Consider the following 53744-nt stretch of genomic DNA (forward strand, 5'->3'; position numbering starts at 1 on the left):
ACCCCGGGTTCGCTACTGTGAGACCGGCAACATACTTGAACAACCTACTTTTCAGTAGGTTTCGTCGAACTTGAGGAGATCACACCGGTGGACGCGGGCAAGCTGGGCTTTGGTGCTGACACCGTCATCCAGGAGCTGGGCTGGGACGAGGATGTCGAGGAAGAATTGCGACTCGACATCGAGCGTCAGACAGGCAACAACCTGGTCGACGGAGACTTTGGTGAGGACGTCGACGGCGTCATCCTCTGGTGGCGTGACGGAGACGGTGATCTGACTGATGCGCTGGTCGACTCGCTGACCGATCTGGTCGAGGGCGGCTCAGTGTGGTTGCTGACGCCCAAGGTCGGACGGGACAACTATGTTCCGGGCGCCGACGTCGTCGAGGCAGCCGAGATCGCTGGTCTGTCGGTGACGACGACCTCTTCGGCCACCCCCGACTGGGCGGCCACCAAGCTCACGGCGCAGAAGCGCTGATCCTGCTGGCTCGTTGAGCCCGTAGCAAGGACCCGCCGATACGCTGAGGGCATGACTCTCACGATCGGCGAGCCGGCTCCGGAGTTCGTTCTCAAGAGCCAGCATGGCGAGGACATCTCGTTGTCCTCCTACCGCGGCGACAAGGCTGTCGTCCTGGTGTTCTTCCCCTTCGCATTTAGCGGAGTCTGCACCGGAGAAGCTCGCTGCGCTGCGCGACAGCCGCGACGAGTTCTCGTCGCGCGACGCCGAGATCATCGCGGTCTCGTGCGATTCCTTCTTCGCCAATCGGGTGTTCTCCGATCGCGAGAACCTCGGCTTCGCGGTGCTCAGCGACTTCTGGCCGCACGGTGAGGTCGCGCGCTCGTACGGGACGTTCAACGAAGAGATCGGCGTCCCCGACCGTGGCACTTTCGTGATCGATCGGGAGGGAATTCTGCGCTGGATGGTGGGCAGCGGCCTAAACGTTTCGCGTGATTCCAAGGCATATCTGGCGGCGCTTTCAGGGCTCGCGTAGATCGCCCTCGTGAGAATCTGAAAATCTTCTCAAATCGGCTGCGGGTCGGGTGGCCCATAGGGTTTGATAGTCATGCTGCGGCTGCCAGGGACCCGAGACCTTGGCAGCCGCGGTTTCGTATGTCACGGGCCTGTGCGGTAGTCTTCCGCAGGTTCCGAGGGCGAATAGCGCAGTTGGTTAGAGCATCCGGTTTACACCCGGAAGGTCGGGGGTTCGAGTCCCTCTTCGCCCACCACGCGGCGTCGTTTGAACGCCGGCGAATCGCAGCAATGCCCGCCCCGCAGAACATCGCTGCGACTGTTCAGAGAAGCGCGTGCCGGTACGATTCGCAGGTGCATCGCAACAGTCGTCCTTGGTTCCGGACGGTGCAGCGATGGCTGCTCCTCGCCGCGGGATGGATCGGTGTGACCGCACTGGCTGGCTGGTGGGCTCACGGCCACGACATCGAATGGGCATTGCGCGACAGCGGTCGCGGCCCCAACTACCTCTTGGTCGTCGGTTGCGTGTACTGGGGAGCGGTGTTCTGCGTCGCGATGGTTGCTGCCGCCCGCGAGGGCGTAGGTGACTGAGCGCGGTCTGAGTCTGCTGTCCCAGCCGCGTGTGACCCGGTAGCCGTACCCACTTTTGCGTTGGTGGGTGGTGCAGGGACGGGGCGTGGAAGCACCCTGCTCCGCCAGATCACGGAGCGAGCCTCAAAGCCGCACGCGTGGCTTCAGTGAGCCGGGTGGCAAGCGGTAGGTCACGAACAGCCTTGCCGACCTGCTCACGAGTGTTCTCGGTGTCCTCAGTGACACGCAGAGAGATCACATTTCCGACGTTGCTCTCTAGATAGATGGCGGGCGGCCCGTATGGCACCCAGCCGATGCGGATCTCGCGTATGTTCGCCACAGGCATGGAGAAGGTGCCGCGCCAGGTGGTCTCAACGATGTTGCCGTCGGCGACATACACACTCGGTCCACGAAACAACTGTTGCCATCGCATGCCGGGACTGTAGTTCCTCGTCATGTCGCAGCTGACCTCGACGATCTGAGTTCTGGTGGGATGTCGTATCGAGCCGGAGCACCTCCATGAGGCTCTTGCCGTCTACCGAGAGCTGATCTCGGAGACGCGCAAAGAGCCCGGCTGCGTCAGCCAGCCCCTCCAGCTGCGTGACAGTCCCGACGAGTTCGTGCTCGCCGAGGAGTGGGAGTCGCAGGAGCATCTCGACGCCCACACCCGCACCGAGCACTTCGTCCTGGCGATGGCCAAGCTCGAGGTCTTGGAGACGGCCCGGCCCGCGCTGATCTATCTGCCGGTGCTGTAGCCGCGCCTCCGCCAAGAAAGGTGACAGGAAGTATTTTGTTCGGGCACCGCGGGGCGGGAACCGACCTAGACTGATCCGGCTCACGTCCCTCACATCAGGCGGTACCCGGTGAAGACTCCTGTCCAGTTGCTGCACACCCTCGTCGGGGGCGCAGTCATCGCATCCGGACTGACCGCAGTGGTCGTGATCGCCGGGCCGCTGCCTGCTGCATCGGCGGCGGTGGCCACTCCGACCAAGGTGATCTCGGTTCAGCGCAGCGCCGCCGTCGGCGCCTTCCTCACCCAGGGTGGCGACATCTACACCTTCGGTGACAACTCCGCCGGAGCGACTGGCCTGGGGCTGACCACGGGTGTCACAGAGACGCCGGTCAAGATGGCGGCCTTCGCTCCCACCGGCGAGAAGGTCGTGCAGCTGTCCGTCAGCGGGAGCGGCAGTCTCGCCACCGCGTCCGGCGTCGGGCTGGCGCTGACCGATGGAGGCCACGTCTACTCGTGGGGCTACGACGGACAGGGCGGCCTGGGCAACGATGCAGCGCTGACCAACCAGTCGACCCCCGTTGCCGTGTCGCCGACCTGGGCCTCGGACAAGCCCGTGTACGTCGCTCAGGTCGCAGGAGGGGGCCGGGTCGTCACGGAGAGCGGACGCGTCTACGCCTGGGGCTACAACGAGTGGGGACAGACCGGCGTCGACAACGGCGGCGGAAACATCGCGACCCCGGTCGAGGTCACCAGTCTCTACCGCCCATCCGACAAGGTCGTTCAGATCGTGGGCGGCAGTGCCTCGATGATCGTGCGGACCGCTTCTGGAGCCGTTCTGTCGGCAGGCACCAAGTCGCGGGGCCAGCGCGGCGACAACACGACGGATCCGAACGGCTACAACACGTACACGCCCGCACTCGGTCAGCCCAGCTTCACTGGCTTGCTGGCCGGTGACTCGATCGTCTCGATCGGTTCGGGTACCTCGTACTACTTCGCCGTGAGTGGCACCGGCAAGGTGTGGGGCTGGGGATTCGGCCAGAGCGGCCGGCTCGGTGACGGTCTTGGCACCCACGATCAGCTCACTCCGCTCGCGATCAGCCCGACGCTCGTCGACTCCGGTGACACGATCGCTTCGGTCGAGATCGGCGGCAGCGGCAACACCTCGATGTTGTTGAGCGAGCAGGGCCATCTCTACACGGTTGGCTCAGGCAACAACGGCATGCTGGGCAACGGCGCCACCACCAACACGACCACCTTCGGCAAGATCACCTCATGGCCCGGCCGGGCTGCGAGTGATCCGATCGTCGACGCCGTCATGGGTTCGTCCAATGCGCTGGCAGTCACGCAGAGCGGCGCTGTCTACACGTGGGGCAACTCGCTGGTCACCAACCAGGGCGGCATCGGCACCGGGACCCAGAACCAGTCCGCCACCCCTCCGAACATCGTTTCCTCGCCGGTGCTGCTTGCGCAGCCGGCGGCCCCGTCGCCGTTCACGGATGCAGTTGATGCCTCGATCTCTGGCACGGTGAAGGTCGGGGAGCCGTTGACTGCTTCGGGCGGGACATTCGCTCCGTCCGACGCGAGCCTCGCCTACGAGTGGAAGATCGGCTCCGACACGGTCAGCACGACCTCGTCGTACACGCCGAAGCTCGCCGATGCCGGCAGCGACTTGGTCCTCACCATCACCGGCTCGAAGAGCGGCTACACCAACAGCGTCTCGACGACGACCGCTCAGACCGTCGCGACGGTGCAGGGCTTCACCGGGACAGTGCAGGAGGGCAAGACCCTGACGGCGAATGACGCCACCGGTACGAACAGGTGGATCATCAGCACCTCGTCGACATGTGCAACTCAGGCAGCGTCAGTGACTGGAGCGACTCTGGCGTTGTCCCAGACCACGGCCGGTCGGTATGTGCGGCTTCTCGCAGACGTTGTCGGGTCGCACCGGCAAGGGAACCTGCGTCGGTCCGATTGCGGAGTTCACGGCACCGCCCTCGCTGGATGGCGCCACGACTGCGAGCGGGACGAAGGGTGAGCCATTCACCTACGACCTGAACCAGTATGGGCCGGGCGTTCCGAGGGCGACCTTCACTGTGGTGGGCGCGCTGCCTGCAGGAGTGACGGTGCGCTCGAATGAGTGGAGCCTTTCGGGAACGCCCACCGAAGCTGGCACGTTCGCGGTGACGTTGAAGGCCGACAATGGCGTGACCACCGCGGCAACGCTTCCGCTGACCATCACGATCGCCGACGTGTTCACGGGGTTGTCGCCGTCGATCAGCGGCACGCCGAAGGTCGGGGTGGAGCTCACGGCATCGCCGGGTGGATCCCTGGCTCCGAGCGCTGCCGACGGTGCCACCGTGGCGTACCTGTGGCAGTACGAGTCGGCCTCGGACGAGTGGTCGGATCTGAGCAGTGGTGCAACCTATACGCCGGCCGCTTCGGAGGTGGGTCGTCACTACCGGGTCAAGGTGACGGTCTCGAAGACAGGTGTCCAGTCGCGGACGGAGTATTCGCCAGCGACAACGGCCACGGTCAAGGGCACGTTCACGATCGGCACCCCGTCGATCAGTGGGACGGCGAAGGTCGGCGAGTCGTTGACGTGTGAGGCTGCTGGTGGAACTCCGGGCACGTTGTCGTATGCGTGGACGCGTGGTGCTGTGTCGTTGGGTTCGGGTGACACGTATCAGCTGGTGGTGGCTGATCTGGGTGAGCAGGTGACGTGCACGGTGACCGCGTCGCGTCCCGGTTACATCGATGCGTCGGCCAGCAAGGATTCGACGACCATTGGGTCGGGCACGTTCAGCATTGCTGCTCCGTCGGTCAGTGGGACGGCGAAGGTCGGCCAGACGTTGACGTGTGAGGCTGCTAGCGGAACGCCGGGCACACTCAGCTACGCGTGGACTCGTGGTGTCACACCGGTGGGTTCGGGTGACTCGTACGTGTTGGTCGCGGCCGATCGGACGGAGCAGGTGACCTGCACGGTCACGGCAGCACGGACCGGCTACGCCGATGCGACCGCCAGCAAGGACTCGGCCACGGTTGGGTACGGGACGTTCAGCATTGATGCGCCGTCGATCAGTGGTACGGCTGCGGTCGGCCAGACGTTGACCTGTGAAGCGGCGGATGGCACACCTGGCACGCTGTCGTATGTGTGGTCGCGTGGTTCCACCCCGTTGGACACAGGCGCCACGTACGTGTTGGTGGCAGCGGACCGCACGGAGCAGGTGACGTGCACGGTGACATCGCAGCGGGCCGGTTATGAGGACGCGTCAGCGTCCAAGGACTCGGCCACGGTCGGGTACGGCACGTTCAGCATTGATGCGCCGTCGATCAGCGGTACGGCTGCTGTCGGGAAGACGTTGACGTGTGAGGCGGCCGCTGGTACTCCCGGTGATGTCAGTTATGCGTGGACTCGTGGGACCACACCGTTGGACACGGGTGACAGCGACGAACTGGTGGCGGCTGACCGGGCCGGTCAGGTGACGTGCACGGTGACATCGCAGCGCGCTGGTTACACCGATGCGTCGGCCAGCAAGGATTCGGCGACGGTCGCGGCTGGCACATTCACGATCGACGAGCCGTCGATCAGTGGCACGACTGCTGTCGGTGAGACGTTGACGTGTGAGGCAGCCACGGGCACACCCGGGACGCTCAGCTACGCGTGGTCGCGTGGTGTCACACCGGTCGAGACCGGTGCCAGCTATGTGTTGGTGGCTGCTGATCGCGGTGAGCAGGTCACGTGTGTGGTGACCGCAGCACGGGCTGGCTACACGGATGCGTCGGCGAACAAGGACTCAGCGACGGTCGACTACGGCACGTTCACGATCGATGAGCCGTCGATCAGTGGCACGGCTGCCGTCGGCCAGACGCTGACGTGTGAGGCGGCGACTGGCACTCCGGGCGATGTCAGCTATGCGTGGGCTCGTGGTGTCACCCCGTTGGACACGGGTGCCGCGTAGAGCTGGTGGCAGCGGACCAGGGTGAGCAGGTGACGTGTGCGGCGACATCGGCACGGGCTGGCTACACGGAGGCGACGGCGAGCAAGGACTCGGCCACGGTCGACTACGGCACCTTCGTTATTGGTGTCCCGTCGATCAGTGGCACGGCGCAGGTGGGTCAGACGTTGACGTGTGTGCCCGCGGCGGGTACGCCGGGTGCGGTGTCGTTCGGGTGGACCCGTGACAGCATGGTGTTGGGTGCGGGTGCGGGCTACAAGCTGACTGCGGCTGATCTGGGCAAGAAGGCCACGTGTGTGGTCACTGCGGTGCGTGCCGGGTACGTCGATGCGGTCAACCAGGCCAGCAGTGTCACGGTGGTGGCTGCGGCGCCGGTCAGGGTCACTGGGCTCAAGCCGCGGGTAGTGGGCAAGATGGTCGAGCGGTCCACGGTCACTGCGCAGGCTGGCACGGTGGTGCCGTCGACGGCGGTGCGGACGTATCAGTGGTTGGCCGATGGCAAGAAGATCAAGGGCGCCACGGGGCGTACGTTCACGCTCCGCAAGGCCCAGGCCGGCCACCAGGTCAGTGTCCGGGTCACCGCCCGTGCTGGTGCAGTGTCCGCGACGGCGACGTCGCCGGCCAGGCGGGTGGGTTCGTCGGTCAAGCGGCTGGTGGTGGTGCGTCAGGTCGCTAGTGGCAAGAAACTGACGGTGACCGCTACTGGTCTGACCCGGGGACGTCGGTACGTGATCTGGTTGGGTGGTCAGCAGCGTGCTGCTGGTGTGGTCGGTGCTACCGGCACGGTGTCACGTTCGGTGAGCTTCGGACCCGAGATCAAGCCCGGCACCCGCCGGGTCAGGGTCTCGACCTACAACAAGAACGGCACCCGCACCACCACCATCTACCGCACCATCCACTACAAGTGACCTGTCGATCCGCACCGGTGGTCTGCACCGGTGCGGATCGACAGCGGGTGTCCTAGGCCTGCCGTTCCTTGAGGGTGAACGACATCGCATATCCGACCCCCAGCAGAGTCACGATGACGGCGAACACCGACTGCAGGTTCGTCCGGTCTGCCAGCTGACCCAGCAGGGGGCTGACGAGTCCGCCCAGGGAGAGCGTCAGGCCCAGGGTCACTCCGCTGGCCACACCGATCCGGTTCGGCAGGTAGGAGTGCGACAACGTGATCTGTGCGGCGAACGGGATGAACAGCGAGACGCCGAGCACGGCCGTCGCAACCGTGACCAGCAGCGCCGAGGGCGCCAGCACGATGGCCAGGGTCGAGAACGCCGCCGCCAGGTAACCGGCCCGGACGATGCGCAGGCGTCCCAGTCGGTCTGCCAGCCAGCCGCCTGACAGCGTCCCGATCGCGCCTGCGGCAGGGAACAACGACAGGGCGACGGCGGCCTGGCCGGGGGTCGAGTCGAACCGCTCGATCGAGTACAGCGAGATGAAGGTCGACGTCCCGACGTAGGCGACCGACCACGTCGCCAGGACTGCGGTGAGCCAGCCGAACGCCCGCCAGTCGTCCGGCAGGGTGGGCGTCGGGGTCGAGGTGGTTGTGACGTCAGTGTGGTGGCTGCCGAACAGGTCACGCCATGAGACCACGGCGTAGAGCGCGCCCAGACCGAGGGCCGGGATGATCAGCAGGCCGGTGCCGGCGAGCCCGAACCAGCCGACGACGAGGAACACCGCCGGGGGAGCGAGCGCTACGCCGACGTTGCCACCGACGGAGAACAAGCTCATGGCCTTGCTCGTGCCGCCGCCTGCCTCGCGGGCCTCGACCGTGGCTGCCGGGTGGTAGGCCGCGACGCCGATGCCGGAGAGCGCGATGACGAGCCACACCGCGATGTAGGAGCCGGAGATCATGCCGCTGAGTGACACTCCTGCGCCGGCGACGAGGAGCCCGGCGAGGCTCATCCAACGCATCCCGTACCTGTCGCTCAGGAAGCCGAAGCATGGTTGAGCGATGCTCGACAATGCAGTGGCGGCCAGGGTGATGCCGGCGATCGCGGCATAGCTGTAGTGGGCGTGCAGCACGAAGTAGGGGAGCAGCGCGGCGACTGCTCCGGTGTAGAAGTCGTTGGCGGCATGGGTTGCCGTGAGCGCCCAGAGTGCGGCGCGGCTCCTGGTGGGGGCTGTGGGTGGAGGTGCCAAGGTCACGGAGGTGATCCTCTCGGTCGTCTGAAGGAAGATGACCGGCTCGACACGTGCCTCCGCAGTCAGGGAGGCCGGTCGTGGCTAGTCCCTGCAGCGGCAGCTAAGGAGAAGGTTCATGGGTTAAGAATGTACACACTCCTCAGACAAGTAGAGAAGTGGGTGCACATCATGAGCCAAGTTAGACGGGCGCCGCTGGCCGACCAGGCCGCCGAGCTCCTGCTCGAACGCATTCGCGCAGGAGAGTGGCCGCTGGGGGCGAAGCTGCCCGGCGAGACCACCTTGGGGCCGCAGCTCGGCGTCGGCCGATCGACCGTACGAGAGGCGATCCGTCAGCTGGCTGGCAGGGGAGTGCTGGCCACGCGGCAAGGCGCTGGCGTGTTCGTCACGGCGCTCGACGCCACCGAGGACTGGGACGTCGTGCTGCGCCGCACCGACATCCTCTCGGTCATCGAGGCGCGGATTGCCATCGAGTCAGAGGCTGCAGCTCTCGCGGCTGTCCGACGTACGCCGCAGGACCTCAGGGCGATCCGGCGGGCTCTGAGCCAGCGCGAGGGTCACTCCGGCCTCGACGACTACGTCGATGCCGACATGCGCTTCCATCGCGCGGTGGTCACCGCCGCGCACAACCCGATCCTGCTGGAGCTGTTCGACGGCTTCGTGCCTCGTCTGCGAGAAGCGATGATCGAGATGCTGCGGATCAATCAGCCGAAGGACGGCGACACCGACCACGGTGCCCACGCCCAGCTGGTCGAGGCGATCGCCGAGCATGACGTGACTGGGGCGGGCCAGGCAAGCCGCGAGCACCTGGAGCAGCTCAAGGTGGGGCTTGAGGGCCAGCGGTAGTCGCGCCGGTCGGCAGATCCGCTGAAACATGGTCAGGCGAGCGGGGTCGGCCGATACGGTGGGCGCGTGACGGTGCTCGAGATCATCCTGGCTGTGCTCGCGGGTGCGCTGAGCAGCGCGCTGGTCGCCGTGGCCGTGCTCCTGGTACGCACCCGGCGGCAGGTTGACGGCTGAGCGAGCGGCTCGAACGTCCCAGGCTGGTGCCGCGGCCCTCCGACGCGGTCCGGACGGTGCTGGGAACCGCGATCAAGGTCAGGGATCATGGTCTCGGTGGCGCGATTCGCAGCTCGATCGACGACTTGGCGATGTGGGCCGACGTCGAACGTCCCGACCTGGCAAGTCTTGCTGCGGACGACGGCTCGGTGACGATCTTGTTCTCCGACATCGAGGACTCGACGACCATCAACCACGACCTGGGCGACCGGGCGTGGGTGCGGTTGCTGGCTAAGCACGATCGGGTCTTCGACAAGGCGCTCACCGCGCATGCCGGCCACGTCATCAAGACGCAGGGTGACGGGTTCATGGTGGCCTTCGCCGAACCGGCTCACGCCGTCGCCGCCGCAGGCGACATCCAGCGTCGGCTCGCCAAGGCCCGGTCGGGTTCGCTGCTGGCCGGGGTCAAGGTGCGGATCGGCATCCACAAGGGATCGGCGATCCAGCGTGACGGCGACCTGTTCGGACGAAACGTCGCCTATGCGGCGCGCGTCGCGGCGCAGGCATCCGGCGGGGAGATCCTGATCAGCGAGGCAGTGCTGCGCTCGCTGCCCGACGAGGTCGAGGTGATCGAGACCCGTGAGGCCGAGCTGAAAGGCGTGCCTGGCATCCAGCGGCTGCACCTCGTCACCTGGTGAACGGCGGGGTGTGAGGCGCACATCACCCGGTCAAGCCATCGCGGCATACTGAGAGTATGTGACATTCTCTCGGTATGACCGTAACCGGCACGACCCCCGCCGCCCTGCCACGCATCGACCTGCTCATCAGACGATCTGAGCGTCTGGCCGAGATCGACGGACTGACCGAGCAGGCGCTGCGCTGGCATGACGATGCCGTGGCTCGGCGGGCGGCAGTCGCAAGGGATGCGCGGCGCCTCGCCGCACCGCGGGTGTGGCCCGACACGATCGCCTCGCTCGTCTCGACGGGATGGCGCCTGGTCACCCTGGCGGCTCCCGCCGCACCGTTCCAGCTGCTGGCGGCAGCCGCCGCGTCGGTCGGTCTGCGGGTCGAACCCCCGAACGCCAGCGCGGCAACGCTTGCCAGCACCCAACGACTCGTGCGAGCGGGCGGCCCCGCCTACGTCAAGCTCGGACAGTTCATCGCCACGGCCGAAGGCCTCCTGCCTGACGAGTGGGTCACGGCGTTCGCGTGGTGTCGCGACGAAGCGCCAGCGCTCGAGCACGGAGTCGCCCTGCAGGTCATCGAGCGTGAGCTGGGCGACCTGCGGGAACGGCTCGGGTGGATCGACGACGAACCGCTCGCAGCCGGCTCGATCGGCCAGGTACATCGCGGGCGGCTCACCGACGGGACCGACGTCGTGGTCAAGGTGCGTCGACCCGGACTGCATCGCAGGTTCCGCGCCGACATAGAGACGCTCGCTCTCGCATCCGCCATGGCCGAGAAGATGCACGGCGCAGCGCGCGCGGCCAACCTGACCGGATTCGTCGGCTGTTCGCCCAGCTCGCGCTCGAAGAGCTCGACTTCCGTCTCGAAGCGGCGAACCTCGTCGACTCGACGGCAGTCCTCGAAGACCTGGGTGCCGACCAGATGGTCGCGCCGCGGCCGATCCCGGGCATGGTCACCGAGCGGGTCCTGGTCATGGAGTACCTGCCCGGCGTCTCCTACGCGCGCCTCGACCCCACGCTGGAACGCGATGGTGACCGGCTGCTGCGGCTCGGCATCCAGGGTGTCGTCGAGGCGACCCTCAAGCACGGCGTGTTCCACGGCGACCTCCATGCCGGGAACGTGCTCATCGACGAGAAGACTGGCAGCTTCTCGCTGGTCGACTTCGGCATCGCCGGTCGGCTCGATGCCCAGCAGCGGGCCGGGCTCGTGCAGTTCCTCGTGTCGTGGGCGGTCAACGACGCGGCAGGCCAGATCGCCTCCATGAAGTCCTTCGGCGCGATCGACGCGGCGGCCGACGTCGACACGCTGACGGCACAGCGCAGGCCGAGCTCGACCTGCTCGACGAACGCGCTCATGGAGCGGTGACCTTCGACCAGCTCGGCATCACGTTGGGACGTCTGCTGCAGGTGCTCGCCCGCAACGGCTTCCGGATGCCCAAGGACCTGGTCCTGTTCTTCAAGAACCTGCTCTACCTGTCGGGATTCGCCGCAAGCGTCGCGCCGCAGGCCGATGTGCTTGAGGTCGTCCAGGGCATCCTCGAAGACCTGTTCGCAGATCCGGCCTTCGGACTGCTGGAGGGCCTCGACGCCGCTTCTTGAACTTGCCCCGCCGGGCTGCGCGGCTAGTGTCGCGGCTATGCACTTCGCCAACGGCTCCCGCATGATCGTGGGCGTGCTCGTGACGGCTCTGGCCATGACGTGGTTCGCACCCGCTGCTCACGCGGCCGACGAGCTTGCACCCGCTGTCGCGTGGGACGCACCGGCGTACTCGGGCTACGTCGGCGTTCCGGTGAAGCTCGCGGGCACCGTCACGCAAGCACCTGACGGGGCAACGGTCCGGATCGACGTCGTCACAGGCGAGAGCTCGAGACCGGTAGCGGGTCCCATCACGATCGTCGACGGGCGCTTCTCGCTATCGCTGGCGGCACCGGCCAGCGAGTCAGGCTCAGGGCAGTCCTGTCCGACGCGACGGGAGTCATCGGGCAGTCGCCCGTCGCGTCGTTGCGCGGCACCAAGGCACCAGTCACCCTCACCTTGTCGATGCCGAGATCGGCGAAGGACTACACGAGAGTCACAGCACGAGCGGCCGTGGTGGCCAAGGACGGCCGCAAGCCGTCGGGTCGCGTGGTCGTGGAGCTTCCGGCGATCCGGCACCAAGAAGTGGCGCACCGCAGCCACGATCTCGGTCAAGAACGGCAAGGGGATGCGCCGGATCGCGCCGCGCCACGACGGCCGGTACAGGTTGGTGTTCGCGGGCAGCAGCCAGTACGCCGCCAAGACGTCGGCGAGCCGCGCATTCGACAACCGGCCGCCAGGTCGCGTCGTCACGCTCCCACGAGGCGCCAGCCGCCCGAGCGTGAAGCTGCCGAAGCAGCCGCGTGGATCGCGCGCACGCGCCGACGCCAAGGTCAGCAAGATCTCCGACGGAGTCTGGAAGAGCATGTCGGGGACGCAGCTGGCGCAAGGGGTGCCCCGTCGGACGTCAGTCGCTGCGCATCGTCAGAGTCAGCTACTGGGCATTCGACGGCTACGTCCGCCGCGGCGAGATCGTGGTCAACAAGTCGGTCGCGTCCTCGACGGCCAAGCTGTTCACCGACCTCTTCGCCGCGAAGGCACCCATCCGGTCGATGTACCGGGTCGATCGCTTCGGCTACAGCAAGACGCTGCGCGGTGCGGACGACCTGCGCAGCATGCGCGCCGACAACACGTCGGGGTTCAACTGTCGTCGCGTCGTCGGCTGGACGTCGCGCATGAGTCCCCATGCGGTGGGGCGCAGCATCGACATCAACCCGTGGGAGAACCCCTTCGCCTCGCGCACCGGCTATCAACCCAACAAGAGCTGGGCCAGGCGCACCAAGCCGGCCGCGATCACCTACCGGGGAACGAACGATCCGGTCGTAAAGATCTTCCGCAAGCACGGCTTCCGCTGGCTCGGCAAGTCAGATCTGCAGCACTTCCAGCGTTGACCGGCGCTGCTGGGTCCGGTGCTGGGAGAATCGCTGCTCATGGACCCCAGCGACGTCGTGACCCGGCTGCGAGCCAGTGGCAGCGTGTACGCCGAGGACGAGGCCGCGCTGCTGATCGAGGCCGCTGGCAGGACCGGTGGGCTCGAACAGCCGATCGCTCGCAGGGTCGCGGGTGACCCGATCGAGGTCATCGTCGGCTGGGCCGAGTTCTGCGGGCACCGCATCGTGGTCGAGCCGGGGGTGTTCGTGCCCCGCACCAGGACCGGCGTCCTGGTCGACGAAGGAGCGCGGCTCGTCGGCGCCGGGGCGATCGTCGTCGACCTGTGCTGCGGCACCGGTGCCGCCGGGGTGGCGCTGAGCGCGCGGGTCGACGACATCGTGCTGTACGCCAGCGACATCGATCCGGCTGCTGTCGGCTGTGCGCGCCGCAACGTCGAGCCGCTCGGTGGGCAGGTGGTCCTCGGTGACTTGTTGTCGGCGCTGCCTGCAGCCCTGCGAGGCAGGGTCGACCTGCTCGTCGTCAACGCGCCCTACGTCCCCACCGACGCAATCGCCCTGATGCCGCCAGAAGCGCGCGATCACGAGCCGAACGCAGCCCTCGACGGGGGAGCGGACGGGGTGGCCTTCCACCGGCGCATCGCCGCCGAGGCCGGCCGATGGCTCAGCCCCACGGGACACCTGCTGATCGAGACGAGCGCCGCTCAGGCCGGACTGACCGAGGAGGCATTCCGCAACGGTGGTCTGGAGCCTTGGACAGTCACGGCGCCGGCGATCGGTGGGACTGCCGTGGCAGGTCGGCTGTCGGAGCCACCTGACACGATGCCTACATGCCCTCGCTGACAACGACCGAGACTGATGCCACCGCCGCACTACGTCGCCTGACCGGACGTGATGACGCGGTCTTCCACGAGGGCCAGCTCGAAGCCATCCAGGCCCTGGTCGACGAGCACCGACGTGCCTTGGTCGTCCAGCGCACCGGTTGGGGCAAGTCGGCGGTCTACTTCATCTCCACGCTGCTGCTGCGCCAGCGCGGCGCCGGTCCGACGTTGCTGGTCTCGCCGCTGCTGGCGCTGATGCGTGATCAGGTTGCAGCCGCCGCACGCGCGGGCGTCCGGGCCGTGGCGATCAACTCGGCCAACGCCCACGAGTGGGAAGAAGCCCGGGCCCCAGCCGCGGCCGACGAGATCGACATCTTGCTCGTGTCGCCCGAACGGCTCAACAACCCGCGCTTCCGGGACGAGCAGCTGCCAGCGCTGATCGAGCGCATGGGCATGCTCGTCGTCGACGAGGCGCACTGCATCTCCGACTGGGGTCACGACTTCCGGCCCGACTACCGGCGTCTGGCCGAGCCATCACCCAGCTGCCGTCCGATCTGCCCGTGCTGGCGACGACGGCCACGGCCAACGAACGAGTCGTCACTGACGTGGCTGAGCAAGCTCGGCGGCGCCCAGCAGGTGCTGACGATCCGTGGGTCGCTGGCCCGGCAGTCCTTGCGGCTCGGCGTTCTCGAGCTCCCCCGGTGCCCGCGATCGTCTCGGCTGGCTGCTGAGCCACCTCGCCGACATGCCTGGCAGTGGCATCATCTACGCCCTGACAGTCTCGGCGGCCGAAGACACAGCACGGTTGCTGCGCGAAGGCGGCCACGCCGTGCGCGCCTACACAGGTCGCACCGATCCCGAGCAGCGCGAAAGCTGGAGCGTCAGCTCAAGGACAACGAGATCAAGGCGCTGGTGGCGACGAGCGCCCTGGGGATGGGCTTCGACAAGCCCGACCTCGGCTTCGTGATCCACCTGGGTGCTCCGTCGTCGCCGGTGGCCTACTACCAGCAGGTCGGACGTGCCGGGCGTGCCACCGACCATGCCGACGTGCTGCTCCTGCCGGGACGCGAGGACAAAGACATCTGGACGTACTTTGCGACGTCCTCGATGCCGAGCGAGGAACGCGCCGCCGCGGTCATCGGCGAGCTGGGAGATGCGCCGTTGTCGACACCCGCGCTGGAGGCGCGCGTCAACTTGCGTCGTACGCCTCTCGAGCTGCTGCTGAAGGTGCTCGACGTCGACGGTGCTGTCCGCCGTGTGCAGGGCGGCTGGGTGTCCACGGGCATCCCGTGGGTCTACGACCGCGAACGGTATGAGCGCATCGCCTCCGCGCGAACAGCCGAGCAGCAATCGATGCTGACCTACCAGCACGCGTCGACCTGCCGCATGGAGATGCTGCAACGAGACCTCGACGACACGACCGCGGCAGCGTGTGGACGTTGCGACAACTGCACGGCGCCCTGGTACCCGACCGATCTCGACGCCGGTGCCACCCAGGCGGCGTCCAGCACGCTCGACAAGGTCGGTGTCGAGCTCGAACCACGGGCCCAGTGGCCGTCAGGCGCCGAACGCCTCGGGGTCGAGGCCAAGGGCAAGATCGCGCTCGACGAGCGGGCCGAGACCGGCCGGGCCGTGGCGCGTCTGACCGATCTCGGCTGGGGCGGGGTGCTGCGTGATCTCTTCGCCGCCGGCAGCCCCGACGGTCCGATCAGCGACGCTGCTGGGCGCGTGCGTCCGGGTGCTCAAGGACTGGGGCTGGGCTGAGCGACCGGCGGGCGTCGTCAGCATCCCGTCGCGTTCTCATCCGCAGCTCGTCGACTCGATGGCCCGCGGTATCGCGCGCATCGGTCGGCTGACTGATCTCGGCTCCCTCGATCTCGTCGGTGAGGGCGCACGCAGCGGTCCGGGTGGCAACAGCGCCTACCGGCTGGCCGACGTGTGGGGAGGTTTCTCGGTCGGGGCCGGTGTCAGCCAAGGGCTGCAGACGCTGGGCGGCAAGCCGGTGCTGTTGATCGACGACCGGGTCGACAGCCGGTGGACCATGACCGTCGCCGCTGGTGAGCTGCGCCGCAGCGGAGCCGGTTCGGTGCTGCCTCTTGCTCTGGCTGTGGTCGGCTGAGGTACGCCTGTACGTTGGAAGACATGCAGCACAGATACCTCGGCAACAGCGGACTCAAGATCTCTGAGATCGCCTACGGCAACTGGCTCACCCACGGTTCCCAGGTGGAGGAGGACGCCGCCACGGCGTGCGTCCGTCAGGCTCTCGACGAAGGCATCACGACCTTCGACACTGCTGACATCTACGCCAACACCAAGGCCGAGTCGGTCCTCGGACGTGCCCTGGCCGGCCAGCGACGTGAGTCGCTGGAGATCTTCACCAAGGTCTACTGGCCGACCGGCCCGGGTGGGCCGAACGACTCCGGCCTGTCGCGCAAGCACATCATGGAGTCGATCAACGGTTCGTTGACCCGGCTGCAGACCGACTACGTCGACCTGTACCAGGCACACCGGTTCGACGTCGAGACTCCGCTCGAAGAGACCATGCAGGCCTTCGCCGACGTCGTGCGCTCGGGCAAGGCGCTCTACATCGGCGTCTCCGAGTGGACGGCCGAACAGATCCGCGAGGGACAGACGCTGGCCCGGCAGCTCGGCTTCTCGCTGATCTCGAGCCAGCCGCAGTACTCGATGCTGTGGCGCGTCATCGAGGACGAGGTCGTGCCGACGAGCGAGGAGCTCGGCCTCGGCCAGATCGTCTGGTCGCCCATTGCCCAGGGAGTGCTGACCGGCAAGTACAAGCCGGGCGAGCCGGTCCCTGAAGGATCCCGTGCGACCGACAACCAGGGTGGGGCTGAGAACATCGGTCGCTGGCTGGGCGATGACGTGCTCGAAGCCGTCGCCCGTCTTCGTCCCATTGCCGATGCAGCAGATCTGACGATGGCGCAGCTCGCGGTTGCCTGGGTCCTGCGCAACACCAACGTGTCGGCGGCCATCATCGGTGCCTCCCGTCCCGAGCAGGTCACCGACAACGTCAAGGCGTCCGGAGTCCTGCTGGGTGATGACGTCATGGCGGCGATCGACGATGCGCTGGGCGATGTCGTCATCCGTGACGCCTCGCTGACGGCGCAGCAGACACCGGAGTCACGTCCCTCCTGACCGGCACGCCCTAGAGTTGGGGCATGCCCACCCTGCGCGAAGTCGTCGCGGTTCTCGATCACCTGTACGACCCTCGCTGGGCCGACGACTGGGACTCGGTCGGCACGGTGGCCGGCGATCCGGATGCTCCGATCTCCTCGGTGCTGTTCGCGGTCGACCCGGTCCAGGCCGTCGTCGACGAGGCCGTGGCAGCTGGCGTCGACCTGGTCGTCACGCACCACCCGCTGTGGCTCAAGGGCGTCACGTCGGTGGCGGCGAGCTCGCCCAAGGGGCGCGTCATCCACACCTTGATCAGCAACGACATCGCCTTGCACACGTGTCACACGAATGCCGACTGTCCGCCGCTGGGAGTCTCGGAGTCGATGGCGTACGCAGTGGGGCTCGACGACGTCCGTCCGCTGGAGACTGACCCGGCCGACCCGATCGACAAGTGGGTCGTGTTCGTGCCACGGGCCGACGCCGACGCCGTGGCAGCAGCGATGCACGCTGCGGGCGCCGGGGCGATCGGCGAGTACGACACCGCACAGTTCCAGTCGGCTGGCGTCGGCTCGTTCCGACCGCTTGCAGCGGCGAACCCGACGATCGGCCAGGCCGGCGTCGTCGAGCACGTCGACGAGATCAGGGTCGAGATGGTCGCCGCCCGCCGACTCCGTGAACAGGTTCGCGCCGCGATGATCGCGGCCCATCCCTACGAGGAAGCGGCGCACGACATCGTCGAGCTCGTAGCCGGTGACTCCGACCGGGGGAGTGGACGCATCGGCGTGCTGCCCGCGCCCATGACGCTGGCAGACTTCTCCGTCCATGTCGCCCGGAGCCTGCCGAGCCATCACAGTGCGCTGCGCGTCGCCGGCGACCCCGACCGGATGATCGAGACGGTCGCCCTGTGCGGTGGCTCCGGCGACTTTCTGCTGTCGACCGCGCAACGCGTGGGCGCCGATGTCTACGTGACGTCAGACCTCAAGCACCACCCGGTCAGCGAGCATCTGGAGCAGGCCGATCCGTGCGCGGTGATCGACGTTCCGCACTGGGCGGCCGAGTGGACGTGGCTTCCGGTGGCGGCTGCCGCGCTGCTGGAACAGCTGCCAGAACTGACCGTCGAGGTCTCCCAGACCGTGACCGATCCGTGGACCGCGAGCGTGACGGGTACGGTGGGACTGTGAAAGCCGATCCCATCGTCCAGGCTGTGCTCCTCGAGCTGCAGTCGAAGGACTCGATTCTCGCCCAGCTCCAGCACCGCAAGAAGACGCTCCCCGAGCACGCACAGATCGTCGATCTGGAGGCGAAGTTCAAGGAGATCGACGGACATCGCATCGAGGCCGAGACGAAGGTCTCCGATCTGACGCGTGAGCAGAAGAAGGCCGACGCCGAGGTCGAGATGGTCAAGGCACGTCGCGCGCGCGACGAAGAACGACTCAACTCCGGCGCAATCAGCAACCCCAAAGATCTCGAGAGCCTGCAGCGCGAGCTGGTCGCCCTCGAACGGCGCATCTCGACCCTCGAAGACGCCGAGCTCGAGGTCATGGAGGCCCTGGAGGCCGCCCAGACCGAGCTCGACGCGGCGCTGGGTGATCTGCATGCGGTCAAGACTGATCTCGACCAGGTCGTCGCAGCCCGTGATGCTGCGCTCGTCGTGATCGAGGAGCAGACCGCAGGCGCCCAGGACGAACGTGAGTCCTCGGCTGCGGGCATCCCGGCCGACCTCATGGCGTTGTACGACAAGATCCGCGGCCAGTACGGCGGACTCGGTGCTGCAGCGCTGCGTGCGCGTCGCTGCGAGGGCTGCCGGCTCGGCTCAACGGAGCCGATCTGCGTGAGCTGGCCGGAGCGCCCGCCGACGAGGTCCTGCGCTGCCCCGAGTGCTCGCGCATCCTGGTGCGCACCCCCGAATCAGGCCTGTGACCGAACGGGTCATCCTCGAAGCCGACGGCGGCTCGCGTGGCAACCCGGGGCCGGCGTCGTACGGGGCCCTGATCCGTGACGCCGACACCGGAGCCGTCATCGCCGAGCGTGGCGAGACGATCGGTGTGGCGACCAACAACGTCGCCGAGTACAGCGGTCTGATCGCCGGACTGGAAGCTGTTCCGCGAGCACACTCCAGACGCGGCTCTCGAGGTGCGGATGGACTCCGAGCTCGTCATCGAGCAGCTGGCGGGTCGCTGGAAGATCAAGCACCCCGACATGATCCCGTTGGCGGCGACCGCACGTGAGCTGATGCCGGCCGGGGCAGTGCTGACCTGGGTGCCCCGCGAACGCAACCAGGCTGCCGACGCCCTGGCCAATGCCGCCCTCGATCGTCAGCGCGACGGCAAGACGACGGGCTGGACTGGCGTGGAGGGTGAGCCGACGACGCTGATCCTGCTGCGTCACGGCGTGACGGCGGCGACCGAGCGCAAGGTGTTCAGCGGTTCTGGTGGGTCCGATCCAGCGCTCACCCCTGCCGGAGAGCAGCAGGCGGTCAAGGCTGCCGAGTGGATCCGTGATCACGGAGGAGCCGATGTCGTCCTCAGCTACCGTTGCTGAGGACGAGGCAGACCGCTGCGGCCGTGGCCGATGCCCTCGAGCTGTCGGTGACGGTCGATGACGGCCTGATCGAGACCTCGTTCGGTGACTGGGACGGCTACACCTTTGCCGAGATCCAAGAACGCTGGCCCACCGAGATGAAGGCGTGGCTGGCATCGACCGCTGTCGGGCCGCCGGGCGGCGAGGCCTTCGACGTCGTCGATCAGCGGGTCGCCCAGGCGCGCGACCGCATCGTGAAGACGTACGCCGGCCAGACGGTGGTGGCGGTCAGTCACGTGACCCCGATCAAGCTGCTGACCCGGATAGCGCTGGGTGCGCCGATCGGGATCATCTACAAGATGGAGCTCTCGCCCGCGTCGATCACGACGGTCTCGTGGTGGCCGGACGGCAACGCCTCGCTACGCAACTTCAACATCGTCCCGTAGGAGACGTCGTCTGTCGGACGACCTATACGTGCTCGATCTCGGAGACCACGACATCGAGCCGGCCGCCGTCGCGTTCGACCGTCCAGCCTAGCTCCTTCAAGGTGGTCTGCAGCCGTCGACGGTCTGCGGATCTGTGCCCGACTCCATCAGTCCTCGCACGATCCGGCCCTTGGTGGCCTTGTTGAAGTGGCTGACGACCTTGCGCTGACCGTTGTGCTCGTGCAGCACCCGCATCGTCGCGGTGCGCTCGGCGAGCTCGGTCGGGGGCTTGCCGAGCGCCGTGTAGGTGCCCGATCGCAGGTCGATCAGCAGCCCGTCGCCGACGACGTCTGCCATGACCTTGGGCAACGGGTTGCGCCAGCGACCGGCGATCGTGCCGAGCCGGGGGAGCGTGACGTTGCCAGACAGCCGGTACGCCGGGATGTGGTCGCTGGGTCGGACCAGGCCGAACAGAGCGCTGGCGATCGCGATCGACTCGTCTGCACGCGAGCGGGCGGACGCGTCGAGCGTGGGCAGGTCGAGCGCCGAGAACAGCACACCGGTGTAGATGGCGTCGGCCCGTGTCGTCGGCTCGTCGGTCAGTCCTGCGTTGATCTCGATCGCGTCGGCCTGTGTCGGCCCGAGGCCCAAGACCTCGGCAGCCCGCTTGGGGTTGCCGTTCGACAGCTTCACCAGGGTGCGCAGCAGGAGCTCGCGGACCGGCGTGAGAACGGGGAACGAGAGCGAGCTGGCTCGAGTGGTGTCCCGGCGGCCGGCCGGGTCTTGCCTTCGGACGGGGGGAGCAGGATCAGCACGCAGCGACCTTATCCGAGACCACTATCCGATGACCTTCGTGCCCTCGAGGATCAGCAGGACACCGAACACGACGAACGCTGCGGTGGCACCGATCTTGATGACCCGCTCGGGAAGGTGCTTGCCCAGCATCGCGCCGACGATGATCGCCAAGGCGTCGGCGGCGACCATGCCGACCGTGCTGCCGATCCAAGTTCCGAGCCAGCCTTCCTGGGTCGCCAGGGTGATCGTGGCCAGCATGGTCTTGTCGCCGAGCTCGGCGAGGAAGAACGCGACACCGACTGCGAAGATCGCGGCGCCTTGGCTGAGCCCGGCCTTCTTGGCCTCGTCGTCACTGAGCTCGTCGCCGCGCCACGTCCAGGCGGCGAACAGCAGGAAGGCGACACCGGCGACGATCGAGATGGTGTGCTGGCTCTCGGCGAAGCTGTCGCCGATCCAGGCGCCGATACCGACTGAGGCCAGGTGGACGATCGCCGTGGCCAGCGTGATGCCGATCAGGACGTGCCTGACCTTGTAGCGGGTGGCGAAGGTCATCGCCATCAGCTGGCTCTTGTCGCCGAGCTCGGCCACGAAGATCACGGCAGTGCTCAACAGGAACGCATACATCAAAAAAGCCCTTCGTCGCCTGGACGAAGAGCCTGGGATGACGAGTCTTCGACCAGGTATGTCAGATGACACAACTGGTCGAAAAGTCTCGTCCGCCAGCCGAGGCTGGCCTGCTGTACCGGACTCCCACCAACAACGCGGGCGTCAGTATGTCGATACAACCGTTGGGGACTACTCCCTTTCGATGCTCTCAGCCTAGCGGACGCACGGGCATCGTTGCGCGACGGGTAGGATCGGGGCGCGAGTGAGTCGGCCGGGCGGCCGCGGCGTGCCCCGTCAGGGCGTACGTCGAGGAAAGTCCGGACTCCACAGAGCAACGGTGGTGGCTAACGGCCACCCACGGTGACGTGCGGGACAGTGCCACAGAGAATAGACCGCCAGCGGCCCCTGCTTTTCGGAGCAAGGGTGCGGGTAAGGCTGAAACGGTGAGGTAAGAGCTCACCAGCGTTCCGGGTGACCGGGACGGCTAGGTAAACCCCACCGGGAGCAAGACCAAGAGGACCCGCCTCGTTTCGGCGAGGAGGGTCTGCGCTGACGGGCTGCTCGTCCGTTGTCAGCGGGTAGGTTGCACGAGGCGTCCAGCAATGGGCGTCCCAGATGGATGGTCGCACAGGCCCTCGACTCCGGTCGTGGGCTGGACAGGATCCGGCTTACAGGCCGACTCACTCGCCCTCAGGAACCCGTTCGTAGGAGTTTTCGTCTGGCATTTCGCCTAGACTGTGAGGCATGACTGAACCTCGAGTCGTGGTTGACCACTTGGTGATGGGCGGTGTGCCGTGTATCAGCGGCACTCGCGTGCCGGTGGCAGTGGTCGTCGGTCTAGTCGCTCAAGGTTGCTCAGTCAACGACATCTTGGATGACTATCCGACGTTGGAAGCCGCAGATGTGGCCTCGGCGCTGGAGTTTGCTGCCGACGCAGTCGCCGAGCGTCAACTGCCGCTTCGTCGGCCTGCGTGAGATTCCTCCTCGACGAGTGCATCAGCGCTCGACTCGCGTCATTCTTGGAGCAAGCTGGGCACGATGTGACCCATGTGCTCGTACTGGGGCTTCAGGGGTGCCCGGATGTAGACGTCTTGTGTGCAGCTCGCGATGAGCAGCGGGTACTGATTTCATCAGATACTGACTTCGGAGAACTGCTTGCAAACAGCGCCGCCTCGATGCCAAGTGTGGTGTTGTTCAGGCAGGGCAACCGCGGGCCGGAGCATCAGGCAGAGGTCTTGCTGGCGAACTTGGAAGCGGTCGTAGACGATCTCGACAACGGCTCGATAGTCGTGTTCACCGACGATCGCATCCGGATCAGGCGGCTCCCGATCACCTGAGCTGCACCCTCAGCTCGCGACACCCAGGAATAGCGAGTGCTGGATCGCGAGCGGATCGAACTGCCAGGTGATCTCTCGCACGATGTCGACGACGTCTGGATCATCGGTCACGATCGTCACCATGAGGTGCCGGTCGACGGCCTGGCCAGGGGCGTCGAGCCCGACGTCCGGGATGGCGTGAAGTGCCGTGACGACGGTCGCGAGGGCGTCGTCGCTGCTCATCTGCATGTCGAGCGTCACCTGATGCATGGCTCCCACCCTTCTTCACAGGGCTAACGAGCGCCGAGGGATTTGGTTAGCGGAGCTGGCATCTCGGCAATCGGTTTGGCGTCTCGACACCGTGGGTAGTGTCGAAGTATGACTGTCCCCCGTAGTTGCCCTGAACAATGGTGTCTCGATCCCTCAGCTGGGATTCGGCGTGTTTCAGATCGAGCCCGACGAGACCAAGGCCGCGACGCTGACCGCCTTCGAGGTCGGCTATCGCCACATCGACACCGCGCAGATGTACGGCAACGAGAAGGGCGTCGGCGAGGCACTCGCCGAGTCGGGCCTGGCTCGCGACGACGTGTTCATCACCAGCAAGCTCAACAACTCGTTCCACGCCCACGACGACGCGCTCGCGGCCTTCGACGAGTCGCTGGAACGCCTCGGCATCGAGTCGATCGACCTGTTCCTGATCCACTGGCCGCTGCCAGGGATCGAGGTCGACTTCGTCGAGACCTGGAACGCGCTCGAAGAGGTGTACGCCTCAGGTCGTGCGCGCTCGATCGGGGTGTCCAACTTCCAGCCGCACCATCTGCGTCGCCTCGTCCAGGAGACCAACGTCGTTCCGGCGGTCAACCAGGTCGAGGTGCACCCGTTCCTGATCCAGGACGAGGTACGCGCGGTCAACGCCGAGCACGGCGTGGCGACCGAGGCATGGTCGCCGCTCGCCCAGGGTCTCGTGCTGGACCATCCCGTGATCGCGGGCATCGCCGCCGAGCACGGCAAGACCCCGGCTCAGGTCGTCCTGCGGTGGCACGTGCAGCGTGGAGACATCGTCTTCCCCAAGTCGGTCACCCGCAGCAGGCTCGAGGAGAACTTCGACATCTTCGACTTCGAGCTCGACGGCTCCGAGCTCGGATTCATCTCCGCACTCGACAAGGGTGAGCGGACCGGGCCCGACCCGGACGAGTTCAACTGGGTTGGCTGAGGGTCAGGATCTCTGCGCCGTCAGCGGTCACGAGCAGGGTGTGCTCGAACTGTGCGGTGCGTGACTTGTCCTGGGTCGTGGCGGTCCAGCCGTCGTCCCACATGTCCCACTCGATCGAGCCGAGGGTAAGCATCGGCTCGATCGTGAAGGTCATGCCGGGCTGGATGACGGTGTCGTAGGACGGGTCGTCGTAGTGCGGGATGACCAGTCCGTCGTGGAAGGCCGGTCCAACGCCGTGCCCCGTGAAGTCGCGCACGACGCCGTAGCCGAACCGCTTGGCGTAGGTCTCGATGACCCGGCCGATGACGTTGATCTCGCGCCCGGGCTTGACCGCGCGGATCGCTCGCATCGTGGCTTCGTGCGTGCGCTCTACCAGGAGCCGTGACTCCTGGTCGACGTCGCCGACGAGATAGGTCTTGTTGGTGTCGCCGTGCACGTCTCCGACATAGGCCGTGATGTCGATGTTGACGATGTCGCCGTCTTCGAGGGGACGGTCGTCGGGGATGCCGTGGCAGATGACCTCGTTGACGCTGCTGCACAACGACTTGGGGTAGCCGCGGTAGCCGAGCGTCGAGGGGTAGGCGCCGTGGGCGATGACGAACTCGTGGCCCACCCGGTCGAGCTCGTCGGTCGTGACGCCTGGAGCGATGGCCGCCTCGACGGCGTCGAGAGCCTGTGCGGCGATCCTTCCGGCGATCCGCATGGCAGCGATCGTCTCGGCATCGCGGACGAGAGAACCCTTGTAGGGCAGTGGTGCGATCTGTCCGACGTACTCGGGCCGTTCGATCGAGTCGGGCACGGCACGCGGGGCCGACACGCGGCCGGCAGTCAGGGCAGTCACCCCGAGAGTTTAGTCGGGGCGCTCACGCGCCGGTTGCGGCACTATGGAGGCATGAGCGACGAGAAGTTCTACTACTGCACCAAGCACTCACGAGTCGAGGGCGAGAAGGGTTGCCGCGCTGCCGACCGCCTCGGCCCGTACGACACGGCCGAGCAGGCCGAGCATGCGCTGGAGATCGCAGCCGAGCGGACCAAGAGCTGGGACGAAGATCCTGACTGGAACGACGAGCCGCCGAAGGAATGAGACGGCGACGTCGACGGGGAGGTCTCGAGCTCGAGCGTTCAGGTCCGTGGATCGGCGCTGTCGGGCTGTTGATGGTGCTGTGGTGCTCGGTCTCGACCGTGCTGTTCGCACCCTGGTGGGGTGTCGTGATCGCCCTGGCGTTGCTGGTCCCGCAGGTGTGGCTCGTCGTGCGCTGGGCGCGCACCCACCCGACCTGGTGCATGTGGGTCCCGGTCGTCGGCGTCGTGGTGTGGGTCGTCTACGCCGTGGCGGGTGCGCGCTTGCTGGACTGGTCTGCCTGAGACCGACGATCACTCCAGGAAGGAGTGCTCCTCGGCCGGGAACGCGCCGGTCTTGACGTCGGCGACGTACGCCTCGGTCGCCTGCAGCATGACGCTGTGCAGATCGGCGTACCGCTTGACGAACCGCGGCGCCTTGCCGGAGTTGAGACCCAGCATGTCCTGCCAGACCAGCACCTGTGCGTCGCAGTCGACTCCGGCACCGATGCCGACTGTCGAGATGGTCAGCGCCTTGGTCACCTCGGCGGCGACGGGGGCGGGGACCATCTCCATGACGATCGCGAAAGCACCGGCGGCTTCGAGTGCCTTGGCCTCCTCGATGACCCGGGCGCCGTTGTCTCCACGACCCTGCACGCGGTAGCCGCCGAGGTTGTGCTCGGCCTGCGGTGTGAAGCCGATGTGCGCACACACGGGGATGCCGGCATCGGTCAGCAGCTTGACCTGAGGGACCATCGCCAGGCCGCCCTCGAGCTTGACCGCATGCGCTCCGGCTTCCTTCATGAACCGCACGGCAGTGTCGAACGCCTGCTGGGGCGAGCCCTGGTAGGAGCCGAACGGCAGATCAGCCAGCACGAGCGCGTGCTTGGCCGAGCGCGACACGGCGCGAACTAGCGGGATCAGCTCGTCGACCGTGACGGGCAGCGACGTGTCGTTGCCGTAGACGTTGTTGGACGCCGAGTCACCGACGAGCAGCACCTCGACTCCGGCCTCGTCGAAGGTTGCGGCGGTGTACTGGTCGTATGCCGTCAGCATCGTCCACTTCTCGCCGCGCTGCTTCATCTGTTGCAGCGTGTGGGTCCGGATCCGCTTGCGCGCTGCAGGCGGGGTGGTCGGCCCGGAGCCGTACGGAGCAGCCTCTTCAGGGGTGGCGTCAGCCATGATGATTCTCCTGTTCGTCTCGCGGCTCCTGATGGAGTCCACGGATGTCTCCAGCGTGCCAGATCAGACCGCCGACGCCACGAACTGTGAATCAAGTCATAGCCGGTCATCGGGGACGCCGCGCGATCCACAGCCATCGCTCGGCGCTGACCCGAAGGTCAGCCCGGTGGCGGACGTCGTCGGGTCCGCCGTCGACCAGTGCGTCGAAAGCCGGCAGGTCGGCACCGAGGCGGTCGGCCACGGCACTGCGGATGCGCGCCAGCAGGGTCGCCGCGTACCGCCCGACGTTGGTCGGGACGGGAGGCGCGAGCTCGACCGAGATCGTCCGGTGCTTCTCGACGACCAGCCCCGCTCGGGTTAGTCGTGGTCCCCAGTCGCTGCCCATGGCAGGCAGGTCGATCGCGCGGTCGGCGGCGAGCAGCCGTGAGCCCGCCGTTCGGCAGCTCCGCCGGGTGTCTCGTCGGGGACGAAGCGTGGGAACCCGTCCAGCTCGGCGACGGCCATCAGTCCGCCGGGGCGGATCGTCGCAGCGACCTGTGCCAGGGTGCGGTCTGGATCGACCAGATGATGCAGCGACGCAGATGCCCAGACGAGGTCGACGTCCCGCACGGGCGGCACCTCTTCGTCGAGGTCTGCACGGAGCGTCGTGACCCGGTCGCTCAGTCCTAGGTGCTCTGCCTGCTGCTCGAGGTGCGCGAGCATGTCGGCGGAGGTGTCGACGGCGACGGCGTGGGCATCGCTGAAGTGCTGCAGCAGCCCGAACGTCCCGGAGCCGGTGCCCGCGCCGAGATCGAGGATCGACCGCACGGGGGAGTCGGCCGCCTGGTCGATGTCGTCGTACATCCCCTGCAGCGTGGTCGCGAAGATCTCGGCGTCGAGATCGAGGACTTCGGCAAGGCCGTGGTGGTCGTGGTGCTGGTCGTGCTGGTGTTCGCTCATGGTTCCAGGCTAGGTGGAGTTGCGTTCAGAGCATAGGATCTTGCGTATGACGCAAGATAATCACCGTGAGGGCCGCGAGATCGAGACGTTGGTCCGGCAGCGGGTGCGCGCACTGCGCATCGCGAAGGGCTGGTCGCTCGACGAGCTGGCCGAACGCTGCTGGTTCAGTGCCTCGACGCTCAGCCGCATGGAGACGGGGCACCGCCGCATCGGCCTCGACCAGCTCACGGCCATCGCCCGAGCGCTGGGAACGTCGATCGACCACCTGGTCGAGCCCGACGACGACCAGGACGTCGTCATCAGACCGAGCCGCAACGACGCTCGTGGCATGACCACGTGGGTGCTGTCTCGCGATCAGGGACCCCGCGGGATGAAGGTCGCCAAGGTGCGGCTGACTAGACCGCCGGCGACCGACGGCGAGCTGCCGGTCCATCCTGGCCGCGACTGGTTCACAGTGCTGTCCGGAACTGTCCTGCTGGTGCTGGGGGATCGCACGATCAAGGTCGAGGCCGGCCAGGCGGCTGAGTTCTCCACGATGGTGCCGCACGCCTTCGGAGCAGCCGGTGGCCCCGCCGAGATCATCGTGATCCTCGATCCCGACGGTGAGCGGTCCCACCTGCACGACTGAGCGGCGCTCGCCTACAGGTGCTCGCGCCAACGGTGGGTGATCGGCACCCGGCGATCGCGACCGAAGTTGCGTCGCGAGACCTTGGGTCCCGGCGGGTACTGGCGACGCTTGTACTCGGCCCGGTCGACCAGGCCGATGACCCGCTCGATCAGGGCCGGGTCGTAGCCCTCGGCCAGCAGGTCGGCCGAACCCAGGTCGCGTTCGACGTACGCGTCGAGCACTGCGTCGAGCAGCTCGTAGGGCGGCAGCGAGTCGGAGTCGAACTGGCCGGGACGCAGCTCGGCCGACGGGGGCTTGGTGATGGTGTCCTCGGGAATCGGCGGCGTCTCACCGAGCTCGACGGCTCGTGCGTTGCGCCACGACGCAAGCTCCCACACCAAGGTCTTGGGCACGTCCTTGATCGGCGCGTAGCCGCCGACGGCATCGCCGTAGATCGTGGAGTAGCCGGTCGCGAGCTCTGACTTGTTGCCGCACGCCAGCACCAGGTGGCCGTGCTGGTTGGACAGTCCCATCCAGATCACGGCGCGGATACGGGCCTGGAGGTTCTCCTCGGCGACACCGTCGAGGTGGAGGGCCTCCTGGTACTGGTCGAAGATCGGTGCGATCGGCACGGTCTGCAGGTTCAGACCGGTGCGGCGGGCCATCTCGGCGGCATCGGACTTGGAGTGCTCGCTCGACCACGCGCTGGGGTTGGAGACACCGAAGACCTTGTCGGGTCCCAGCGCGTCGACCGCGATCGCGGCGACGAGTGTCGAGTCGATCCCGCCGGACATGCCGAACAGCACCGACGAGAAGCCGTTCTTCTGCACGTAGTCGCGCAGCCCCGTCACCAGCGCGGTGTAGATCTCCTCGTGACGCGAGATCCGGTCGGAGACCGTCACGGCGCGCGGCTCGTACGCCGGGTGGGGCTCAGAGCTGATGATCGTGCGCTTGATCGCCAGACCCCCGAAACGCTCGTCCTGTCCGGGCATCGTCGGCGTCGCGGCAGGCAGGTCGAGGTCGACGACCAACAGCTCGGGTGCGAACTGGCCGGAGCGGCCGAGCACCGTGCCGAGCTGGTCGACCACGATCGAGTCGCCGTCGAACACGAGCTCGTCCTGTCCGCCGACGAGATTGACGTACGCCAGGACGCAGTCGCCTCACGGGCCCGGCGTGAACACAGGTCGAGACGGACGTCGTCCTTGTCGGCCTCGTACGGGGAGCCGTTCGGCACGACGAGCAGCGCGGCCTCGGCGGCCTTGGCGGCAGCCGAGGGGCCGTCGCGCCACAGGTCTTCACAGATCGCGAGGGCGACGTCGATGCCGCCGATCTGGATGATGTTGATGGTGTGGCCGGCGACGAAGTTGCGGATCTCGTCGCCGACACCGTAGTTCCACAGGTGGTGCTTGGCCTGACGGGCCACGATCGCGCCGCCGTGGATCACCGCGACGGAGTTGAGCGGGGCGTTCTTGGGGATGCCGAGCCCGTCCACGATGTCGACAGCCTGGTCGAGGAAGCCGACGACCGCCACGACATCGCCGCATCCTTCGGCCTCCAGCCGGACGGCCAGGTCTTCGATCGCGGCCTGTGAAGCCTTGATCAGCGAGGCTCTCATCGCGAGATCTTCGATCGGGTAGCCCGTCAGGACCATCTCGGGGAACACGACGAGATGGACGTCCTGCGCCGCGGCCTCCTTGCAGTACTGGACGACGAGATCGGCGTTTCCGGCCAGATCACCGACCGTGGCATTGACCTGGGCAAGGGCAAGACGCAGCTGAGGCATGCGACAACCCTAGTGCCGACCCCGCACACCCCCGCCTTGTTACATGGACGTAACAATCCGCGTGGGAGACTTGGCCCATGGGAAAACAGGAAGCATTCGTCCTCCGTGCGCTCGAAGAGCGCGACGTGCGTTTCGTCCGTCTGTGGTTCACCGATGTCCTGGGATCCCTGAAGTCGGTCGCGATCGCACCGGCCGAGCTCGAGGGTGCCTTCGCCGAAGGAATCGGTTTCGACGGTTCGGCGATCGAGGGCTTCGCGCGTGTCCATGAAGCCGACATGCTCGCGATGCCCGACCCGTCGACGTTCCAGATCCTGCCGTGGCGTGGTGAGACGCCGGCGACGGCGCGCATGTTCTGCGACATCCTGATGCCCGACGGCACCCCGTCGTACGCCGATCCGCGTCACGTGCTGAAGCGCGCGCTGCAGAAGGCCGCCGAAGCCGGGTTCACGTTCTACACACACCCCGAGATCGAGTTCTTCCTGTTCAAGGGCAAGCCCGACAAGGGCGACCGCCCGGTGCCGGTCGACGACAGCGGCTACTTCGACCACACCGCGCAGGGCGGCGGCCAGGACTTCCGTCGCGAGGTCATCACGATGCTCGAGAACATGGGCATCTCGGTCGAGTTCAGTCACCACGAAGGCGGCCCCGGCCAGCAGGAGATCGACCTGCGGTACGCCGACGCGCTCTCGACCGCCGACAACATCATGACGTTCCGCACCGTCGTGCGCGAGGTCGCGCTGAGCCAAGGCAAGTGGGCCTCGTTCATGCCCAAGCCGTTCACCGAGCACCCCGGATCGGGCATGCACACGCACGTCTCGCTGTTCGAGGGCGACGAGAACGCGTTCTACGAGGCCGGTGCCGAGTACCAGCTGTCGCAGACCGGACGGGCCTTCATCGCCGGCGTCCTGCATCACACCCCCGAGATCACCGCTGTCACCAACCAGTGGGTCAACTCCTACAAGCGTCTGGCCGGCGGCGGAGAAGCCCCCAACTACGTCTGCTGGGGCCACAACAACCGTTCTGCGCTGATCCGCGTGCCGATGTACAAGCCGCACAAGGGCAACTCGGCCAGGGTCGAGAACCGGGCGATCGACTCCGCGTGCAATCCCTACCTGGCTTTTGCGCTGATCCTCGCCGCCGGGCTCAAGGGCATCGAGGAGAAGTACGTCCTGCCGCCCGAGGCCGAGGACGACGTCTGGTCGCTGTCGGAGAACGAGCGTCGCGCGATGGGCATCCAGCCCCTGCCGCGCAACCTCGACGAGGCGATCCGCACGATGGAGACCAGCGAGCTGGTCGCCGAGACGCTCGGCGAGCACGTCTTCGACTTCTTCCTGCGCAACAAGCGCGCGGAGTGGCAGGACTACCGTTCCGAGGTCACCCAGTTCGAGATCGACCGGCTCATGCCCATGGTGTGAGGGTCATCCCTCAGCCTTCGCCAGCAGCATGGACTTCTCCTGCTCGTTGCGGGTGAGGCCAGCTGCTGCCACGAACTCGGCGCGGGCCTCGTCATGTCGACCCAGGCGGGCGAGCAGCTCGCCGCGGACGCTCGGCAGCACCGGATGCCCGGCGAGTGCGCCGCCGTCGACCAGCGCATCGATCACGACCAGCGCCGCAGCTGGCCCGCGCGCCATCGACATCGCCACCGCACGGTTGACCTCGATGATGGGCGACGGACTCAGCTCGCCGAGCGCCGAGTAGAGGTCGACGATCTGCTCCCAGTCGGTGTCGTCCGTCGAGCCCGCGACGGCGTGGCACTGGGCGATCGCGGCCTGCAGTGCGTAGACGCCGCGTCCTGATCCGAGCTGATCGGCGCGGGCCAAGGCCGCAGTTCCGCGGCGGATCTGCTGGTGGTCCCACCGTCGGCGGTCCTGGTCGGCGAGCATGACCGGTTCGCCGTCGGCGTCGAGGCGGGCGGCGAACCGGGACGCCTGGAGCTCGAGCAGTGCGAGCAGGGCGTGCGGCTCCTGCTGCTGGGGCACGAGCGCTGCGACGATCCGGGCCAGCCGGATCGCCTCGTCAGCCAGGTCGGTGCGCATCCAGGTGTCACCTGACGTGGCGGAGTAGCCCTCGTTGAAGATCAGGTAGATGACGTGCAGGATCGAGCCGAGCCGGGCGGCGAACTCGTCGCGGTCGGGCACCTCGAACGGGATGTCGGCTGCACTGATGGTCTTCTTGGCGCGCACGATACGTTGCTGCACCGTGGCGACCGGCACCATGAACGCTCGGGCGATCTCCTCAGTCGTCAAGCCGCCCACGACGCGCAGCGTCAGCGCGATCTGTGACTCCCGCGGCAGGACGGGGTGGCAGGCGGTGCACAGCAGCCGCAGGACGTCGTCGTCGACGGCATCCACGTCCGACGGCGGTGCGACGTCGCCCGCGTCGAGACGCTGCTGCTCGGTCAGCGAGTGGGCGATCACCGCGTGCCGGTCGTCCAGACGTTGGAGCCGTCGGCGCCGATCGATTGCCTTGCGCTTGGCCACTGTCGTCAGCCAGGCCCCAGGGTTGGGCGGCACCCCGTCGCGCGGCCACTGCGCGAGCGCGTCGACGACGGCGTCCTGCGCGAGGTCTTCGGCCAACGAGAAGTCGCCGACGACCCGCGTCATCGTGGCGATGACGCGGGCCGACTCGATGCGCCAGATCGCGTCGACCTGGCGCCGCAGATCATCCTCGGAGCTGCTCACGCCATTCATATTCCTTCTGGACGTACTCGTTGGACTGGTCGAACTCCTCGGTCTCGGTCACCCGGCGCACCTCCAGACGCGTGCCGGGGCCCAGAGGGCAGCGCTTGGCCCACTCGGCTGCTTCCTCCTTGGTCGAGGTCTGGATGATCCAGAAGCCGTTGAACAGCTCCTTGGCCTCGGCGTAGGGCCCGTCGGTGACGATCGGGGGGAGTCGAGTCGAAGTCGACGACGAACCCTTCCTCCGGCGGTGCGAGTCCGTCGCCGGCGAGCAGGACGCCGGCGTTGATCAACGACTCGTTGTAGGCCCCCATCGCGTTGATGATCTCGTTGAAGTCGAAGTCTTCGGGGATCTCGAACTCGACCGGGCTGCGCATGATCAGCATGTACTTCATGGTGGTGACTCCTTGCGGGTGTCTGGGTGCGGATGGTGGGCCGTGGATCGACCCTCTCATCAGTACTTCGAACAGGCGAGGGGCAGATCGACATGTCCACCAGATTTTCTTTCTGCGATGTGCAGGTAGCCTGCTGAGGTGGCAACCGACGCACGTGATCTGGCAGTGGCACTGGCTCGCAAGGGGTTTCGGGACGGCGAGGTCGCCGTCATGAACTTGCGGACGTTGGGCGACGTGCCGGACGACCTGCTGGAACAGATCACCTCCGTGGCCAGCCCTGACACTGCGCTGGCTTCGCTGCAGCTCGATCGCCTCGCGGATGGGTTCCGAGCCGCTGCTGACGCTGCTCGACACTGATCGCGTCCTGCGGATGCGGTTGCTGATCGTGCTCGGTACCAGCGAGGCGCTCGGCGTCTTCTTGTCGAGACACCCCGAGTTCTTGCACGACCTCGGCGCCAAGAGCCTCTCGGAGGTGCCGATCCAGCTGTCGGTGCGGCGCGAGGTCATGGAGGCAGCGACGACGGCCGACGAGCTGCGCGTCGCCTACTACCGGATGCTGCTCAGCATCGCGGCACGCGACCTGACGGCGCTGACGTCCTTCGAGCAGTCGTCAGCCGAGCTGTCCGACCTGGCGGTGGCGACGCTCGGCGGTGCGCTGCGCATCGCCCGGGCGAACGAGCCCGGCGCCGATCAGTGCCGCCTCACGATCATGGCGATGGGCAAGACCGGCGGGCGTGAGCTCAACTACCTGAGCGACGTCGACGTCATCTTCGTGTATGAGCCGGTCGACGGTGCCGACGAGCACGACGCGGCTTCCGTCGCGACCCGGCTGGCCTCGACAGTGATGAGGTTGTGCCGCGACCACACCGGCGAGGGGACGATCTGGGAGGTCGACGCCGAGCTGCGTCCCGAGGGCAAGAACGGGCCACTCGTGCGGTCTTTGTCGAGCCACGTCACGTACTACCAGAAGTGGGCGAGCACCTGGGAGTTCCAGGCGCTGCTGAAGGCCCGCTACGCCGCCGGCGACGAAGAGCTGGCGCAGGGGTACATCGACGCGCTGAACCCCATGGTGTGGTTCGCCAGCACCCGCGAGCACTTCGTGACCGACGTGCGGGCGATGCGGCGCCGGGTCATCGACCACATCCCGCAGGCCCACAAGGAGCGTCAGCTCAAGCTGGGCGCGGGTGGGCTGCGCGACGTCGAGTTCGCGGTGCCTGTTGCAGCTCGTGCACGGACGCGCCGACGAGTCGCTCCGCTCGCCCACGACCCTCGTGGCCCTGCGCGCCCTCATCGAAGGTGGCTACGTCGGTCGTCGAGACGGGGCCGCGATGGAGGAGGCGTACGAGTTCTTGCGCACGCTGGAGCACCGCATCCAGCTGTTCAAGCTGCGCCGCAGCCACATCGTCCCGGACGATCCGGAGGACCTGCGGCGCATCGGTCGCAGCATGGGGTACCGCCAGAGCCCGGCGGACAACCTGACCAAGGACTGGCAGGCGCACCGGCGGATCGTGCGTCGGCTGCACGAGAAGCTGCTGTCTACCAGCCGCTGCTCGAGGCCGTGGCATCGTTGCCGACCGACGGGCTGCGACTCACCCCGCTGGCGGCCGAGCAGCGTCTCACGGCTCTCGGCTTCGCCGACCCGAAGGGTGCTCTGGCGCACATCCAGGCGCTCACGTCCGGCCTGTCACGCCGAGCCGCCATCCAGAAGTCGCTGCTGCCGGCGATGCTGGCGTGGTTCGCCGAGTCGCCTGATCCGGATGCTGGCCTGCTGGCCTTCCGCAAGATCTCCGAAGGCCTCGGCGAGACCCACTGGTACCTGCGCAAGCTTCCGTGACGAGGGGGAGGGCGCCGAACAGCTGGCGCGGGTCCTGTCGTCGAGCCGGTACGTGACCGACCTGATCCTGCGGGCTCCCGACTCGGTCGCTCTGCTCGGTGACAACGCCGAGCTGCGACCGCTCGATCGTGAACGTCTGATGACCGAGGTCGACCTGGCGGCAGGACGCCACCGTGACTCGCAGGACGCTATCCGGGCCGTACGCCGGGTCAGGCGCCGCGAGCTGTCGCGCATCGGGATCGCCGACGTGCTGGGCAGGCTCGACATCATCGAGGTCGGCGATGCGCTGACCGACGTGTCGACTGCGACTCTTGCCGGGGCGCTCAAGGCGTCCACCGCGGCTGTCGAGGCCGAACGGGGTGAGATGCCTACCCGTATGGCCATCGTCCTGATGGGCCGGCTCGGCGGCGGAGAAGCGGGCTACGGCTCGGATGCCGACGTCATGTTCGTGCACGACCCGTACGACGGTGCGGACGAGGGTGAGGCCGCCTCCGCAGCAATGGCCGTGGCTCAGGGACTGCGCAAGATGCTCGCGGCCGCTGGCGACGATCCAGCGCTCGAGGTCGACGCCGAGCTGCGTCCCGAGGGCAAGAACGGTCCGCTCGTCCGCACGTTCAACTCCTACCGTGCCTACTACGAGAAGTGGTCGGCGGTGTGGGAGGCCCAGGCGTTGCTCCGGGCCAATGCGGCGATCGGCGATCTCGGTCTGCGCGAACGTTTCACGGCGCTCATCGATCCACTGCGCTGGCCCGAAGGCGGGGCGACGGAGGCCGAGATCCGCGAGGTGCGGCGGATCAAGGCTCGCGTCGACTCCGAACGCCTGCCACGGGGTGCCAATCCCAAGACTCATCTCAAGCTCGGTCGAGGTGGCCTGGCCGACGTCGAGTGGACGGTGCAGCTGCTGCAGATGCAGCATGCGCACGCCGTGCCAGGACTCCGGACGACCCGGACCCTCGACGCGCTGCACGCTGCCGTCGAGGCAGACCTGGTGAGCGCCAGCGACGGCGAGACACTGGAGGCGGCGTGGCGGCTGGTCAGCCAGATCCGCAACGCCGTGGTGCTGATGCGCGGCAAGGCCGCCGAGTCGATGGTCGAGCACGCAGGAGACCGGGCGGGCGTCGCCCACCTGCTGGGCTACGGCATGGACCAGGGCGAACGACTCAACGACGACTACCTGCGGGCGACCCGGCACGCCCGCCAGGTCGTCGAGAGGATCTTCTATGAATAGCAGTCGGCAGCTGGCTCGCCAGACGATCGCCCTGATCGCAGCTGCGCTGCTCGGCACCTCGCTGCTTCTGGTGGCTCCGGCGCAAGCCGCCGAGCCGGTCATCACGCCGGGGACGCCGACGATCTCTGGCACGCCTCAGTACGGCAAGACCTTGACCGCGAAGCCTGGAGCCTGGCTGCCTGCCGACGTCACGCTGTCCTACCAGTGGTTCCGCGGGGCGACGCCCGTCGGCACGAATGCCGCGACGTACAAGCTCGGCAGCTCGTCCGACGTCGGCCGGCCGATCACGGTGCAGGTCACGGGTTCGCGCACCGGCACGACGCCGGTCGCCGCGTCGTCAGCGCCGACGGCGCCGGTCATGGCCGCGCGCTTCACCAACACGGTTCGCCCGAAGATCTCTGGCAGCTCGAAGTACGGCCACCGGCTCAAGGGCTCCTCGGGGCGCTGGTCGAACGCCGTGGGCAGCTACGAGTACCGCTGGCTCCGGGACGGCAAGCCGATCCGCGGTGCCACGGGCAAGACGTACCGGGTCGGCCCGTCCGACGTGGGTGCCAAGCTCAGGCTGCGGGTCACCGTGCGCCGCACCGGCTTCGTCACGACGTCCTCGCAGTCCGCAGCCGTCACCGGCCAGCACGTGCGAGGTGTGCGCAAGACCGTGACCTACAGCGTCACGACGCGCGGCAAGATCACCGCCAGCCTCTCGACGTTCAAGAAGCTGGCCCAGCAGACCTACGACGACCCGCGTGGTTGGCGGGCGATGGGGGTCCGGTTCAAGCGGGTGTCGAAGGGCGGTGACTTCACCCTCGTGCTCAGCCAGGCGTCCAAGGTGCCGAGCTTCTCGTCGGTGTGCAGCACGACGTACAGCTGCCGGGTCGGCCGCAACGTCATCATCAACCAGACCCGCTGGCAGAAGGCCACCCCGGCCTGGAACGCCAAGAAGGGCACGCTGCGCAACTACCGTCACATGGTCGTCAACCATGAGACCGGCCACTGGTTCGAGCGCGGACATGCCTCGTGTGGCGGCAAGGGCCGCTGGCACCCGTCATGCAGCAACAGTCCAAGGGACTGAACGGCTGCAAGATCAACCCGTGGCCCAAGAAGGGCGAGCTGCACACCTCGCGGTTCGGCTTCTGACCTCGTCGATCAGTACGCTCGTGCGGTGAAGATCCCGAGGTTGCCAGCGCGCGTGGCATTCGTGCTGAATGTCGGAGTGCAGGTCCTCTCCTTCGTGTGTCTTGCCGTCCTGGCGATCGAGACGTGGGTCACTGGGGTGCAGCAGCCATCGGTCTGGCCTTTCTGGCGTACTGGGTGTTCGTGCCCCAGCCAGCGTTGCCCGCTGATCTGTGCGCAAAGTGCGATCACTCCCAGGAGCATCACCACGGCAACTGCCAGGAGTGCCTGCGGTCGACGGCCCGCGGTGACAGTGATGCTCTGACAGTGCCGTGCTCGAAGTTCAGGCGCGGCGAGGCGCCGACCCCATGGAGGACGTTCGCCGCCCGCCGCTCCTGAGGGGTCAGCGCCTGCACAGTTCAGCAGGCCTTCTTGGCCTGGAGGATGCTCTCGCGCTCGTTGATGTTGAGTCCGCCCCACACTCCGTAGGGTTCACGGACCGCCAACGCGTGCTCGAGGCACTGCTGGACGACCGGGCACACCGCGCACAGGGCCTTGGCTGCGGCTTCGCGTGAACGACGGCGCGGACCGCGTTCGGCGTCGGGGGAGAAGAACGTCTCGGGGTCGACTTCACGGCAGGCGCCGCGGTACTGCCACTCGTACGTCTCCTGGATCGGCATGGGCAGCCGGGCGATCGAGGCCATGGGTCAGCCCTCCGTCGGTCGCGACATCTGGATCTGGAAGACGTCGATGTAGCCGACGCTGAATCCGGCCTGGCAGTAGGCCAGGTAGAACTCCCACATCCGTCGGAAGGTCTCGTCGAAGCCTTGCGAGCGGATCGCGTCCCAGTTGGCGTTGAACCGGTCGCGCCACTGCTGCAAGGTCTGCGCATAGTCCAGCCCGAGCGAGCGCCGGTCGGTCACGGCCAGGGAGGTGTGCTCTGCCAGTGTCGCGTCGATTGCTTCCAGCGACGGGATCAGGCCGCCGGGGAAGATGTACTTCTGGATCCAGCCGTACGAGTTGCGGGTCGCCAGGTAGCGGTGGTGTGCCATCGTGATCGCCTGGATCGAGACGTGCCCGCCGGGAGCGAGTAGCTTGTCGATCGTCGCGAAGTACGTCGGCCAGTACTCCTCACCCACCGCCTCGATCATCTCGACACTGACGATCGCGTCGTACTCACCGGTGACCTCGCGGTAGTCCACGAGCTGGAGGTCGACGTCGACGCCCGCCTCGGCGAACCGCTCTTCGGCGAGGACCGCCTGCTCCTTGGAGATCGTGATCGTGGTGACCTTCGCGCCGCGCTGGGCGGCCCGGATGGCCAGGGCTCCCCAGCCGCTGCCGATCTCGAGCATGCGCGTGCCGGCACCGACGTGAGCCTGGTCGAGGATCCCGTCGATCTTGCGCATCTGCGCGTCTTCGAGAGACTGCGTGGGGCTCTCGAACCAGGCCGCTGAATAGCTCATCGAGGGGTCGAGGAACTGCGTGAACAGGTCGTTGGACAGGTCGTAGTGGGCCTCGATGTTCTTGCGTGATCCAGCGACCGAGTTGCGCTGGTGGTGGGGCAGCTTCTGGTCGACGAACGCACGGAACGTCTGCAGCTTCTCGGGCACCAGGTGAGCCATGCGGTCGGCGAACGGCGACAGCAGGTCGGCCAGGTCGGTGCCGGGAGCAGCGTTCCAGTCACCGGCCATGTACGCCTCGCCGAGTCCGATCTTGCTCTCGGCGCCGAGCCGGGCGAAAACGCCTTCGGTCGCACGATCTGCATCTCGGGGAGTCCGGACCACCGCGCCCCACCGGGTGCCGTCGGCGAAGGAGACCTGCACGGGTATCCGGTTGACGGTGGGTTTGAGAATTGCCTTGGCAGCTCGGGCCTTGAGGGGGGTGCGCGGGGTGTGCGCGATTCCGGGCCAACGGGCAGTGGCGATCTGTGTCATCGTGTGCCTTCCTGAGGTGCGTGGGCCGGACGGGGTACTACCGGCAGCCTGCGGATCCATAGCCATACACCATGTATTCGGATCAGCAAGCTGGTGCGATGGGTCATGAGCGGCATTTTGATGAGAAGTTTTGTCAGCCGGCTTCGGGTCGCCGCGTGGGGGACGCCGCGGAACATCGCGCTGAACACGGCCTCACCGCCTTGGCGCAGGATCACGCTGGACGAGACTCGCTGGGGGGTCAGGGTGAACTGCAGGTCGTACTTGCCTTCGACGGTGAAGAACGGTGACACGTAGAACGCCTTGTCGACCTGGCTGCGACCGTCTTCGTCGGGCCGCAGCAGGTAGGCGTGGCGCTCGCCGTAGGTGTTGTGCACCTCGGCGACGATGCAGGTCAGGGTGCCGTTCGGCGCGATCGCCCAGAACACGCTCAGCGGGTCGAAGGTGTGTCCCAGCACCCGCGCATTCGCGAGCATCAGCACGCGGTGGCCGGCGATGTCGACTCCCTCGACCGCGCAGAAGCGCTCGATGTTGGCGCGGATCGTCGCCTGCGGATCGCCGATGTGATCGGCGGCCTTGAACGTCGAGAAGGCGCTCAGCGGCCAGCGCAGGCGGGGCAGCTCGTCGACGTCGACGAGCCATTGGTAGACCTTGTTGGAGAACCTGTGGCGCAGCGGCGTGCGGCGGGTGTGCGCGACAGTTCCCTCGACCAGTGCCGGCAGGGGTGGCAGCGACGTGCTCACCAGTGCGTCCCGAGCGCAGCGGCCGCCTCGACGCCCGAACGGCAACCGTCTTCGTGGAAGCCCCAGCCGTGGTACGCGCCGGCGAACACCGTCTGGTCGGTGAACAGGCCGCGCAGACGTTGCTGCGCCGCGACGGACTCGGGGGTGTAGATCGGATGGGTGTACGACATCGTGGACACGACCCGATCGGGTGCGATGTGCTCGGTCGCATTCAACGTCACCAAGAACGGGTCGGTGCTCTCGATGCCTTGCAGACGGTTCATCCAGTAGGTCACGGCCGAACGTTCGCTGCGGGTGGCACAGCCGTCCATCCGGTAGTTCCATGCCGAGCGCGCCGCCGGAGCCTGCGGGAGGAGCGACGGGTCGCGGTGCAGCACGACCTCGTTGTGCGAGTAGTCGAACGATCCGAGCACGCTGCGCTCGTCATCGGTCGGATCGGTCAGCAGCGCCAGGGCGTCATCTGCGTGCGTGGCGATGACGACCGCGTCGGCGGTGTGCAGGTTGCCCTGCGTGTCGATCAGCTCGACGGCGTCGGGCTTGCGAGTGATGGCCCGGATGCCGACTCCGGCCCGCACGCTGCTTGCGTCACTGCTGGCGATCGCGGCGGTGACCTTGTCGATGTAGGTTCCTGATCCGCCGACGACCGTGAACCACTGGGGTGATCCCTTGATCGACAGGAAACCGTGGTGCTTGAGGAACTCGAACAGGTATCGAGCAGGGTACTCCAGCGCCGTCTCGTGTCCGGACGACCACACGCACGACACGACCGGGATCGCGTAGTGCGAGATGAAGTAGTCGCTGAACCCGTGAATGCGCAAGAAGTCGCCGTACGTCTGCGGCTCGGAGGCCGACTCGTCGGCATCCAGCAAAGCATGGGCCAGCTTGCCGAACTTCTTCACGCCCAGCAGCATCGTGGTGTAGCGCGGGTCCAGCAGACGTCGGCGCTGGGCGAAGATGCCCTTGCCGCCTCGTCCGCCGGCATACTCGAGCCCGCAGCCGTCGCAGTGGATGCTCATGCTCATCTCGGTCGGGTGGACCTCGACGTCGAGCTCGGCGAACAGTCGACGCAGCAGCGGGTACGTGCGGTCGTTGTGCACGATGAAACCGGTGTCGACGCGGTGTGTCGTGTCGCGGTCGGCGACGGTGTGCGTGTGCGCATGACCACCGATGCGTCCATCGGTCTCGAAGACCGTGACGTCGGCGTCCTGGCGCAGGACGTAGGCGGCGGAGAGACCCGCGACGCCGGAGCCGATCACGGCTACACGGCGTCGCGGGGAAGGTGTCGTCATGCTCGTTGTTCGTTACCGACCGGCAACCGGATGGGTCGCGGGGGCAGACGTGACGTTGATCATGCGCTCAAGTGTTACGCATTGACCTCTTCGAGGCGACGCGCGGCCTCTTCTCGCTTGGCGCGGCGCAGCGCCTTCGACTCGGGGCTGTTGCCGATCTTGTACGGGTCGCTGGGCTTCTTGCCGTGCTTGGCGAGCTGCCGGACGACCGAGAACATCTGCTTGGAGAAGCGGCCGGTGTTGTACTGCAGGCCGTACTTCTCGACGAGCAGCTTCACGTCCTCGGCGACCTCGGGGTAGCGACGAGCCGGGATGTCGGGAAGAGGTGGTGCTCGATCTGGTAGCTCAGGTTGCCGGTCAGGACGTGGAAGGGTGCGTGGCCGGTGATGTTGGCCGAGCCGAGGATCTGGCGGAAGTACCACTGGCCGCGGTTCTCGTTCTGCGCGTCCTCCTCGGCAAAGGTCTGCACCTCGGCGGGGAAGTGGCCGCAGAAGATGATGCAGAACGTCCAGATGTTGCGGATGACGTTGGCGGCCAGGTTGGCGCCCAGGATCGCGAGCGGTGCCCACCAGCCGACGAACGGCACGAGGGCGAGACCCAGCAGGGGGTAGGCGAGGTAGTCCTTGGCGATCTGGCCGCGGATCTTCTTCATGGCGCGCTTCTTGCGGGCCTGGAAGTCGGCCTTGGAGATCTTGCCCTGAAGGTACTGGTCGAGCTCGATGCCGTGATACATCACGCCCCACTCGAAGAACAGCATCAGGACGAAGGCGAACGGCAGGTTGAACCGGTGGGTGCCGTACCAGGGCTGGTCGGCATCGATCCGCAGCAAGTTGTAGCCGATGTCGCGGTCCATGCCGTGGATGTTGGTGTACGTGTGGTGGATGTAGTTGTGGCCGTGCTTCCAGTCCTCACCCGGAGCGACGTTGTCCCAGTCGTACTTCGAGCCGTCGATCATGGGGTCGTTCATCCAGTCGTACTGGCCGTGCATGACGTTGTGGCCGATCTCCATGTTGTCGAGGATCTTGGCCAGGCCGAGCAGGACGATGCCGGCGATGAACGCGGGCAGGAAGAACGGCATGAAGATGCCGATGCGACCCAGCACCTCGCAGGCGCGCTGCGCCTTGATGACGCGACGGATGTAGTCGGCGTCCTTCTGACCCAGGTCGTCGAGCACGCGCTGACGCACGGCGTCGAGCTGCGAGGCCGAACTCGTCGCAGCTGCTCGTACGTCATGTAGTCGAGGCCGATCGTGGCCGGCTTGTCGGTGTGAGGGTTGATCAGGGTCAGCGGTGCCGCGTTGTGGTTGCTGGCGCTGCGCGGCTTGATCGGGGCGTTCTTGGGCTTCCGTGACTTCTTGGACATGAGGGCCATGCGGGTTCTCCCTAGCTCAGAGTGCGACGTTGACGTCGCCGATGGGGACCTGGACACAGATCTTGATGGTCTCGTCGGTGTCGGCGCAGATCTCGCTCGACACGACGTGGCGTACGGCGCCGCTGTTCTTCTTGACGGCGCAGGTGTTGCAGACGCCCATGCGGCAGCCGAAGGCGGGCTTGAGGCCGGCGGCCTCGGCCTGCTCGAGGATCGTGGCGCCGGAGTTGGGGGCTTCGATCGACGCATTGTCGAAGGTGAGGGTGCCGGTGGCATCGGCGGCGTTGATGTCGACGCTCGGCACCTTGAAGTACTCCTGGCGCAGCTGGTCGGCCGCTCCGAGCTCCCTCGTACGTGTCGCGGACCGAGGCGATGAGCCCGGCCGGACCGCACACGTAGGTCAGGGTGTCGGTCGGGTCGATGCCCAGGTGCTTGAGGTGGTCGACGTGGAATCGGCCCGAGATGTCGGCGCCGGGCTCGGGCTGGCGCGTGTAGACCCGGACGACGTCGATGTTGCTGGCTGCGAGCTCGTCGAGGTCGGCGGTGAACATCTCGTCGTCGCGGCTGCGGGCGTAGTGCAAGAAGGTGACCTGGCCGCGGTGGCCGGTGTCGCGCAACGTGCGAGCCATCGACATCACGGGCGTGATGCCGGAGCCGCCGCTGACGAGCAGCAGGTGATCGGGGATCTCGCGGGGGAGGACGAATTCGCCCTCGGCCTGCGACAGGAACACGATCGTGCCGGGCTTGAGCTCGTTGTGCAGGTACTGCGACACGTAGCCGTCGGGATGAGCCTTGACCGAGACGCTGAACGTCTTGTCCTTGGCTGTCTTGCCCGTCCTGGAAGCGGAGCTGGACACCGAGAAGCACCGGATGCGCCGCGTGCCGTCGACCTCGACGCCGAACTGCACGTGCTGGCCGGGGACGAACCCGTTCCAGGCGCCGTTGGGGCGCATCACGACCGTGCTCGCGGCACCGGTCTCGTGGATGACCTCGACGACCTTGGCGCGCACGTTGGCGGCGGCCAGCATCGGATGAATCTGTTCGAGGTAGTGATCGACGGTGAACGGTGAGGTCAAGGATGCGACGGGCCGAGAGGTCAGTGCCTTTCGGACGATGCCCATCGTTACCCCCTGTCAGGATCGAATCTCAGAACTGAGTGAACGTGCGTACACTCAAAGTCTGCACGACGGTCCGGTTTCGCGCAACAGACGCGCCGAGTGACCTGGCGCACCAGAGAAACACGTGTGCACTCAACTTCGCGCCGCGCTAGGCTGGCGGCATGACTGAGACGGCGCAGACGGCCTCGCGCCAAGAGCAGAAGGAGCGCACCCGCCAGGCGATCCTGGCTTCTGCGCTCGAGCTCGCCCGTACGCAGGGCTTCGCGCAGATCAGTCTGCGACAGGTCGCTCGTCATGCCGGTGTCGTCCCGACGGCCTTCTACCGACACTTCGAGTCCAAGGACGAGCTGGGGCTGGCGCTGGTCGAGCAGTCGTTCTCGACGCTGCGTCGGATGATCCGCGACGCGCAGCGCGATCCCGAGGTGTTCGAGCACATCATCGACGCGGCAGCCGAGGTGCTGGTCGAGACGGTCAAGCAGAGCAAGGCGCACTTCGCCTTCGTGGCTCGCGAGCGGGTCAGCGGATCAGACGCGGTGCGGCAGGCGATCCGTCACGAGCTCGACCTGTTCGTCAGCGAGCTGGCGGTCGTGCTCGCCCGGCTGCCCAACATCGAGAACTGGACGTCGGACGATGTGCACATGGTGTCTCGGCTGTTCGTGCGCAACATGGTCACGAACGCCGAAGAGGTCGTCGAGATGCCCGATGGACGCCCCGACCTCGAAGAGCAGATCAAGGAAGGGGCCAGGCGCCAGATGCGCCTGATCGTCCTCGGGTTCAAAGACTGGGTCAGCTGACCCGTCAGGCCAGCGAGGCGACCTGGGCGTTGCCGAAGGAGTCCTGGGCGGCGGTGGCCAGGTTGTCGAGGGCCTGCGCGAACACGTCGTCGCCGATGGAGTCCTCGAGCTCGGCGAGCGCGGACGGGTCAGCGGTGAACTCGGCGAACCAGGTCACGTACGAGCAGGCTTCGCCGGCATCCTCGACCGTGATGGTCGCGCGGTGGTCCTTGATCTCGAACGGAGGATCAGGCATGTGGTACGACAAGGTCCGCGCATCGTGATCTTTCGCGACGACCGTCACGACGAGCTCGGCGGAGGCTTCGGGGCCGTCAGCGTAGATCGGAAGCTTCGGGTGCCACTGCGCGAAGTCGTCGGTCAGCGACCAGACGACGTCGGCGGGAGCGGCAACGAACGTACGACGAGAGATGCGGGGCATGTAGATCCTCACGTGCTGCGATTTGCTAACTCTTCATTCAACCCCGTCGGGACGATCTGTGCCGCATTCTGGGCGTGAGGCATTTCTCACTTGTCAGGCTTGCCAACTCGTGGTGATGTCCGTCCAGAGGCGATGGGCGACGGCGTCGAAGAAGGCTTCATGGTCGTCGACAGAACCGACCAGATGGCCCCACAGCTCGAACGAGATCGTGCCGAAGATCGTGCTCCACGCCATGAGGGTCCGACCGACTGTCTCGGCGGGCGCATCGTCGCGCGAGGGTCCGCCGAGCTCTGCCAGGGCCTCGGCCGCACCACGCACCGCAGCGTCGAACGGCAGATCCACTGGCGGGCCCGGGTGGGGGTCGGCGGCCATGACGATCGTCGCCAGCCGGATGATGACGCGGGTCGCGGGGGCCACGGTGTCTTGCGGGGCGGCGTAGCCGGTGACGGGGGAGCCGTACAGCAGTGCGTAGTCGTGCGGGTGGGTGACGGCCCAGGCGCGGGTCGCCCGGCAGGTTGCGAGCCAGCGGGCCGCCAGGTCGGTGCGATCGCTGACGGCGTCGTCGGCGTCCTCGGCGGCTTGCCCGAGCTCGTCATACGCCTCGATGAGCAGTGCGGTCAGCAGCCGTCCCGGCTGGGGAAGTAGCGGTAGACCGCCGACGACACCATGCCGACGTCGCGAGCGACGGCGCGCAGCGAGAGCTCGCTGGGGCCGGCGTCGGCGAGCCGGGCGCGTGCGGCGGCCAGGATCTCGGCAGTGATCTCTTGCCGGGCTCGTTGCCTCGCGGTCCGGGACTTGTTCTCCATGTGCTCACTCTTGCCTACTAAGAGAGCAGTTGCAACAACCGAGAGCGCCGCTCTTGCTTTCGCTGCGGCACGATGTCAGACTCGTTCTGAGAGCACTGCTCTCGGAACGAACTCGCTCTCGAAAGGACAGCTCATGTCTGACCGCCACCTCGTGATCGGCGCAGGCCCCGTCGGCCGGCACACGGCCCGACTGCTCGCCGATCGAGGATCCGACGTCGTCGTCGCGACCCGGTCCGGCACCGACACCGGGATCGCAGGAGTTGCCCACCTGGCCCTCGATGCGTCCGACGCCGATGCACTCTCCGGTGCTGCAGAAGGCATGTCGGCGCTCTACAACTGCGCCGATCCCGGCGACTACACGTCGTGGCAGACAGTGTGGCCGCCACTCGCGTCCGCCCTGCTGGTGGCGGCCGAACGATCTGGTGCGACGTATGCGATCACCGGCAACCTGTATCCGTACGGCCCCGTCGACGGCCCGATGCACGAGGGAATGCCCGATGCTGCGACCGACCACAAGGGAGTTCTGCGCGCCCAGATGTGGGCTGATGCGCTGGCGCTGCACGACGCGGGGCGCATCCGAGCCGTCGAGGTACGGGGATCTGACTACATGGGTCTCGGCGTCGGCGCCAACGGCCACGTGACTCGTCAGGTTCCCGGGATGCTGGCAGGGAAGCGCGCCTGGGTGCTGGGGGCGCAAGGACCAGCCGCACACCTTCACCGACGTGCTCGACACGGCGCGACTGCTGGTCGCCGCCGCCGACGACCAGACCTCGCACGGTCACACCTGGCACGTCCCGAGCAATGCGCCGCGCACCCAGCAGCAGGCACTGACCGACGTCATGGCGGCGGTCGGCCGCCCGGCTCCGAAGGTCTCAGCCGTCCCGGACGTCGTGTTCGGTGCGATGGCTCGAGTCGTCCCGCTGATGCGCGAGCTGCGTCAGCTTTCGTACCAGTGGACGCGCCCGTACGTGCTCGACGACACCGCTGCGCGCCAGCACTTCGCGATGGAGCCCACGCCGTGGGAGGACGTGTGCCGGCGCAGCGCCGAGCAGTGACCACGTGCGGTGACTCAAGCTCCCATCAACGACAGCATCTCCAGCCGCGGCTGCCAGCCCATCGCGAGATAGAGCTGGCGACCTTGGCCGCTTGCGGCCAGGACGCCGCGTCGGGCGCCGCGGCCGAGAGCCTGCTGCGACAACGTCGCCATGACGTGCCGGCCGAGTCCGCGTCGCTGGAACGCCGGCGTCGTCTCGACCGCGTCGAAGGTCGCAGTGTCGCCGAGAATGCCGACCGTGCCTACCGCGGCAACTGCCTGACCTGACTCGACCGAGTAGGTCAGGCGGTGGTCGTCGACATCCCACCGGAACGTGAACTCGTCGTCGAGCGCCGGGATGGGGGCCTCGGCGAAGTCCGTCGTCATGAGGGTCTCGTCGTCGCGATCGACCCGGGTGCCGACCGGCAGGTCGAGCAACCGGTACGGGGTGATGTCGTCGGCCACGACCGTCAGCATGGCTCGCGGGTCGGCGGCGATGTGTCGACTCAGGGCGATGAACTCGTCGAGACCCGGGTCGAGGCAGACCAGCTCGCTCTCACGGGTCACGGAGGCGACCGGGATCAACGGCCAGCCGTCGAGACGGCTCATGGACAGTGCGCGGACGTGGGTCCAGGTGCTGACCCAGTCGTCGAAGACCTGTGTGGGCTCCACCGACTACATGCTTCCGGTGTCGAGGTAGCGCTGGTGCCAGCTCGAGCGCCTCACCGAGCAGGTGCGGGGTGTGCCGGGCTGTCGGACGGTCGGTCCAGGCGCGCTCGGTGTAGTCGAGCAGTGCCGGCCGGAACGCCGGATCGGCGCACTGCTCGATGAGCCGCACGGCCCGCGCCCGCGGCGAGAGTCCGCGCAGGTCGGCGAGACCGTGCTCGGTCACGATGACGTGCACGTCGTGCTCGGTGTGGTCGACGTGGCTGACCATCGGGACGATCGTCGAGATGGTGCCGCCCTTGGCGGTTGACGGCGTCAGGAAGAAGTTGAGGAAGGCGTTCCGGGCGAAGTCGCCGCTGCCGCCGATCCCGTTCATGATGGCGCTGCCCATGACATGGGTCGAGTTGACGTTGCCGTAGATGTCGGCCTCGATCAACCCGTTCATGGCGATCACGCCCAGACGGCGGACCAGCTCGGGGTGGTTCGAGATCTCCTCGCTACGCAGCAGGATGCGCCCCTTGTAGGAGTCGATGTTCTCCATGAACCGCTGCACGCCCAGGTCTGAGAGCCCGAACGACGTCGCCGATGCTGCTCGCAGGGTGCCGCTGTCGATCAGGTCGAGCATGCCGTCCTGGATCACCTCGGTGAATGCGACCAGGTCGGTGAACTCGCTGCCGCCGAGGCCGGCCAGCACGGCATTGGCGACGTTGCCGACACCCGACTGCAACGGCAGCAGGTCGGCGGGCATCCGGCCCGCAGCAACCTCGTGCCGCAAGAAGTCGACGACGTGCTCGGCGATGGCAGCCGAGGTGGCATCAGGGGGAGAGAACGGAGAGTTGCGGTCGGGGCTGCTGGTCTCGACGACCGCAACGACCTTGTCGACGTCGACCCGCAGATAGGGCTCGCCGATGCGCTGCATCGCGTCGGTCAGCTCGATCGGCCGACGGCTCGGAGGCAGCGCAGTGCCGTAGTAGATGTCGTGGAAGCCCTCGAGCTCGCGCGGCTGCCAGTGGTTGACCTCCAGGATGATCCGGTCGGCCTGGTCGAGCCATGTCTTGTTGTTGCCGACCGAGCTGCTGGGGACCAGGATCCCGCCGGGCAGGATCGCGGTCACCTCGACGACCGCAACGTCGAGGTTGCCGTAGAAGCCGAACCACATGTGCTGGGCCGAGTGGCTCAGGTGGGCGTCGATGTAGTCGACCTGCCCGGCGTTGATCAACGCCCGCAGCGTGGGGTCGGAGTTGTAGGGCAGGCGGGTGGAGATGCCTTCGGCCGCGGCCAGCGTCCCGTCGGCATCCGGGGCAGTCGAGGCGCCGGTCCACAGTCCGACCCGGAAGTCTTCGTCACGCTGATGGGCTGCGACCATGCGGGCAGCCATCGCCGCTGGCAGCGCCTTCGGGTACCCCGCACCGGTGAAGCCGCTGAAACCGACGTTGTCGCCGTGCTGGATGTAGGCGGCTGCGGCCTCGGCCGACTGGACCTTCGCCTGAAGCGTCGGACAGGTGATGCGAAGCGTCATGGATTCATTGTCCGTGAACGGCCGGGCACTCGGTCACCCGAGGTCGCGGCGTCCGTGACGACGGGCGGCCACAAGCAGGCCGAGGCAGGCGAGAACGGTCAGGAGGATGGCGGCCCCGGGGTCGAAGGCCTGTGCAGGCATCGATGCCGAGTGCGAGTAGGGCGAGATGCCGGTGACCCACCTGGGTTGGTCGAGCAGCTCGCCGAGCTGACCCAGCGACAGGAACAGCGCCAGCAGCACCCAGCCGACGACCGACCAGGCGGTTCGGCAGGCCCAGGCGAGCACGGTCAGGGCCAGGACGAGCCATCCTGCTGGAGCCTGGGCGAGGCAGGCCGCGACGAGCTCGCCGCCCGGAGAGCCGCCGGCGGCTGTGTAGCCGAGGGTGAGGGCGGCGCCGGTGACGAGCAGCAACCACGTCATGCCCGCGATGGCGACGAGCGCGGTGGACCAGAACGCGGCCTGTCGCGACGTCCCGGTCGCGAGGACGAGCTCGGTGCGTCCGCTCCGCTCGTCGGTCGCGCTGTGGTTGACGACGCTGACCCCGAAGGCCGTCAGCACGACGGTCACGACCGAGATGACGGCGGCGAAGACCGTGTCGTCGAGCGCGCCGGCGCCGCCGATCCGTTCGAGCGCGGCGCGAGCGCTGGGCGAGTCGAGCAGGTCGTCGAACTGGGGCACGATCGCACCGAAGACGATGGCCAGGACCGCAGTTGCCACCGTCCAGACGAGCAGCGAGGGTGCGTTGAGCCGCATCGTGAGGCTGACGACGTTGCGCAGCCGGGGCGAGCCGGAGCGTGGACCGGCACGAGCGGCGAGCACGCCCGCGTCGAGATCCCGGCGGGCCTGCAGGACCGTGGCTGCGCCGAGCAGGACAGCAGCAAGGGCCGGGAACAGCAGCAGCACCCAGATCCGTGGCGCGGACCAGGCGCTGAGCTGCGTCGACCACCCGAACGGGGAGAGCCAGCTCAGCCAGGTGGTCTCGGTGCTGTCGCCGACGGCCCGCAGGACGTAGAACGAGCCGATGATCGCCGCCGCGATCTCGGTGCACGTGCGTGAGCTCGCCGAGAGCTGGCAGGCGGTCGCCGCGACTCCCACCGAGACCAGTCCGACGCCGGTCCACGATGCTGCGAACAGGACCGATCCACTGACGGGCAGACCGCCGATGATGTTGGCAGCGGCAGCCAGGATCCCGAGGGCGATCGATGCCATGGCGCCGACCGCGACGGCGGCCATGAACGGAGCGGTACGCGCGACAGCGGTGCCGCCGACCAGCTCGAGCCGGCCGGATTCTTCTTCGCCGCGGGTGTGGCGGCGCACCACGACGATGCACATGACGGCGACGAACAGCGCGTACAAGACCGTCATCTTCGTCATGGCCAGCTCGCCGAGGCTGTCGACGTCGAGAATCGGCCCGTAGAGCGCGATGATCGCCGGACTCGCGTTGATGCCTTCTGCAGCGCGGACCTGATCGGCCACCGTCGGGTACAGCGAGGACGTCGCTGCCGCACTGGCGTAGCAGGTCAGGGTCAGGATCGCGATCCACGCAGGGACGAGGAAACGGTCGCGGCCCAGCGCCTGACGGATCAGCAGGGCAGTTCCCGTCATGGCGTCGCGGTGTCCCGGTAGGCGTCCAGGAACAGCTCCTCCAAGGACGGGGGAGCGCTGCTGAGCGTCGTGACCTCGGCCTCTGCGAGCTTGCTCATCGCTCGGGGCGAGGGCCTGCGGATCGGCCGTGAAGCTGATGGTGCCAGCATCGACGACGAGGTCGTGGACGCCAGGGATGCCGGTCAGGTCCGGTGGAGGGCCGATGACGTCGGCGCGCACCCGGCTGCGGCGGAGATGACGTCAGCTCAGCCAGCGAACCGCTCGCGATCGTCCGCCCCTCGCGGATGATCGTGACCCGTTGCGCAAGGTGCTCGACCTCCCCGAGGATGTGGCTCGACAGCAGGACCGTCACGCCGCGGGCAGTGTGCTCGGCGACGCACTCGTTGAACACCTGCTCCATCAGCGGGTCGAGGCCCGACGTCGGCTCGTCGAGGATCAACAGCTCCGTGTCGACTGAGAACGCGGCAACGAGCGCGACCTTCTGCCGGTTCCCCTTGGAGTACGCACGTCCCTTCTTCGTCGGGTCGAGCCGGAACCGGTCGACCAGCTCGTCCTTGCGGGAGGTCGTGGGATCCACGCCACGCATCCGCAGCAGCAGGTCGACGGTCTCGCCGCCGGTCAGGTTGGGCCACAGGGCGACATCGCCGGGGACGTAGGCGAGTCGTCGGTGGATCGCCACGGCATCACGCCAGGGATCCAGCCCGAACACGCTCGCAGCTCCGCCGTCGACCCGCAGCAGCCCCAGCAGCGCCCGCAGCGTCGTCGACTTGCCCGAACCGTTGGGACCGAGGAAGCCGTGCACCTCGCCGGCCCGGATCGTCAGGTCGAGGCCGTCGAGCGCACGGGACCGGCCGTACGACTTGATGAGTCCGTGGACCTGCACCACGTCGTTGCCGTCGGGATCGGTGCGCATGAGTCCAGACTGGCATGCATCTCGATGGAGAAACGATTAACGCGGTTGTCATCAGGCTGGCTTCGACCGGACACGAGAGATGAATAGACATGGCTTGAATCGATTTCCCATCGTCGAGAGGCACACCACTTCATGTCATCACTCTTCAGTCGACGCACGCGGTTGCTGACCGTGCCGACAGCCTTGGCGCTGGGTCTCAGCGCCTTCGCGGTCAGTGCACCGGCCCAGGCGATCAGCACGGTTGCCGGCGCCAACAACGCCAGCTGGTCCATGAACGACTCGCGTCGACCCGCGCTCGACACCGGCAGCATCCGCAACGTCTCCGGGTCCCGGATGGAAGGCTTCGGCAACATCTTCGTGCATGTCGACGGGGCCGATGCCCCGCGCATGAACGACCAGATGATGCGCGGCTTCGGGCTCACCGCGAGCAGTGCAGGGTCCTACCGCTCGACCAAGTCGGTGCGGCTCGGAGACGTCGCGATGACCCGCAAGGTCCAGGTCGTCGCGGCGACCAACACCGCGTCGTTCTTCGACACCTTCACCAACTCCTCGACCGACGACGTCACCGTCGACGTGTCGTTCGGCGGCTCGCTCGGCTACGGTGCGGCTGCCACGACGGCTGGCACGGTCAACGCGACGACCAACGGCGACGCCGTCGTCGAGCCGTCCGACACGTGGATCACGGCGACCACGAGTGGCAACTACCGGCCCACCGGCGTCGTCGTCGGCTCGGGCGTGAGCGCTCTCGGTGAGCAGCAGTCCAATCCGTTCACAACCGCCTACACGCAGTCGGGCAGCAAGGCCAATGACATCGGTTTCGTCCGCGAGCTCACGATCGAGCCCGGTCAGACCGTCTCGCTGATGCAGTACGTCCTGGTCGGCACAGTCGCCGACACCAGCGCGATCACGACGGCCACGGCCGCTGCTGCAGCCGCCCCAGACTTCAGCAACCTGACCCTCGACGAGATCTGCACGCTGCAGAACTGGGACCTCACGGCGTACGCGACGGCCTGCACCGGCGCCCAGCCGCTCGTGCTGCCCGCCGCCGATGCGCCGACGTCGAGCAGCACCGACGTCGCCTACGACGTCGCCGGCAAGACGATCGCCGAGCTCCAGGCCGACATGGTGTCCGGTGAGGTCACCTCGGTCGAGATCACCAAGGCGTACCTCGACCGCATCGAGGCCTACGACGGAGGCCAGCTGGGCTTCCACTCGTTCATCACCGTGGCCAAGACCGCGGTCGCGCAGGCCGTCGCCGCTGACGAGGCCCGCGCTGACGGTGCTGCCGGAGATCTGCTCGGGATCCCGATCGCCCTGAAGGACCTGTACGACACGAAGGACATGCCGACCTCCGGCGGAACCCGTGCACTGGAGTCGTGGCAGACCGGCGCCGATGCCTGGCAGGTCGCCAAGCTGCGCGAGGCCGGCGCCGTGATCATCGGCAAGACCAACCTGTCGGAGTTCGCGAACTCGGGCTCGTTCAGCGAGAGCGGGTTCAAGCAGACCTGGAACGCGCTCTACCCGTCCAAGTCGTCCTTCGGCTCGAGCGGTGGATCTGCCACGGCGGTCGGCGCCGACCTGGCAGCTGCGGCCATGGGCACGCAGACCGGCGTCTCCCTGTACGCGCCGACGACAGGTGCGAGCCTGGCGACGTTCCGCGGAACCGACGGCCTGACCAGCACCAACGGCGTCATGCCGCTGACCTGGGCGACCGACTACGCCGGACCCATCGCCAAGAACGTCACCGACCTGGCATCGATGCTGGACGCGACGGCGACGCAGACCACGGGCAACAACCCCGACGACCTGCTGACGTCCCGCGTCGACAACTCGTTGCGTCCGACGGAGTGGAAGTCGGCCCTGAAGACAGATGCCCTGCAGGGCAAGGTCATCGGCTACCTGCCGGCGTCCTTCGTGTCGACACAGGTCAGCGACGACGATGCCGGAACGGTGGCCCTCAACCAGGCGAAGGCCGCGATCGAGGCTGCGGGCGGCACGCTGGTGCCGATGACCGGGGCCCCGGTCAACCCGCCGTCGTCCAGCTACCCGACATCGGGAAGCGCCGGTGCCGAAGGCTGGGAGCGCTACATTGCCGAGGAGCGGCCGGCAGCATTCCCGTACACGACCAAGCAGCTCATGGAGAGCCAGCTGAACCTGCCCTACAACGTGTCGGGCAACTACACGTCGCAGCCCATGGACGACACCAGCGTCACCAACCTGCTGGCCCGTCGAGACGCGTACAAGGTCAACGCCAGCACGTGGATGGACACGGCGGCTGCGCAGCCGGTCGATGCCGTGATCTACCCGGGCTTCCTGACGGCCGCAGGCAACAACGATGCGAGCTCGGCGGTCTTCAGCTGCGGACCGTGCCAGCGGCGTGCTGACCCAGTCGATCGGCCTGCCGACGGCGATCGTTCCGATCGGCGTCAACAACGACGATCAGTCCAACTCGATCCAGATCATGGGCCGGGCCTGGACCGACAAGGACGTCCTGGGCATGGGGTACGCGCTCGAGAAGCAGGCAGCCGGTCAGATCCACACCGAGTTCGCTCCGTCCCTGACGTTCAGCGGACCGGCGACATCGACGACGACGGTCTCGCTGGCCGCCACGGCGACGACGTACGGCAAGCCGACGCGGGCAACGGTCAAGGTCGTGAGTGATCCGAAGGCCACGGGGACCATCAAGGTGAAGGTCGACGGGAAGTCGGTCACCGGGACGCTCTCGGACGGTTCGGCGACGGTGACCTTGCCGGCGAACGTCAGTGTCGGCACGCACGTCGTGACGGCCTCGTATGCGGGTAAGCTCGAAGGTCTCGCCGAGTGAGTCGACGGCGTCGCTGAAGGTGACCAAGGGGGCGCCGCGGGTCAGCGCCACGCTGTCGAAGA

62 protein-coding genes, 1 tRNA gene, 1 other RNA gene and 6 pseudogenes (1 of these 70 running past the window's edge) are annotated in these 53744 nt (G+C 67.2%); 41 read left to right on the forward strand and 29 right to left on the reverse strand.

Features of this window, described 5'->3' with window-relative positions; genetic code table 11:
• Window positions 1-87: 87 nt before the first annotated feature.
• The 5 genes and pseudogenes from ACHMWU_RS02220 to ACHMWU_RS02240 all read left to right on the forward strand — a co-directional run bounded on the left by ACHMWU_RS02220 (window position 88) and on the right by ACHMWU_RS02240 (window position 1557).
• Window positions 88-474 carry a DUF3052 domain-containing protein gene (locus ACHMWU_RS02220; protein WP_396041471.1) on the forward strand — a complete coding sequence of 129 codons (387 nt, stop codon included), beginning with the start codon at window positions 88-90 and terminating at the stop codon, window positions 472-474.
• Between the two features lie 51 nt (window positions 475-525).
• A pseudogene (locus tag ACHMWU_RS02225) lies at window positions 526-615 on the forward strand (peroxiredoxin); the annotation flags it as partial.
• Complete coding sequence (locus ACHMWU_RS02230) at window positions 578-988, forward strand: redoxin domain-containing protein (protein ID WP_396041472.1); 411 nt, start codon at window positions 578-580, stop codon at window positions 986-988. The pseudogene ACHMWU_RS02225 and the gene ACHMWU_RS02230, both read left to right, overlap by 38 nt.
• A gap of 158 nt (window positions 989-1146) precedes the next feature.
• A tRNA-Val gene (locus ACHMWU_RS02235) sits at window positions 1147-1223 on the forward strand.
• A 97-nt stretch (window positions 1224-1320) separates the two neighbouring features.
• Window positions 1321-1557, forward strand: a complete 237-nt coding sequence (locus ACHMWU_RS02240) for a hypothetical protein (RefSeq protein ID WP_396041473.1) — start codon at window positions 1321-1323, stop codon at window positions 1555-1557.
• Window positions 1558-1666: 109 nt separating this feature from the next.
• Here the strand turns inward: ACHMWU_RS02240 and ACHMWU_RS02245 are convergent, their stop codons facing one another.
• Entirely contained in the window at window positions 1667-1936 is a 270-nt protein-coding gene (locus tag ACHMWU_RS02245) for a hypothetical protein (RefSeq protein ID WP_396041474.1), read from the reverse strand.
• Window positions 1937-2024: 88 nt separating this feature from the next.
• On the opposite strand from ACHMWU_RS02245, the gene ACHMWU_RS02250 reads away from it, so the two are divergent.
• The 4 genes from ACHMWU_RS02250 (at window position 2025) to ACHMWU_RS02265 (ending at window position 7133) form a co-directional block, all read left to right on the forward strand.
• Window positions 2025-2291 carry a putative quinol monooxygenase gene (locus ACHMWU_RS02250; protein ID WP_396041475.1) on the forward strand — a complete coding sequence of 89 codons (267 nt, stop codon included), beginning with the start codon at window positions 2025-2027 and terminating at the stop codon, window positions 2289-2291.
• Window positions 2292-2417: 126 nt separating this feature from the next.
• Window positions 2418-4304 carry an RCC1 domain-containing protein gene (locus ACHMWU_RS02255; protein WP_396041476.1) on the forward strand — a complete coding sequence of 629 codons (1887 nt, stop codon included), beginning with the start codon at window positions 2418-2420 and terminating at the stop codon, window positions 4302-4304.
• Between the two features lie 88 nt (window positions 4305-4392).
• The gene (locus ACHMWU_RS02260; protein WP_396041477.1) at window positions 4393-6228 is read left to right on the forward strand and encodes a hypothetical protein; all 1836 of its coding nucleotides are present in this window, start codon (window positions 4393-4395) and stop codon (window positions 6226-6228) included.
• Between the two features lie 5 nt (window positions 6229-6233).
• Window positions 6234-7133: a hypothetical protein gene (locus ACHMWU_RS02265; RefSeq protein WP_396041478.1), complete on the forward strand. Its 900-nt coding sequence runs from the start codon at window positions 6234-6236 to the stop codon at window positions 7131-7133.
• Between the two features lie 52 nt (window positions 7134-7185).
• On the opposite strand, the gene ACHMWU_RS02270 is transcribed toward ACHMWU_RS02265, so the two are convergent.
• On the reverse strand, window positions 7186-8370 hold the full coding sequence (locus ACHMWU_RS02270) for an MFS transporter (protein ID WP_396041479.1): 1185 nt from the start codon (window positions 8368-8370) through the stop codon (window positions 7186-7188).
• A gap of 165 nt (window positions 8371-8535) precedes the next feature.
• Between ACHMWU_RS02270 and ACHMWU_RS02275 the strand changes: the two genes are divergently transcribed.
• From ACHMWU_RS02275 to ACHMWU_RS02295, 5 genes and pseudogenes are all read left to right on the forward strand, one after another.
• A complete protein-coding gene (locus tag ACHMWU_RS02275; RefSeq protein WP_396041480.1) occupies window positions 8536-9210 on the forward strand; it encodes a FadR/GntR family transcriptional regulator in 675 nt (224 codons plus the stop codon).
• A gap of 200 nt (window positions 9211-9410) precedes the next feature.
• A complete protein-coding gene (locus tag ACHMWU_RS02280) occupies window positions 9411-10061 on the forward strand; it encodes an adenylate/guanylate cyclase domain-containing protein (protein ID WP_396041481.1) in 651 nt (216 codons plus the stop codon).
• Between the two features lie 74 nt (window positions 10062-10135).
• Window positions 10136-10780, forward strand: a pseudogene (locus tag ACHMWU_RS02285) (AarF/UbiB family protein); the annotation flags it as partial.
• The gene (locus tag ACHMWU_RS02290; RefSeq protein WP_396041482.1) at window positions 10663-11415 is read left to right on the forward strand and encodes an AarF/UbiB family protein; all 753 of its coding nucleotides are present in this window, start codon (window positions 10663-10665) and stop codon (window positions 11413-11415) included. The pseudogene ACHMWU_RS02285 and the gene ACHMWU_RS02290, both read left to right, overlap by 118 nt.
• A complete protein-coding gene (locus tag ACHMWU_RS02295) occupies window positions 11412-11648 on the forward strand; it encodes a hypothetical protein (RefSeq protein ID WP_396041483.1) in 237 nt (78 codons plus the stop codon). Before ACHMWU_RS02290 ends, ACHMWU_RS02295 begins: the two co-directional genes overlap by 4 nt.
• A 174-nt stretch (window positions 11649-11822) precedes the next feature.
• On the opposite strand, the gene ACHMWU_RS02300 is transcribed toward ACHMWU_RS02295, so the two are convergent.
• Window positions 11823-12377, reverse strand: coding sequence for a hypothetical protein (locus ACHMWU_RS02300; protein WP_396041484.1), 555 nt, complete (start codon window positions 12375-12377; stop codon window positions 11823-11825).
• A gap of 50 nt (window positions 12378-12427) precedes the next feature.
• On the opposite strand from ACHMWU_RS02300, the gene ACHMWU_RS02305 reads away from it, so the two are divergent.
• The 9 genes and pseudogenes from ACHMWU_RS02305 to ACHMWU_RS02345 all read left to right on the forward strand — a co-directional run bounded on the left by ACHMWU_RS02305 (window position 12428) and on the right by ACHMWU_RS02345 (window position 19931).
• Window positions 12428-13015, forward strand: a complete 588-nt coding sequence (locus ACHMWU_RS02305) for a M15 family metallopeptidase (protein ID WP_396041485.1) — start codon at window positions 12428-12430, stop codon at window positions 13013-13015.
• Window positions 13016-13033: 18 nt separating this feature from the next.
• On the forward strand, window positions 13034-13855 hold the full coding sequence (locus tag ACHMWU_RS02310; protein WP_396041486.1) for a putative protein N(5)-glutamine methyltransferase: 822 nt from the start codon (window positions 13034-13036) through the stop codon (window positions 13853-13855).
• Window positions 13843-15952, forward strand: a pseudogene (locus tag ACHMWU_RS02315) (RecQ family ATP-dependent DNA helicase). Before ACHMWU_RS02310 ends, ACHMWU_RS02315 begins: the two are co-directional and overlap by 13 nt.
• Window positions 15953-15975: 23 nt before the next feature.
• Window positions 15976-16986, forward strand: coding sequence for an aldo/keto reductase family protein (locus tag ACHMWU_RS02320; RefSeq protein WP_396041487.1), 1011 nt, complete (start codon window positions 15976-15978; stop codon window positions 16984-16986).
• Between the two features lie 23 nt (window positions 16987-17009).
• On the forward strand, window positions 17010-18146 hold the full coding sequence (locus ACHMWU_RS02325) for a Nif3-like dinuclear metal center hexameric protein (RefSeq protein WP_396041488.1): 1137 nt from the start codon (window positions 17010-17012) through the stop codon (window positions 18144-18146).
• The gene (locus tag ACHMWU_RS02330) at window positions 18143-18964 is read left to right on the forward strand and encodes a zinc ribbon domain-containing protein (protein WP_396041489.1); all 822 of its coding nucleotides are present in this window, start codon (window positions 18143-18145) and stop codon (window positions 18962-18964) included. The genes ACHMWU_RS02325 and ACHMWU_RS02330 overlap by 4 nt, the downstream gene beginning before the upstream one ends.
• Window positions 18882-19193 carry a reverse transcriptase-like protein gene (locus ACHMWU_RS02335; RefSeq protein WP_396041490.1) on the forward strand — a complete coding sequence of 104 codons (312 nt, stop codon included), beginning with the start codon at window positions 18882-18884 and terminating at the stop codon, window positions 19191-19193. Before ACHMWU_RS02330 ends, ACHMWU_RS02335 begins: the two co-directional genes overlap by 83 nt.
• Window positions 19105-19506 carry a histidine phosphatase family protein gene (locus tag ACHMWU_RS02340; RefSeq protein WP_396041491.1) on the forward strand — a complete coding sequence of 134 codons (402 nt, stop codon included), beginning with the start codon at window positions 19105-19107 and terminating at the stop codon, window positions 19504-19506. Before ACHMWU_RS02335 ends, ACHMWU_RS02340 begins: the two co-directional genes overlap by 89 nt.
• Before the next feature lie 23 nt (window positions 19507-19529).
• Window positions 19530-19931: a histidine phosphatase family protein gene (locus tag ACHMWU_RS02345; protein ID WP_396041492.1), complete on the forward strand. Its 402-nt coding sequence runs from the start codon at window positions 19530-19532 to the stop codon at window positions 19929-19931.
• A gap of 96 nt (window positions 19932-20027) precedes the next feature.
• Here the strand turns inward: ACHMWU_RS02345 and ACHMWU_RS02350 are convergent, their stop codons facing one another.
• Together ACHMWU_RS02350 and ACHMWU_RS02355 are read right to left on the reverse strand one after the other, a co-directional pair.
• The gene (locus ACHMWU_RS02350) at window positions 20028-20603 is read right to left on the reverse strand and encodes a YaaA family protein (protein ID WP_396041493.1); all 576 of its coding nucleotides are present in this window, start codon (window positions 20601-20603) and stop codon (window positions 20028-20030) included.
• Window positions 20604-20747: 144 nt separating this feature from the next.
• A complete protein-coding gene (locus ACHMWU_RS02355; protein ID WP_396041494.1) occupies window positions 20748-21329 on the reverse strand; it encodes a TMEM165/GDT1 family protein in 582 nt (193 codons plus the stop codon).
• Window positions 21330-21574: 245 nt separating this feature from the next.
• Between ACHMWU_RS02355 and rnpB the strand changes: the two genes are divergently transcribed.
• The 3 genes from rnpB to ACHMWU_RS02370 all read left to right on the forward strand — a co-directional run bounded on the left by rnpB (window position 21575) and on the right by ACHMWU_RS02370 (window position 22648).
• Window positions 21575-21998, forward strand: an RNA gene (gene rnpB / locus ACHMWU_RS02360) — RNase P RNA component class A.
• 57 nt (window positions 21999-22055) lie between these two features.
• Window positions 22056-22286 carry a DUF433 domain-containing protein gene (locus tag ACHMWU_RS02365; RefSeq protein WP_396041495.1) on the forward strand — a complete coding sequence of 77 codons (231 nt, stop codon included), beginning with the start codon at window positions 22056-22058 and terminating at the stop codon, window positions 22284-22286.
• A complete protein-coding gene (locus ACHMWU_RS02370; RefSeq protein WP_396041496.1) occupies window positions 22283-22648 on the forward strand; it encodes a DUF5615 family PIN-like protein in 366 nt (121 codons plus the stop codon). Before ACHMWU_RS02365 ends, ACHMWU_RS02370 begins: the two co-directional genes overlap by 4 nt.
• 9 nt (window positions 22649-22657) lie before the next feature.
• On the opposite strand, the gene ACHMWU_RS02375 is transcribed toward ACHMWU_RS02370, so the two are convergent.
• On the reverse strand, window positions 22658-22897 hold the full coding sequence (locus ACHMWU_RS02375; protein ID WP_396041497.1) for a hypothetical protein: 240 nt from the start codon (window positions 22895-22897) through the stop codon (window positions 22658-22660).
• Between the two features lie 169 nt (window positions 22898-23066).
• On the opposite strand from ACHMWU_RS02375, the gene ACHMWU_RS02380 reads away from it, so the two are divergent.
• Window positions 23067-23840, forward strand: coding sequence for an aldo/keto reductase (locus ACHMWU_RS02380; protein ID WP_396041498.1), 774 nt, complete (start codon window positions 23067-23069; stop codon window positions 23838-23840).
• Here ACHMWU_RS02380 and map read toward each other — a convergent pair.
• Window positions 23824-24681 (reverse strand): type I methionyl aminopeptidase, encoded by an 858-nt coding sequence (map, locus tag ACHMWU_RS02385; protein WP_396041499.1) that lies wholly within the window; start codon window positions 24679-24681, stop codon window positions 23824-23826. The two genes, ACHMWU_RS02380 and map, sit on opposite strands and share 17 nt — an antisense overlap.
• A gap of 51 nt (window positions 24682-24732) precedes the next feature.
• On the opposite strand from map, the gene ACHMWU_RS02390 reads away from it, so the two are divergent.
• Together ACHMWU_RS02390 and ACHMWU_RS02395 are read left to right on the forward strand one after the other, a co-directional pair.
• Entirely contained in the window at window positions 24733-24924 is a 192-nt protein-coding gene (locus tag ACHMWU_RS02390) for a hypothetical protein (RefSeq protein ID WP_396041500.1), read from the forward strand.
• Window positions 24921-25205, forward strand: coding sequence for a hypothetical protein (locus tag ACHMWU_RS02395; protein ID WP_396041501.1), 285 nt, complete (start codon window positions 24921-24923; stop codon window positions 25203-25205). Before ACHMWU_RS02390 ends, ACHMWU_RS02395 begins: the two co-directional genes overlap by 4 nt.
• A 9-nt stretch (window positions 25206-25214) precedes the next feature.
• On the opposite strand, the gene panB is transcribed toward ACHMWU_RS02395, so the two are convergent.
• The 3 genes from panB to ACHMWU_RS02410 form a co-directional block, all read right to left on the reverse strand.
• Complete coding sequence (gene panB / locus ACHMWU_RS02400; protein ID WP_396041502.1) at window positions 25215-26081, reverse strand: 3-methyl-2-oxobutanoate hydroxymethyltransferase; 867 nt, start codon at window positions 26079-26081, stop codon at window positions 25215-25217.
• 106 nt (window positions 26082-26187) lie between these two features.
• Complete coding sequence (locus ACHMWU_RS02405; protein WP_396041503.1) at window positions 26188-26466, reverse strand: hypothetical protein; 279 nt, start codon at window positions 26464-26466, stop codon at window positions 26188-26190.
• On the reverse strand, window positions 26439-27020 hold the full coding sequence (locus ACHMWU_RS02410) for a class I SAM-dependent methyltransferase (protein ID WP_396041504.1): 582 nt from the start codon (window positions 27018-27020) through the stop codon (window positions 26439-26441). Before ACHMWU_RS02410 ends, ACHMWU_RS02405 begins: the two co-directional genes overlap by 28 nt.
• Window positions 27021-27066: 46 nt before the next feature.
• Between ACHMWU_RS02410 and ACHMWU_RS02415 the strand changes: the two genes are divergently transcribed.
• The gene (locus ACHMWU_RS02415; protein WP_396041505.1) at window positions 27067-27648 is read left to right on the forward strand and encodes a helix-turn-helix domain-containing protein; all 582 of its coding nucleotides are present in this window, start codon (window positions 27067-27069) and stop codon (window positions 27646-27648) included.
• A gap of 11 nt (window positions 27649-27659) precedes the next feature.
• Here ACHMWU_RS02415 and nadE read toward each other — a convergent pair whose 3' ends face one another.
• Together nadE and ACHMWU_RS02425 are read right to left on the reverse strand one after the other, a co-directional pair.
• Window positions 27660-28619 carry an NAD(+) synthase gene (nadE, locus tag ACHMWU_RS02420; RefSeq protein ID WP_396041830.1) on the reverse strand — a complete coding sequence of 320 codons (960 nt, stop codon included), beginning with the start codon at window positions 28617-28619 and terminating at the stop codon, window positions 27660-27662.
• A complete protein-coding gene (locus ACHMWU_RS02425; RefSeq protein ID WP_396041506.1) occupies window positions 28526-29410 on the reverse strand; it encodes a nitrilase-related carbon-nitrogen hydrolase in 885 nt (294 codons plus the stop codon). Before ACHMWU_RS02425 ends, nadE begins: the two co-directional genes overlap by 94 nt.
• Window positions 29411-29487: 77 nt before the next feature.
• Here ACHMWU_RS02425 and glnA point away from each other — a divergent pair, with 77 nt between their 5' ends.
• Window positions 29488-30825: a type I glutamate--ammonia ligase gene (glnA, locus tag ACHMWU_RS02430; protein ID WP_396041507.1), complete on the forward strand. Its 1338-nt coding sequence runs from the start codon at window positions 29488-29490 to the stop codon at window positions 30823-30825.
• 3 nt (window positions 30826-30828) lie between these two features.
• Here glnA and ACHMWU_RS02435 read toward each other — a convergent pair whose 3' ends face one another.
• Together ACHMWU_RS02435 and ACHMWU_RS02440 are read right to left on the reverse strand one after the other, a co-directional pair.
• Window positions 30829-32091, reverse strand: coding sequence for an RNA polymerase sigma factor (locus tag ACHMWU_RS02435; protein WP_396041508.1), 1263 nt, complete (start codon window positions 32089-32091; stop codon window positions 30829-30831).
• On the reverse strand, window positions 32072-32293 hold the full coding sequence (locus tag ACHMWU_RS02440) for a YciI family protein (RefSeq protein WP_396041831.1): 222 nt from the start codon (window positions 32291-32293) through the stop codon (window positions 32072-32074). The genes ACHMWU_RS02435 and ACHMWU_RS02440 overlap by 20 nt, the downstream gene beginning before the upstream one ends.
• 328 nt (window positions 32294-32621) lie before the next feature.
• On the opposite strand from ACHMWU_RS02440, the gene ACHMWU_RS02445 reads away from it, so the two are divergent.
• From ACHMWU_RS02445 to ACHMWU_RS02465, 5 genes and pseudogenes are all read left to right on the forward strand, one after another.
• Window positions 32622-32840 (forward strand): hypothetical protein, encoded by a 219-nt coding sequence (locus ACHMWU_RS02445; protein ID WP_396041509.1) that lies wholly within the window; start codon window positions 32622-32624, stop codon window positions 32838-32840.
• Between the two features lie 13 nt (window positions 32841-32853).
• Window positions 32854-33958: pseudogene (locus ACHMWU_RS02450) on the forward strand (bifunctional glutamine-synthetase adenylyltransferase/deadenyltransferase); the annotation flags it as partial.
• A 411-nt stretch (window positions 33959-34369) separates the two neighbouring features.
• Window positions 34370-35545, forward strand: coding sequence for a hypothetical protein (locus ACHMWU_RS02455; RefSeq protein ID WP_396041832.1), 1176 nt, complete (start codon window positions 34370-34372; stop codon window positions 35543-35545).
• The gene (locus ACHMWU_RS02460) at window positions 35538-36614 is read left to right on the forward strand and encodes a DUF3152 domain-containing protein (RefSeq protein WP_396041510.1); all 1077 of its coding nucleotides are present in this window, start codon (window positions 35538-35540) and stop codon (window positions 36612-36614) included. Before ACHMWU_RS02455 ends, ACHMWU_RS02460 begins: the two co-directional genes overlap by 8 nt.
• A gap of 188 nt (window positions 36615-36802) precedes the next feature.
• A complete protein-coding gene (locus ACHMWU_RS02465) occupies window positions 36803-37054 on the forward strand; it encodes a hypothetical protein (protein ID WP_396041511.1) in 252 nt (83 codons plus the stop codon).
• Window positions 37055-37074: 20 nt separating this feature from the next.
• Here the strand turns inward: ACHMWU_RS02465 and ACHMWU_RS02470 are convergent, their stop codons facing one another.
• The 8 genes and pseudogenes from ACHMWU_RS02470 to ACHMWU_RS02505 all read right to left on the reverse strand — a co-directional run.
• Window positions 37075-37359, reverse strand: coding sequence for a WhiB family transcriptional regulator (locus tag ACHMWU_RS02470; protein WP_396041512.1), 285 nt, complete (start codon window positions 37357-37359; stop codon window positions 37075-37077).
• A gap of 3 nt (window positions 37360-37362) precedes the next feature.
• Window positions 37363-38589, reverse strand: coding sequence for a class I SAM-dependent methyltransferase (locus ACHMWU_RS02475; protein WP_396041513.1), 1227 nt, complete (start codon window positions 38587-38589; stop codon window positions 37363-37365).
• On the reverse strand, window positions 38586-39329 hold the full coding sequence (locus ACHMWU_RS02480) for a DUF1365 domain-containing protein (RefSeq protein WP_396041514.1): 744 nt from the start codon (window positions 39327-39329) through the stop codon (window positions 38586-38588). The genes ACHMWU_RS02475 and ACHMWU_RS02480 overlap by 4 nt, the downstream gene beginning before the upstream one ends.
• Entirely contained in the window at window positions 39326-40618 is a 1293-nt protein-coding gene (locus ACHMWU_RS02485) for an NAD(P)/FAD-dependent oxidoreductase (RefSeq protein WP_396041515.1), read from the reverse strand. The genes ACHMWU_RS02480 and ACHMWU_RS02485 overlap by 4 nt, the downstream gene beginning before the upstream one ends.
• Window positions 40619-40692: 74 nt before the next feature.
• Entirely contained in the window at window positions 40693-40896 is a 204-nt protein-coding gene (locus ACHMWU_RS02490) for a hypothetical protein (RefSeq protein ID WP_396041516.1), read from the reverse strand.
• Window positions 40893-41804, reverse strand: a complete 912-nt coding sequence (locus tag ACHMWU_RS02495) for a fatty acid desaturase family protein (RefSeq protein WP_396041517.1) — start codon at window positions 41802-41804, stop codon at window positions 40893-40895. The genes ACHMWU_RS02490 and ACHMWU_RS02495 overlap by 4 nt, the downstream gene beginning before the upstream one ends.
• A 201-nt stretch (window positions 41805-42005) precedes the next feature.
• Window positions 42006-42290: a 2Fe-2S iron-sulfur cluster-binding protein gene (locus ACHMWU_RS02500; RefSeq protein WP_396041833.1), complete on the reverse strand. Its 285-nt coding sequence runs from the start codon at window positions 42288-42290 to the stop codon at window positions 42006-42008.
• Window positions 42291-42357: 67 nt separating this feature from the next.
• Window positions 42358-43107: pseudogene (locus tag ACHMWU_RS02505) on the reverse strand (ferredoxin reductase); the annotation flags it as partial.
• Between the two features lie 158 nt (window positions 43108-43265).
• On the opposite strand from ACHMWU_RS02505, the gene ACHMWU_RS02510 reads away from it, so the two are divergent.
• Window positions 43266-43898 (forward strand): TetR family transcriptional regulator, encoded by a 633-nt coding sequence (locus ACHMWU_RS02510; RefSeq protein ID WP_396041518.1) that lies wholly within the window; start codon window positions 43266-43268, stop codon window positions 43896-43898.
• Between the two features lie 4 nt (window positions 43899-43902).
• On the opposite strand, the gene ACHMWU_RS02515 is transcribed toward ACHMWU_RS02510, so the two are convergent.
• The 3 genes from ACHMWU_RS02515 to ACHMWU_RS02525 form a co-directional block, all read right to left on the reverse strand.
• Window positions 43903-44316 (reverse strand): SRPBCC family protein, encoded by a 414-nt coding sequence (locus ACHMWU_RS02515; protein ID WP_396041519.1) that lies wholly within the window; start codon window positions 44314-44316, stop codon window positions 43903-43905.
• Window positions 44317-44409: 93 nt separating this feature from the next.
• The gene (locus tag ACHMWU_RS02520) at window positions 44410-44940 is read right to left on the reverse strand and encodes a TetR-like C-terminal domain-containing protein (protein WP_396041834.1); all 531 of its coding nucleotides are present in this window, start codon (window positions 44938-44940) and stop codon (window positions 44410-44412) included.
• Window positions 44934-45122, reverse strand: coding sequence for a TetR family transcriptional regulator (locus ACHMWU_RS02525; protein ID WP_396041520.1), 189 nt, complete (start codon window positions 45120-45122; stop codon window positions 44934-44936). The genes ACHMWU_RS02520 and ACHMWU_RS02525 overlap by 7 nt, the downstream gene beginning before the upstream one ends.
• A gap of 722 nt (window positions 45123-45844) precedes the next feature.
• Between ACHMWU_RS02525 and ACHMWU_RS02530 the strand changes: the two genes are divergently transcribed.
• Window positions 45845-46177 carry a hypothetical protein gene (locus ACHMWU_RS02530; RefSeq protein WP_396041521.1) on the forward strand — a complete coding sequence of 111 codons (333 nt, stop codon included), beginning with the start codon at window positions 45845-45847 and terminating at the stop codon, window positions 46175-46177.
• Window positions 46178-46191: 14 nt separating this feature from the next.
• Here ACHMWU_RS02530 and ACHMWU_RS02535 read toward each other — a convergent pair whose 3' ends face one another.
• The 4 genes and pseudogenes from ACHMWU_RS02535 to ACHMWU_RS02550 form a co-directional block, all read right to left on the reverse strand.
• Complete coding sequence (locus ACHMWU_RS02535; RefSeq protein ID WP_396041835.1) at window positions 46192-46764, reverse strand: GNAT family N-acetyltransferase; 573 nt, start codon at window positions 46762-46764, stop codon at window positions 46192-46194.
• Window positions 46765-46830: 66 nt separating this feature from the next.
• Window positions 46831-48340, reverse strand: a pseudogene (locus ACHMWU_RS02540) (acetyl-CoA hydrolase/transferase family protein).
• A gap of 33 nt (window positions 48341-48373) precedes the next feature.
• Window positions 48374-49945, reverse strand: coding sequence for an ABC transporter permease (locus ACHMWU_RS02545; protein ID WP_396041522.1), 1572 nt, complete (start codon window positions 49943-49945; stop codon window positions 48374-48376).
• Window positions 49946-50039: 94 nt separating this feature from the next.
• Window positions 50040-50858, reverse strand: coding sequence for an ABC transporter ATP-binding protein (locus tag ACHMWU_RS02550; RefSeq protein WP_396041523.1), 819 nt, complete (start codon window positions 50856-50858; stop codon window positions 50040-50042).
• Window positions 50859-50990: 132 nt separating this feature from the next.
• Between ACHMWU_RS02550 and ACHMWU_RS02555 the strand changes: the two genes are divergently transcribed.
• The 3 genes in view from ACHMWU_RS02555 to ACHMWU_RS02565 are tightly spaced (at most 19 nt apart) and all read left to right on the forward strand, a layout consistent with a single transcriptional unit that may run on beyond the window.
• Window positions 50991-53519: an amidase family protein gene (locus tag ACHMWU_RS02555; RefSeq protein ID WP_396041524.1), complete on the forward strand. Its 2529-nt coding sequence runs from the start codon at window positions 50991-50993 to the stop codon at window positions 53517-53519.
• The gene (locus ACHMWU_RS02560) at window positions 53512-53682 is read left to right on the forward strand and encodes an Ig-like domain repeat protein (RefSeq protein ID WP_396041525.1); all 171 of its coding nucleotides are present in this window, start codon (window positions 53512-53514) and stop codon (window positions 53680-53682) included. Before ACHMWU_RS02555 ends, ACHMWU_RS02560 begins: the two co-directional genes overlap by 8 nt.
• Before the next feature lie 19 nt (window positions 53683-53701).
• Window positions 53702-53744, forward strand: partial view of a hypothetical protein gene (locus ACHMWU_RS02565; protein WP_396041526.1) — the 5' portion only. 365 nt of this gene lie beyond the right edge of the window; only the first 43 of its 408 coding nucleotides appear in the window; it begins with the start codon at window positions 53702-53704; the stop codon falls past the right edge of the window.

Origin of the sequence: Aeromicrobium sp. UC242_57, assembly GCF_044452305.1 — a bacterium.
Taxonomy (GTDB): Bacteria; Actinomycetota; Actinomycetes; order Propionibacteriales; family Nocardioidaceae; genus Aeromicrobium.

What these genes read in the sequence shown, in the direction of transcription:
- ACHMWU_RS02230 (WP_396041472.1), top strand. Translation starts at nt 578, where the DNA reads ATGGCGAGGACATCTCGTTGTCCTCCTACCGCGGCGACAAGGCTGTCG.
- ACHMWU_RS02275 (WP_396041480.1), top strand. Translation starts at nt 8,536, where the DNA reads ATGAGCCAAGTTAGACGGGCGCCGCTGGCCGACCAGGCCGCCGAGCTC.
- ACHMWU_RS02320 (WP_396041487.1), top strand. Translation starts at nt 15,976, where the DNA reads ATGCAGCACAGATACCTCGGCAACAGCGGACTCAAGATCTCTGAGATC.
- ACHMWU_RS02325 (WP_396041488.1), top strand. Translation starts at nt 17,010, where the DNA reads ATGCCCACCCTGCGCGAAGTCGTCGCGGTTCTCGATCACCTGTACGAC.
- ACHMWU_RS02340 (WP_396041491.1), top strand. Translation starts at nt 19,105, where the DNA reads ATGGACTCCGAGCTCGTCATCGAGCAGCTGGCGGGTCGCTGGAAGATC.
- ACHMWU_RS02355 (WP_396041494.1), bottom strand. Translation starts at nt 21,329, where the DNA reads ATGTATGCGTTCCTGTTGAGCACTGCCGTGATCTTCGTGGCCGAGCTC.
- ACHMWU_RS02365 (WP_396041495.1), top strand. Translation starts at nt 22,056, where the DNA reads ATGACTGAACCTCGAGTCGTGGTTGACCACTTGGTGATGGGCGGTGTG.
- ACHMWU_RS02375 (WP_396041497.1), bottom strand. Translation starts at nt 22,897, where the DNA reads ATGCATCAGGTGACGCTCGACATGCAGATGAGCAGCGACGACGCCCTC.
- ACHMWU_RS02390 (WP_396041500.1), top strand. Translation starts at nt 24,733, where the DNA reads ATGAGCGACGAGAAGTTCTACTACTGCACCAAGCACTCACGAGTCGAG.
- ACHMWU_RS02395 (WP_396041501.1), top strand. Translation starts at nt 24,921, where the DNA reads ATGAGACGGCGACGTCGACGGGGAGGTCTCGAGCTCGAGCGTTCAGGT.
- panB (WP_396041502.1), bottom strand. Translation starts at nt 26,081, where the DNA reads ATGGCTGACGCCACCCCTGAAGAGGCTGCTCCGTACGGCTCCGGGCCG.
- ACHMWU_RS02405 (WP_396041503.1), bottom strand. Translation starts at nt 26,466, where the DNA reads ATGGGCAGCGACTGGGGACCACGACTAACCCGAGCGGGGCTGGTCGTC.
- ACHMWU_RS02410 (WP_396041504.1), bottom strand. Translation starts at nt 27,020, where the DNA reads ATGAGCGAACACCAGCACGACCAGCACCACGACCACCACGGCCTTGCC.
- ACHMWU_RS02415 (WP_396041505.1), top strand. Translation starts at nt 27,067, where the DNA reads ATGACGCAAGATAATCACCGTGAGGGCCGCGAGATCGAGACGTTGGTC.
- nadE (WP_396041830.1), bottom strand. Translation starts at nt 28,619, where the DNA reads ATGCCCGGACAGGACGAGCGTTTCGGGGGTCTGGCGATCAAGCGCACG.
- ACHMWU_RS02425 (WP_396041506.1), bottom strand. Translation starts at nt 29,410, where the DNA reads ATGCCTCAGCTGCGTCTTGCCCTTGCCCAGGTCAATGCCACGGTCGGT.
- glnA (WP_396041507.1), top strand. Translation starts at nt 29,488, where the DNA reads ATGGGAAAACAGGAAGCATTCGTCCTCCGTGCGCTCGAAGAGCGCGAC.
- ACHMWU_RS02460 (WP_396041510.1), top strand. Translation starts at nt 35,538, where the DNA reads ATGAATAGCAGTCGGCAGCTGGCTCGCCAGACGATCGCCCTGATCGCA.
- ACHMWU_RS02470 (WP_396041512.1), bottom strand. Translation starts at nt 37,359, where the DNA reads ATGGCCTCGATCGCCCGGCTGCCCATGCCGATCCAGGAGACGTACGAG.
- ACHMWU_RS02475 (WP_396041513.1), bottom strand. Translation starts at nt 38,589, where the DNA reads ATGACACAGATCGCCACTGCCCGTTGGCCCGGAATCGCGCACACCCCG.
- ACHMWU_RS02485 (WP_396041515.1), bottom strand. Translation starts at nt 40,618, where the DNA reads ATGACGACACCTTCCCCGCGACGCCGTGTAGCCGTGATCGGCTCCGGC.
- ACHMWU_RS02510 (WP_396041518.1), top strand. Translation starts at nt 43,266, where the DNA reads ATGACTGAGACGGCGCAGACGGCCTCGCGCCAAGAGCAGAAGGAGCGC.
- ACHMWU_RS02515 (WP_396041519.1), bottom strand. Translation starts at nt 44,316, where the DNA reads ATGCCCCGCATCTCTCGTCGTACGTTCGTTGCCGCTCCCGCCGACGTC.
- ACHMWU_RS02525 (WP_396041520.1), bottom strand. Translation starts at nt 45,122, where the DNA reads ATGGAGAACAAGTCCCGGACCGCGAGGCAACGAGCCCGGCAAGAGATC.
- ACHMWU_RS02535 (WP_396041835.1), bottom strand. Translation starts at nt 46,764, where the DNA reads ATGAGCCGTCTCGACGGCTGGCCGTTGATCCCGGTCGCCTCCGTGACC.
- ACHMWU_RS02545 (WP_396041522.1), bottom strand. Translation starts at nt 49,945, where the DNA reads ATGACGGGAACTGCCCTGCTGATCCGTCAGGCGCTGGGCCGCGACCGT.
- ACHMWU_RS02550 (WP_396041523.1), bottom strand. Translation starts at nt 50,858, where the DNA reads ATGCGCACCGATCCCGACGGCAACGACGTGGTGCAGGTCCACGGACTC.
- ACHMWU_RS02555 (WP_396041524.1), top strand. Translation starts at nt 50,991, where the DNA reads ATGTCATCACTCTTCAGTCGACGCACGCGGTTGCTGACCGTGCCGACA.